Source organism: Stenotrophomonas sp. YAU14A_MKIMI4_1 (assembly GCF_003086855.1).
Taxonomy (GTDB): domain Bacteria; phylum Pseudomonadota; class Gammaproteobacteria; order Xanthomonadales; family Xanthomonadaceae; genus Stenotrophomonas.
The window spans coordinates 1,760,333-1,818,003 of record NZ_CP025998.1 but is presented as its reverse complement, the minus strand read 5'-3'; the positions used below and the strand labels follow the sequence as shown (position 1 = coordinate 1,818,003).

Genomic DNA, 57,671 nt, shown 5'->3' with positions numbered 1-57,671 from the left:
CGGCGGCTTCCAGCTGCTGGACTTCCGCTTCACCGGCTGGGGCGGCAAGTTCGACGCCACCCTGGACGACCAGCTGGTGGGCGTGCTGGACCAGGCCGGTGTGTTCAACGACGCACCGGTGCGCAGCATTCCGTTCGCGCTGGAAGGCGGCGGCATTGAAACCGATGGTGAAGGCACCCTGCTGACCACCTGGAAGTGCCTGCACGAACGCCACCCGGACCGCGACCGCGAAAGCCTGAGCGCCGACCTGGCCGACTGGCTGCAGCAGGACCGCGTGCTGTGGCTGGACCATGGTTACCTGGAAGGCGACGACACCGACGCCCACATCGATACCCTGGCCCGCTTCGCCTCGGCTGACAGCATCGTCTACCAGGCCTGCGACGACCAGAGCGATTCGCACTACGCCGAACTGCAGGCGATGGGAAACGAGCTGGCCGCGCTGCGCACCAAGGACGGCAAGCCGTACCGCCTGTTCCCGCTGCCGTGGGCGCAGCCGGTGATCGACGAAGGCCGCCGCCTGGCCGCGTCGTACGCCAACTACCTGATCGTCAATGGTGCGGTGCTGATGCCGGCCTACGGCGATCCGGCCGACGACCTGGCCCGCGACGTGCTGGCCCTGGCCCACCCGGGCCGCGAGATCGTGCAGGTGCCCTGCCGCTCGCTGATCTGGCAGAACGGCAGCCTGCACTGCATCACCATGCAGTTGCCGCAGGGCCTGCTGAAGGCCTGATGCACCATCGCCGGGCCCGCGCCCGGCCGTCCCTTGGATGCAACATCGCCGGGCCATGCCCGGCGAGCGCAGCGGCGTCCTGAAAATCCGCCGGGCATGGCCCGGCGCTACCGTGTGCGAACGCCATTCAGCGCGCGACACGCCGTCACCGTCCATCCGCGCTAACATGCAGGTTTTCCCCCGCAGGAACGCCCCGTATGAACTCGCGCAGCCCCCTTACCGTCGCCCTGATCCAGGAGCGCAACCACGGCGATGCCGCCGCCAATCTGGCGGTGATTGAAGCGCGTGTGGCCGAGGCGGCTGCGCAGGGCGCGAAACTGGTGCTGCTGCAGGAACTGCACAACGGCCCGTACTTCTGCCAGCACGAATCGGTGGACGAGTTCGACCTGGCCGAGCCGATTCCCGGCCCCAGCACCGAACGCCTGGGCGCGCTGGCCAAGAAGCATGGCGTGGTGCTGGTCGGCTCGCTGTTCGAGCGCCGCGCCGCCGGCCTTTACCACAACACCGCGGTGGTGTTCGAAAAGGACGGCACCCTGCTGGGCAAGTACCGCAAGATGCACATCCCCGATGACCCGGGCTTCTACGAGAAGTTCTACTTCACCCCGGGCGACATCGGCTTCAAGCCGATCGATACCTCGGTGGGCCGCCTGGGCGTGCTGGTGTGCTGGGACCAGTGGTACCCGGAAGCGGCGCGCCTGATGGCGCTGGCCGGCGCCGAACTGCTGCTCTACCCCACCGCCATCGGCTGGGACCCGGACGATGTGCAGGATGAAAAGACCCGCCAACGCGACGCCTGGGTGCTGAGCCACCGCGGCCATGCCGTGGCCAACGGCCTGCCCGTGCTCAGCTGCAACCGCGTGGGCCACGAAGCCTCGCCGCTGGGCGCGTCGGGCATCCAGTTCTGGGGCAACAGCCACGTGCTGGGCCCGCAGGGTGAATTCCTGGCCGAAGCCGGCACCGACGCCACCGTGCTGGTGTGCGACGTGGACCTGCAGCGCAGCGAGCACGTGCGTCGCATCTGGCCGTTCCTGCGCGACCGTCGCATCGATGCGTACGGTGATCTGCTGAAGCGCTACATCGACTGATCCGGAGACCCGGCATGGCCGTCCTCATCCGTGATGCCGGCCCGGCCGACATCGCTGCGATCACCGCGATCTACGCGGTGGAAGTGACCGATTTCGTCAACACCTACGAGTACGACATTCCGGATGCGGCCGAGATGCTGCGCCGCATGCGCGACATCATCGACCGCGGCTTCCCCTACCTGGTGGCCGAGATCGACGGCCAGGTGGCCGGCTATGCCTACGCCAACACCTACCGCACCCGCGTGGCCTACCAGTGGACCGTGGAAAATTCGGTCTATGTCGATGCCGCCTTCCAGGGCAACGGCGTGGGTACGCGCCTGCTGCAGGCACTGATCGATGCCTGCACCGCGCGCGGCTACCGGCAGATGGTGGCGGTGATCGGCGAACCCACCAACACTGCCTCCATCAAGCTGCACGAACGCTTCGGCTTCCACCTGGTGGGCGTGTTCCAGGGCCTGGGCCGCAAGCACGGCCGCTGGCTGGACACCGTGCAGATGCAGCGCGCGCTCGGCGACGGCGCCGACACCGCCCCTTCCAATGAATGACCCCATGACTGAAACCCTTCCCGAAACCGGCGACGATCTGTTCGCCGGCCAGCCGGTGCGCGTTGTCGAGCGCGACGGCGTGCGCTACACCCTGCTGGGCACCGCCCACGTTTCCCACGCCAGCGTGGAGACCGTGGAAAAGGCCATCGACAGCGGCCGCTTCGATGCGGTGGCGGTGGAACTGGACCCGCAGCGCCTGCAGGCACTGAGCGATCCGGACACGCTGGCCAAGCTGGACCTGGTGGAAGTGATCCGCAAGGGCCGCGTGGCCCTGTTCGCCGCCAACCTGGCCTTGTCGGCCTACCAGCGCCGCCTGGCCGAGCAGCTGGGCATCGAGCCCGGCGCCGAGCTGAAGCGTGCGGTGGACCTGGCGCGCGAGCGCAACCTGCCGGTACACCTGATCGACCGCGAAGTGGGCCTGACCTTCCGCCGCGCCTCGCAGCGCCTGGGCTTCTTCGGCAAGCTGAAGCTGGTGGCCGGGCTCGGCGCCGGTCTGTTCTCGTCCGAAGAAGTGGGCGAGAACGAGATCGAGAAGCTGAAGCAGGGCGACATGCTGGAATCGAGCTTTGGCGAGTTCGCCAGCGAAAGCCCGGCGCTGTACGAAACCATCATCGGCGAGCGCGACCGCTACATGGCCACCCGCCTGCGCGAGGAACACAGCCCGCTGCAGCGCGAGGTGCTGGCCGTGGTCGGCGCCGGCCACCTGGCCGGCCTGGCGCGCTACCTGGAAACCGACAACGACGCCCCGGCAGCGCTGCGTGCCGAGCTGGAAGCAGTGCCGAAGAAGCGCAACATTCCCTGGTTCACCCTGGCGATCCTGGCCATCGTGGTGACCGGCATTGGCGTGGGCTTCTACCGCGGCGGGCTGGGCGTGGGCACCGAACTGCTGGCGACCTGGGCGATGTACACCGGCGGCCTGGCCGGCCTGGGCTGCCTGCTGGCCGGCAGCCACCCGTTGAGCATCCTGACCGCGATCGTGGTGGCACCGTTCAAGCCGTTCCGCCTGAGCATTCCCACCGGCGCGTTCTCGGCGCTGGTGGAAGCGCGCCTGCGCAAGCCGGCGTACGAGGATTTCCTGAAGCTGCGCGACGACGCGCAGAGCCTGAAGGGCTGGTACCGCAACCGGGTCACCCGGGTGGTGCTGACCTTCATGCTGACCAACCTGGGCAGCATGCTGGGCCTGTGGCTGACCGCCGGCCGGGTGTGGGGCAAAGTCGCGGGTTGATTCCAGCGCCCCGCCGGGCCATGCCCGGTTCTACTGGTAGGTGCCAACCTTGGTTGGCACATCATTCCAGAGCGAAAAAGGCCACGCATCGCGTGGCCTTTTTTGTGCCGCGCTTCCGGTGTTGATAGCCGCCGCCGGGCATGGCCCGGCGCTACTGCCTTGCGGTGATGGGTAGCGCTGGGCCATGCCCTGCGAAAAAAGGGGGAGACCGCCCCACTACGACCGGTCTCCCCCCACCACTACACACGGTGTTGCCGCCATTGGCGGTAGTCGAGCCAGCTCGACGCTACGCAGCGGTGGCCGCGGTTTTGTCGAGGCCGCGGGCGCGGCGGATCAGGCGTACGGCGGCGTTTCGCAGGTCGTCCAGCAGGGCGTAGATCGTGGGCAGGAACAGCAGGCTGACCACGGTGGAGAACGCCAGGCCGCCGGCAATCGCGCGCGCCATCGGGGCGTATTCCGGGCCATCGCCGAACATCTGCGTGTTGGTCAGCGAGATCGGCACCATCGCCAGGATCGCCGTGCCCATGGTCATCATGATCGGGCGCAGGCGCTCGCGTGAGCCCTCCACCAACGCCTGGGTGCGGCCCATGCCGCCACGCCGCAGGTTGTTGATGTGCTCGATCATCACGATGCCGTTGTTCACTACCACGCCCATCAGCACCAGGATGCCGATGAAGGACATGATGCCGAACGAGGTGCCAGTGATCCAGAACAGCCAGAACACGCCGAAGATCGAGAACAGCACGCCGCTCATGATCGCCGCCGGGAACAGCAGTGATTCGAACACCGCAGCCATCACCACGTAGATCATCACCAGCGCGATGAGCAGGTTGAACACCATCTGCTGCATGGCTTCATCGTCGTTGCCGTAGTCGCCACCGTCGAAGCTGTAGCCATAGCCGGCCGGGAAGTTCATCGGCTTGAGCACGGCCTCGATCGCCTTGCGGCCATCGGGTGCGGTGATCTTCTCGGCCAGGTTGGCCTTGATGGTGAGCGTGGTCTGGCGGTTGGTGCGGCCGATCTGGGTGGCCGACGAACCCACGTCCACGCTGACCAGGCTCAGCAGCGGCACGCTGCGGCCATCGCCGGTGCGCACGCTGAAGCCGGCCAGGTCTTCCGGGCTGCTCTGTTCAGCACCGGCAAAGCGCACCCACACCGGCACTTCGTTGTCGCCACGGCGGAACTCGCGCATGGGGGCGCCACGCAGGGCCAGGCCGACGAAGCTGGCCACCTGTTCGGCGTTGAAGCCGAAGGCCGCGGCACGTTCGCGGTCGACGTGCACCTTCAGCTCGCCGCCCTTTTCGCCGTTGTCGATGCGCACGTCGCGCAGCTCGCTGCGCTGTGCCAACAACGGCAGCACTTCCTGGCCGATCTCCTGCAGCAGGGTGCTGGAATCGCCCACCAGCTGAACCTGCACGCCCTGGTTGCCACCGCCGCCGCCATCGCCGCCCTGGTTGCCGACGAAGTAATCGGTACGCGCGGATTTGGGCAGGCCCTTGCGGATTTCCTCCTGCAGCGCCTTGATGTCCTTGGCGTGCTTCTCGTCCAGGGTGACCACGGTGGAGCTGCCTTCCTGCTCGCTGTACCAGGAATACACCTGCTGCACATGCAGGCGCTCGCGGTTCTCTTCGATCCAGGCTTCCACGCGGCCCACTTCCTCGGACATCTGCCGGTAGGTGTACGCACCCTTCCACATGTAGCCGATGAAGATGTCCTTGCCACCTTCGCCGCCAAACATGTCCACCTTGGTCAGTTTCATCGGCACCAGGCTGACCAGCACCACCAGCACGATGCCCAGCAGGCTCCAGCCACGGTGGCGCAGCGACCAGTCCAGCAGCTGCGCGTAACGGTGCTGCAGGCGCGCGATCACGCCGGTCTGCGAATGCACCAGCTTGGGCGTGGCCATGCGCGCGGACAGCATGGGAATCAGGCTGACGGCCACCAGCCACGAGGCCAGCAGCGAGACCGAGATGGTGATCGCGATCTGCGCCATGAAGATGCTGATGTTGTTGGTTTCGCCAAACAGGTTGGGCACGAACACGATGCAGTGGCACAGGGTGCCGGCGCTGAGCGCGATGGCCACGTTGCGGGTACCGATGATCGAGGCCAACCGTGGCTGCCCGGGCATGCGCTCGCGTTCCTGGTAGATGCTTTCCACCACCACCACGGCGTTGTCCACCAGCATGCCCACCGCCAGCAGCAGGCCCATCATCGTCAGGATGTTCAGGGTGACCCCGGCGAAGTACATGAAGCCCAGGGTGATGGTGAAACAGATCGGAATGGCCAGGGTGACCATCAGCGTGGACGGCCAGTGGCGCAGAAAGAAGAACAGCACGGTGACCGACAGGATCAGGCCGACCGCACCGGCTTCGGCCAGTTCCAGCAGCGAGGACGTGACCGCCTTGCCCTGGTTGTCGATCACCTTGATCTGCACATCGCGCATGGAATCCTGCGCGCGGATCGCCTCCACTTCGGCCAGCGCCGCGCGCGAGACTTCCACCAGGTTCGCACTGCGCTCCTTGTAGATGTCCAGGCCCACCGCCGGGTTGCCGTCCAGCCGGCGGCCGTAGTTCATGCGCGCCGGCTTCAGGCGCACATCGGCGATATCGCCCAGGCGCAGGCCGGTCGCATTGATCACCAGGTCGCGCATTTCCTGCAGGTCGGTGATCTCGCCCACCGGCTGCACGCGCACGCGCTGGCCGTTGTCGTCGATCTGCCCGGCCGAGATCGAGAAGTTCAGCGTGCGCAGGCGCTCGCTCAGTTCGTTGATGCTCAGGCCGTGGGCGTTCAGCCGGTTCGGGTCGATGGCGATCTCGACCTCGTTCGGCGGCGCGCCGGTGATGTCCACGCGGGCCACGCCGGGAATGCGTTCGATGCGCCGCTTGAACTCGCGGTCCAGCATGTCATACGCAGTGGTCAGGTCGGTGGTGCTGGCCAGGCGCACCTTCAGCACCGGCTGGTCGCTGCTGGACCACTTGAACACGTTGTAGCGTTGCAGGTCGTCGGGCAGGTCGCTGCGGATCGCATCGATGCGTTCGCGCGCATCGGACGCGGCAATGGCGATGTCGCGGTCCCAATCGCTGAACTCGATGAAGATCGACGCCGCCTCGGCGGTGGCCGACGAGCGCATCCGCTTGATGCCGGTCATGGTGGCCAGGGATTCCTCCACCGGCCGGATGATGGTGCGCTCCACCTCTTCCGGCGTGGAGCCGGTATAGGGAATCTGCACGAACAGGAACGGCGCGGAGATGTCCGGCAGCGCTTCCAGCGGCAGCCGGAACGAGGCGATCAGGCCGACCACCACCAGCGACACGAAACACATGATGGTGGTGACCGGGCGACGGATGGAAAACTCGGCAACGCTCATGCCGGTTCCTCCGCGCCCGCCGCGCTGCCGGTGGCGCCGTGCAGGCCTTCACCGGCGTGCTTGCGGCCGCGTTCGCGGTAGTAGGCATCGCCGCGGCGGTCCATCAGGTCGTACACCACCGGAATGACCAGCAGGGTGAGCAGGGTGGACACCAGCAGGCCGCCGATTACGGTGATGGCCATCGGCGCGCGCACCTCGGCGCCCTCGCCCATCGCCACCGCCAGCGGCAGGAAGCCGAACAGCGTGCACAGGGTGGTCATGATGATCGGCCGCAGGCGCGAGCGTGCCCCTTCCACCAGCGCTTCGTGCTTGGCCACGCCGGCTTCGCGCAGCTGGTTCACCTTGTCGATCAGGATGATCGCGTTCTTGGTGACCAGGCCGACCAGCAGGATCAGGCCGATGAACACCACCACCGAAATGGGTTTCCCGGTCAGCATCAGCGCCAGGATGGCACCGACCAGCGCCAGCGGAATGGTGAACAGGATGACGAACGGGTGCAGCAGCGATTCGAACTGCGAGGCCATCACCAGGTAGACCAGGAAGATGGCCAGGCCGAAGGCGAAGATGAGCGAGGTGGCGGCCTGCGCCAGCTCTTCGCCCTGCCCGCCGATGTGCAGGCCCACGCCGGCACCCAGCGGCTGTTCGGCCACCATCTGCTGCACTTCGCGCATGGCCGCGCCCAGATCGATGTCGCGCAGGTTGGCCGAGACCACCGCCACGCGGGTCTGGTCGGCGCGGTGGATCTCGCTGGGGCCACTGGTGGCGATGACGTCGGCCACTGCATCCAGAGTGACCGGACGGGTGCTGCCCGGATTGACGATCAGCCGGCGGATGCTGTCCACGCTGGCGCGGTCGCCTTCCTGGGCGCGCACCAGCACGTCGATCTTGCGGTCGCGGAAGCTGTAGCGCGTGGCCACGTCGCCGCGCACCTTCTTCACCACCACATCGGCGATCTGCCGGGTGGTCAGGCCCAGCGCACCGGCGCGTTCCTGGTCGAAGCGGATCTGGATTTCCGGGAAGCCTTCTTCCACGGTGGATTTGACGTCGGCGTAGTGCGCGTTGCCACGCAGCAGCGCAGCCAGGCGCTGGCCGGCCACTTCCAGGGTGGCCATGTCCTGCCCGCGCAGCTCGATTTCCAGCGGCGTAGAGAAGCTGAACAAGGCCGGCCGCGCGAAGTCGACCTGCGCGCCCGGGTGCTGGCCCATGCTGTCACGCAGGCGCTCGGTGATCTCCGCTTCGGTCTTCGCGTTGCCGCCACCGGCCATCACCACGGTCAGCTTGCCGATGTTCTCACCGCTTTCGGTGGGGCTGGCATCCAGCCGGGTGCCGCTGCCGCTGACGCCGTACAGCGAAGCCACGCCCTGGCTCTGGCCATGGGCCAGCTGCAGTTCGCGCACCAGTGCATCGGTCTGCTTCAGCGGCGTGCCGGCGGGCAGCTTCACGGTCATTTCGAAGCGGTCCTGGGCCAGCTGCGGAATCAGGTCCGCACCCAGCATCGGCACCATGGCCATGGTGGCCACGAAAGCCAGCCCGGCCAGGCCCAGCACCTTGCCCGGGTGGGCCAGCGCATTGGGCAGCAGGCGCAGGTAACCGCGCTCGGCGCCGGCATAGGGCTTCATGGCGATATCGCTGGCCTTGCGCATGACCGGGCCGACCACGGCCACGATGCCGCGCCACACGCGCACCACCAGCCAGGCCAGGGCAAAGAAGCTCCAGCGCACGCTGGCCACGAACCCACGACGGCCCAGCGCAACCGGCTTCTGCCAGCGGCTGTCCGGCCGCCACGCGTCGGCGCCGGGTTCTTCCGGGAAGGCCAGCGGCGGGCGGCCCTTCAGCGAGCTGAGCATCGGGATCAGGGTCATCGACACCAGCAGCGAAATGGCAATGGCGATGGCCACGGTCAGCGCCTGGTCGCGGAACAGCTGGCCGGCGATGCCATCGACGAACACCAGCGGCAGGAATACGGCGATGGTGGTCAGGGTGGAGGCCACCACGGCCATGCTCACTTCACGGGTACCGACGATGGCCGCCTGCAGGATGCCCAGGCCACGTTCGCGCGCCTTGGCGATGCTTTCCAGCACCACGATCGAGTCGTCCACCACCAGGCCGGTGGCCAGGGCCAGACCGCCCAGCGACATCACGTTCAAGCTCAGGCCAAGCTGGCCCATGAAGAAGAACGTGGCGATGATCGACACCGGCAGCGACAGGCTGATGACGAAGGTGGACCAGCCATCGCGCAGGAACAGGAAGATGATGAGGATGGCCAGCAGGCCACCGATCACCGCGTCCTTTTTGACATCGGCAATGGCGTGTTCGATGAAGCGCGACTGGTCTTCGATGGTGGTCAGTTCGGCGTCGGACGGGAAGGTGCTCTTGATCTGTTCCAGGCGCGTGCGCAGGGCCTGCGCGGTGGCAACGGTGTTCGCATCGCCTTCCTTGTAGATGGCCAGCTCCACCGATTCCTTGCCGCCCAGGCGGATGATTGCTTCGCGTTCCTTGTAACCCTGGCGCACGGTGGCCACGTCTTTCAGGCGCACGGGCACACCGTTGGCGACCACGCTGGAATTGCCCGAAGAGGCACTCTGCGCGGCCGACGCAGCGGCAACGGCGGCGGCCGAACCGGTGGAGGCGGCGATGGTGAACATCTGCTGCAGGGCCGAATCGGCCGCACTGCCATTGGACGACTGGGTGGTGACCAGCAGGTTGCGGATCTCTTCCAGATCGGCGAACTGGTTGACGGTACGCACCAGGAAGCGCTGCGAGCCCTCCTCCAGGCGGCCACCGGAGATGTTGATGTTCTCTTCCTTCAACCGCTTGATGACGGTGTCGATGGGCAGGTTGAGCTGGGCCAGCTTCTGCTGGTCGATGTCCACCTGGATCTCATCTTCAAGACCGCCGCCCACCTTCACCGCGGCCACGCCGGTCACCGGTTCCAGCTTCTTCTTCAGGTCTTCGTCGGCATAGCGGCGCAGGCCGGTCAGTTCGCGGATCGCGTCTTCATCGCTGGCCGGCGCGGCCTTGGTCGACAGCACCAGGCGCATGATCGGCTCGGTGGACGGATTGAAGCGCAGCAGCACCGGCGCCTTGGCCTCCAGCGGCAGGTTCAGCGCTTCCATCTTGTCGCGCACTTCCAGGCTGGCCTGGTCCATGTTGGTGCCCCAGGCGAACTCGAGCACCACATCGCTCTGCCCGGTGCGCGAGACCGACTTCAGCTTGCGCAGGTTCTTGACCACGCCCACCGCTTCTTCCACCGGCTGGCTGATCAGGCTTTCGATTTCGGTCGGCGCCGCGCCGGTGTATTCGGTGCGCACGGTGAGCGTGGGATAGCTCAGGTCCGGCAGCAGGTTTACTTTCAGGTTGCCCAGCGCGATCAAGCCGAACAGCAGCAGGGTAACCGTGCACATGGCGATGGTGACGCGGCGGCGGGTGGCGAATTCCACCAGGCCGCCGCGCATGCCGGAGGCGGCGCCGTCGCTCGCCGGCGAGGCACCGTGGTCGTGGCCCGGGGCGGTCATTGCTGGCTCCCGGCCTTGTCTGCGGGCTTGGCCGCGGCCACCGTGGCCGGCTTGGCCTTGGCCTTGGCCTTGGCGTTGGGATCGGCGATGACCTGCACCGCAGTGCCATCGCGCAGTGCCACCTTGCCGGCCGTGACCACCTGGTCACCGGCGGCCAGGCCTTCGCGGATCTCCACCCACGGGCCTTCGGCATAGCCCAGCTTCACCGGTACGCGGGCGACCTTGCCGGCGCGCACGCGGAACACTGCCGGTTCGCCATCGTCCAGCAGCGACAGGCGCGGCACCACCAGTGCGTCGGCGCGCTGGTCGTAGTCGATGCGGATGCGGCCGAACATACCCGGCTGCAGGGCGTGCGCGGCGCCATCGAAGGTACTGACCACGCGGAAGGTGCCGCTGCCCGAATCGACCACCGGTGCGATGCGGTCCACCGTGCCGGTGAAGCTCTGCCCCGGCAGCGCATCGGCCGACAGCGTGACCGGCTGGCCGGCACGCAGGGTGGCCAGTTCGCGCTCGGGCACGTTCAGCGTGGCCTCCAGCCGCGAGTTGTCGACGATGCGGAAGATGGGCGTGTTGATCTGTACGAAGTTGCCGGTCTTGATCGAACGCGAAGCGATGACGCCGGAGATCGGCGCCACCACCGTGGTGTAGGACAGTTCCAGCGTGGCCAGGCGGTACTGGGCGCGCATGTTTTCCAGGTCGTAGCGCAGCTGGTCCACGTCGGCGGCGCTGACCATCTGCTGGCCCACCAGCTTCTGGGCGCGCTGGTAGTTGTTTTCCAGCTTGCGCAGCTGCGCTTCGCTCTGCGCCACGGCCAGGCGTGCGCGATCGGGGTCCAGGCGCACCAGCGGCTGGCCGGCGGAAACCCGCTGGCCCTCTTCCACCAGCACCGCCAGCGCCACGCCGGAGGTCTTGGCTACCACCTGCGATTCGGCGCGCGGTTCCAGCGCGGCCGTGCCGGTGTAGCTGGCGGCCACGGCGCGATGGCTGGCCACGGCCACTTCCACCGGTACCGCATCGACCTTCTTCTCGTCCTTGGTTTCGGCCTTGGCCTCGGCGTTGGGCCCGGCGGCGCAACCGCTCAGCAGCAGGGAGGTGGTGAGCAGCAGCGCGGCAGCACAAGTTGCGCTGCGGCGGCCCGGCAGCAAGATGGAGTACGACATCGTCAGGTCCCTGGAAGATGCGTGGACGGGGGTGTGGACAGGTGTGCTACCAAAGTAATGCACCACTTCACGGCCACACCATATCCCAAAGGTCATGGTGCCTTCACGCCGCTGGTCGGACCGCCCCCATTTCAGCTAGATGAAACCTGCGGCTATACTCGGGACCGTTCCGTACCCCACGCCGGAACGACCAGACCCGAATCCCGGAAACGACATCATGCGCCCGCAGCCGCTCGCCGCTTGTCTCGCTCTGGCCGTCCTCCTGCCCCTTGGGGCCGCCGCACAGCCCGCTCCTGCTTCTGCACCTGCCACACCCGCACCGGCCCCGGCACCTGCCGCCACGCCGGCGCCTGCCGCGCCCAGCGGCAACTTCGACAATGGCCGGGTGCTGGCCTACACCTGCCAGGGGTGCCATGGCATCACCGGTTACAAGAACGCCTACCCCAGTTACCGGGTGCCCAAGATCGGTGGCCAGAGCCAGCAGTACCTGACCCAGGCCCTGACCGAGTACCGCCAGGGCAAGCGCCGGCATCCGACGATGCAGGCGCAGTCGATGAGCTTCAGCGAACAGGAGATCGCCGATCTCGCTGTTTACCTGTCCACCGTCAAGTAAGGCCCGCCCATGTCGAAAGCCGCGCATCCCGTGCGTCACGCCATCGCCCTGTCCGTCGCCCTGCTGCTGGCCGCCTGTTCGCAGTCGCAGGTGGAAAACAGCGAGAAATCCGCCGCCGACCCTGGCCATGCCAGTGGCGAGCACGGCTCGTCATCGTCGGCCGGCCTGCCGGCCGGGCGCGAAGCCGCCGGCGAAGCCCGCGCCAAGGTGAAGGGCAAGGCCACCAACCAGAGCTGCATCGATTGCCATGGTGCCGACGGCAACGCGCCGATCGACCCGACCTACCCCAAGCTGGGCGGCCAGTACGGCGATTACCTGGCCCATGCGCTGCAGGCCTACCGCGCCGGTGACCGCGAACATGCGCTGATGACGCCGCAGGCCAAAGACCTCAGCGACCAGGACATTGCGGATCTGGCGGCGTACTTCGGCAGCCGGACCAGCCAGCTGCGGGATCTGCACGGGGTGAAATGACCCCGCCATCCACGCATGGCGTGGATCTACCGGGCATCGGCGCCGGCCGCCGGCTCTGGTAGGTGCGGACCTTGGTCCGCACACATTGCGCCGTCCGCCTTCCGGTAGCGCCGGGCCATGCCCGGCGGATCACCCGATGCGCCGCGCTGCGCGCTCGCGGGGCATGGCCCCGCACTACCGCATGCCGCGCGATCAGCCTTCCAGCTCTTCCCAGCGCGCGTATGCCGCGTCCAGCTCGGCCTGCACCTTGGCCAGCTGCTGGGTGTGGGCGGTCACTTCGGCGCTGCTGCGGGTGTAGAACGAGGGATCGTTCATGGCCGCAGTCAGGCCTTCCACATCGCCTTCCAGCTTTTCGATGGTCTTGGGCAGCTGCTCCAGCTCGCGCGCTTCCTTGTAGCTGAGCTTGCGCTTGGCGGCGGCCGGTTCGGCAGCGGCCGGTGCCGGCGCCACGGCCGGCGCCAGCTTGGCCACCACCGGTGCCACCGGGCTGCTGATGCTGGCCGCGTAGCGCTGCCAGTCGCTGTAACCGCCCACGTATTCGCCGATCACACCATCGCCTTCCATCACCAGCGTGGAGGTCACCACGTTGTCGATGAAATCACGGTCGTGGCTGACCAGCAGCAGCGTACCGGTGTATTCGCCCAGCAGCTCTTCCAGCAGCTCCAGGGTCTCCACGTCCAGGTCGTTGGTCGGTTCGTCCATCACCAGCAGGTTGGACGGCTGCGCGAACAGCTTGGCCAGCAGCAGGCGGTTGCGCTCGCCACCGGACAGGCGGGTGATCGGCGCACGCGCGCGCTCGGGGGTGAACATGAAGTCCTGCAGGTAGGCATGCACGTGCTTGCGCTTGCCGTTGAACTCGAGGAAATCGCGGCCTTCGGCTACGTTCTCGATCGCGCTCCAGTCTTCGCGCAGCACCGCACGGTACTGGTCGAAGTAGGCAATCTGCAGGTTGGTGCCGGCGTTGACTTCGCCCTTGGCCGGCTGCAGTTCACCCAGCAGCAGCTTCAGCAGCGTGGTCTTGCCGCTGCCGTTGGGGCCGATCAGGCCGATGCGGTCGCCACGCAGGATGGTGGTGGTGAAGTCGCGGACCATGGTGCGCTCGCCGAAGGCGAACGAAATGTCCTTGACGTCGATGACCTTCTTGCCGGAGCTGACGCCCTGCGCGGCTTCCATCTTGACGTTGCCGCTGAGGTCGCGGCGCTGCGAGCGCTCGGTGCGCATTGCCTTCAGGCGACGCACGCGGCCTTCGTCGCGGGTGCGGCGGGCCTTGATGCCCTGGCGGATCCAGACTTCTTCCTGCGCCAGCAGCTTGTCGAAGCGGGCGTTTTCCTGCGCCTGCGCGTTCAGGCGTTCCTCGCGGCGTCGCTCGTAGTTGGCCCAGTCGCCCGGCCAGCTGGTGACCTGGCCGCGATCGATTTCGACGATGCGGGTGGCCAGCGCGCGCAGGAAGCGGCGGTCATGGGTGACGAACACCACGCTGCCGCTCCAGCCCTTCAGGAAGGCTTCGAGCCAGTCGATGGCTTCGATGTCCAGGTGGTTGGTCGGTTCGTCCAGCAGCAGCACATCCGGGCTGGACACCAGCGCGCGGGCCAGCAGCACGCGGCGCTTCATGCCGCCGGACAGGCGGCCGAATTCGGCTTCGCCGTCCAGGTCGAGCTTGGTCAGGGTTTCGCTGACGCGCTGGTCCAGGCCCCAGCCGTTGGCGGCATCGATCTTGGCCTGCACGTTGCCCAGCGCTTCGCCGTCGAATTCCTCGGCATGGCTGAGGTGGTGGAATTCGGCCAGCCACTGGCCCAGTTCGCCCAGGCCGTCGGCCACGACGTCGAACACCGAACCGGCGGCGCCATGCGGCACTTCCTGTTCCAGGCGGGTGACGCGCACGCCCTGCTGCACGCGCACTTCGCCGTCATCGGGCTTGTGGTCGCCGGACAGCAGCTTGAGCAGGGTGGATTTGCCGGCGCCGTTGCGGCCGATCAGGGCGATGCGTTCGCCCGGCTCGATCGACAGTTCGGCCTTTTCCAGCAACAACGGGCCGCCGACGCTGAAGTCGACGTTCTGCAGAGTAATCAGAGGCATCCCCATAGTGTAAGGGTTGGGGAGGTCAGCCGGAATCTCAGCGGGTAGCGTCGACGGGTAGCGTCGACTGTCAGTCGCCTGCTCTCTGACGCCCGCGCTGCCCGCGATAGTCGACCAACGGTCGACGCTACCGCCCCGGCTCCGGCAGCTTCCGGCGCTCGGTCGGGGCGGGGCTCAGCGTGCAGCCTTGATCTTTCTGACCTCAGGGGTCAGGGCAAAGCAGTCGTCGAATGGCTCCCCCTCCAGCGCCCAGTACTCGATCAGGGCGTGGTGCTCGTGACGATCCTGACGCAGCGCAGCGAGTACGGCGGCAATGCTGCGATCATCCGGCCTGGCACCCGCGCCAAGCAGGTCATTGCTTACATCCAGGGCCAGGGTCATCAGCGCATGCCTGACGTCAGGGGGATAGCCGCTGCCGTGATATGCCGCCATGTACCGGTCCAGCCAGGCGTCGGTCCGATACGGGTCGGGCAGTTCGTAGGCCCAGTCCTGGCTATGGCTGTCAGCGGGTGGCAGGCCCAGGTCGCGGCTGAGTCTCTCTATCGCTCGCATGATCCGTTCGGGTTGCCAATACGCGGTGGCAGGGTTGCATCCCCCAGCAACGCCTGCAACCCCCGCAGCCAATGCTTGCCGGGGTGGCGTACCAGCCACAGGGTGCGCTGCAGGGCCGGTAGCGGAGTGTCCAGCACCTGCAGGCGGCCCAGCGCCAGCGGCTCTTCCACGGCGTGGCGCGACAGGCAGGCCACGCCCAGTCCGGCAATGGCGGCCTGCTTGATCGCTTCGGTATTGCCCAACTGCAGGGTCTGGGCGAAGCCGTGCAGATGCGGCAGCAGGGCCTGCTCCACCGCTTCGCGGGTGCCGGAACCGGGCTCGCGCAGCAGCCAGCGGGCGGCGCGCAGTTCGTCCAGCGGCCAGCGCGCGGGGGCGTCTGCGGCGGCAACGATCACCAGCGGGTCCTGCTGCCACGGCGTCACCTGCAGGCCGCGCTCGTGGCACGGGCCTTCGATCAGACCAGCGTCCACGTCCAGCCGCTGGACGGCGGCCACCACGCCGGCGCTGTTGTCGATGCGCAGGTCGACTTCGGCCTGCGGGGTCTGCCGCAGCAAGGCCGCAATGCGTGCGGGCAGCAGGTAGTTGCCGATGGTGGTGCTGGCCGCCAGCACCAGGCGCAGCGGTGCGCCCTGCCCCGGCGTGCCGCCTGCCGCCAGGTGGCGTTCCAGGTCGGCGGCGTTCGCCAGCAGGGTGCGGGCCGGTTCCAGCAGGGCGCGGCCATGCCCGTTCAGCACCAGGCGACGGCCGATGCGGTCGAACAGCGGCGTACCGAAGTGCGCTTCCAGCTCCTGCAGGGCCGCACTGCTGGCCGATTGCGAGAGGGCGATCGCCTGTCCTGCGGCCGTGGTGCTGCCGTGGTCGGCAATGGCGACGAAGACCTTTAGCTGGCGCAGGGTCAGGCGCATGCAATTACCTGCTTGATAGGTAGTTTTCACCAATAGTATTCGTTTTACAGGTAGGCCGCTCGGGCGCAGGCTGGGCGCACCTCCTCCGTACCCGCCCGCCATGAACGCCCCTGCCCTGTCTCCCTGGTCCCTGCCCGCCCTGCGCCAGCGCTGGCAGCCGCGCCTGCCCGGCCTGCTGCTGGTGGGGCTGCTGGCGGCGGCGTCGCTGTACCTGGCCGAGCTGCCGTGGCTGCAGGCGCATGGCCTGAGCGCGCTGACCGTGGCCATCGTCGCCGGCATCCTGGTCGGCAATACGCTGTACCCGCAGCTGGCCCCCGCCAGCGCGGCTGGTGTCGGCTTTTCCAAGCACTGGCTGTTGCGCGCGGGCATCGTGCTGTACGGCCTGCGCCTGACCTTCCAGGACATTGGCCAGGTGGGCGTGGCCGGCGTGCTGATGGATGCGCTGGTGGTGGCCAGCACCTTCGGCCTGGCCTGCTGGCTGGGCGTGCGCGTGTTCAGGATGGAGCGCGAAGCGGCGATGCTGATTGGTGCCGGCAGCGCGATCTGCGGCGCGGCGGCGGTGATGGCCGCCGAACCCGTGGTGCGCGGGCGCGCCGCGCAGGTGACCGTGGCGGTATCGACGGTGGTGGTGTTCGGCACGCTGGCCATGTTCCTGTACCCGGCCCTGTTTGCGCTGGCGCAGTCGCATGGCTGGCTGGCCATGGACGCGCGCCAGTACGGGCTGTTCACCGGTGCCACCGTGCACGAGGTGGCGCAGGTGGTGGCCGCCGGGCGCGCGGTGAGCGAGGCCGCGGCCGATACCGCCGTGATCACCAAGATGGTGCGGGTGATGCTGCTGGCGCCGTTCCTGGTGGCGCTGTCGCTGTGGCTGGCGCGCGGCGGCAAGGCGGCTGGTGAAGGCACGGCCCCGCGCATCGTGGTGCCGTGGTTTGCGTTCGGATTCGTGGCGGTGGCGGGCTTCAATTCGCTGCATGTGCTGCCGGCAGGCCTGCAGGCCGGGCTGGTGCAGCTGGATACGGTGCTGCTGGCGATGGCGATGGCCGCGCTGGGCCTGACCACCCATGTGTCCGCGCTGCGACAGGCCGGGCTGAAGCCGCTGCTGCTGGCGCTGGTGCTGTTTGCGTGGCTGCTGCTGGGTGGGTTGGCGATCCACCAGGGTGTGCTGGCGGTGCTGGGCTGAGGGCCGGGACACCGCCATCCACGCGTGGCGTGGATCTACTGAATCAACGCGTGGTACACCGGCGGTAGATCCACGCCATGCGTGGATAGGCCCCAGTAGATCCACGCCATGCGTGGATGCCGACTCCGATGGGGTCAGAGCCCATTCCTGCGGAATGGGATCCGACCCCACCCCATCAGGCGGGCCCTGCCGCGCAGACAGGTACAATGCGCCATGACTGACTTTTCGACCCTGCCGCTGAGCCCGGCCCTGCAGCCCGGCCTGGACGCCCTCGGCTACACCACGCTTACGCCGATCCAGGCGCAGAGCCTGCCCGCCATCCTGGACCGCCGCGATGTGATCGCACAGGCGCCGACCGGCAGCGGCAAGACCGCCGCCTTCGGCCTGGGCCTGCTGCAGGCCATCGACCCCAGCCTGATCCGCGTGCAGGCGCTGGTGCTGTGCCCGACCCGCGAACTGGCCGACCAGGTCGGCAAGCAGATCCGCAAGCTGGCCACCGGCATTCCCAACCTGAAGCTGCTGACCTTGGTCGGTGGCGTCCCGCTGGGACCGCAGCTGGCATCGCTGGAAGGCCACGACCCGCATGTGGTGGTCGGTACGCCCGGCCGCGTGCAGGAACTGGCCCGCAAGCGCGCACTGAACCTGGGCGCGGTGCGCACGCTGGTGCTGGACGAAGCCGACCGCATGCTCGACATGGGCTTTGAAGAACCCATCCGCGAGATCGCCGGCCGCACCCACAAGGACCGCCAGAGCCTGCTGTTCTCGGCCACCTTCCCCGACAGCATCCGCGCCATCGCCCGCGACCTGCTGCGTGATGCGGTGGAAGTCACCGTGGAAGGCGCCGACCAGGCCCCGGCCATCCGCCACCTGTTCTGCGAAGTGGAACCGGCGCACCGGCAGAAGGCGCTGGCCGGCCTGCTGCTGAAGTACACGCCGGAATCGGCGGTGGTGTTCTGCAACACCCGCAAGGACGTGGACGAAGTGGCCAACTCGCTGCAGCAGTTCGGCTTCTCCGCACTCGCCCTGCATGGCGACATGGAACAGCGCGACCGCGAGGAAGTCCTGCTGCGCCTGGCCAACCGCAGCTGCAACGTGCTGGTGGCCAGCGACGTGGCCGCCCGTGGACTGGATGTGGAAGAACTGGCGGCGGTGATCAACTACGAACTGCCGACCGACGTGGAGAGCTACCAGCACCGCGTGGGCCGTACCGGCCGTGCCGGTGCCAGCGGTCTGGCGATCAGCCTGGTGGCGGGCCGCGAGAAGACCCGTGCCGAGGCGATCGAGGCACAGATGGGTCAGCCGCTGGATTGGCAGAAGACCCCGCTGGCGACATCGCGCCCGGCCGAGCTGCCGCAGGCGGCCATGCGCACGCTGCGCATCGATGGCGGCAAGACTGACAAGCTGCGCCCCGGCGATATCCTGGGCGCGCTGACCGGCGATGCCGGCCTGTCGGGCAAGCACATCGGCAAGATCGCGATCTTCCCCACCCGCTCGTACGTGGCGATTGCCCGCGAACAGGTGAACAAGGCCGTTGCGAAGCTGGAAGCCGGCAAGATCAAGGGCCGCCGCTTCCGCGTGCGGATGATGTGATCCGGTAGGCGCCAACCTTGGTTGGCGCTCCACAGATCGCGCGAACAGCAGTGCCAACCAAGGTTGGCACCTACCAGAGCAGATCAACGCGATCTGGTAGTCGCCAACCTTGGTTGGCGCTCCACAGGTCGCGCGGACAGCAGTGCCAACCAAGGTTGGCACCTACCAAAGCCTACCGGCTCAGGCTCCCCGCTCAGAACACCAGTTCGGTGTGCAGCGGCAGATCCGCTTCCCAGCGACCGCGGCCGCCCAGGCCGTCCAGTTCCACCAGCACGCCGGCGCCAACCACGTCCACGCCCAGGCGGCGCACCAGCGACAGCGCGGCCACCAGCGTGCCGCCGGTGGCCAGCACGTCATCGATGATCGCCACGCGCGCACCGGCGTGCAGCGCATCGGCGTGCACTTCAATGCAGTCGCTGCGGTATTCCAGCGTGTATTCCTCGCGCAGCACCCTGCCCGGCAGCTTGCCCGGCTTGCGCACCGGCACGAAGCCCACGCCCAGTTCCAGCGCCATGGCTGCGCCCAGGATGAAACCGCGCGATTCGATACCGACCACCGCATCCAGCTTCTGGTCGCGCCAACGATCGGCCATGGCCGTGATCGCGCCGCGGAAGTCTTCGCCGTGCGCGAGCAGCGGCATGATGTCCTTGAACAGGATGCCGGGCTTGGGGAAATCAGCGATATCGCGCAGGCGCGAGGCCCAGGCGGGGACGGCCACGGTGGCGTCGGTCATTGCAGCTACCAGCTTGTATGGCGGCATAGGGTAACCGGTTCGCCTGAACGCTGCCCGTTCCCGGCACTGGCGCGCCGCAACGTTCCATTCGTGGCCTGCCCGAACTCACGCCAAAATCGCACGCCCGTGCGATAATCGCCCTAACCGGCCATTCACTCCGCCTGCGCCATAAGCAGGCCACTGCCTGCCCGCCCGCTGGACGGCCCGCAGCCAGGGATGCCGAACGGTCCCCGCCACGCCTGGCGCGCGCGGGCCTTCCCCCACGGCCGTGGGGTTTTTCGATACGAGGTTCATGCAACGTGGACGAGACGACGAAAGTTCCGGCCCTGTGCCGGGTGCTGCTGGTCCTGCTCGGCATTCTGGTGGCACTGTTCGGCCTGGCCCTGTTGGTCGGCGGTGTGCGCCTGGCCCAGCTGGGCGGTAGTTGGTATTTCCTGCTGATGGGTCTGGCATCGGCGCTGGCCGGTGCCCTGCTTCTGGCGCGCCGCCCGGCTGGTGCCCTGCTGTACGGCGCCGCCTTCGTGGCCACCGTCGTGTGGGCACTGGTCGATGCCGGCTGGAATTTCTGGCCGCTGGTATCGCGCCTGGTGATGCCGGCCGTGCTGGCCCTGCTGGTGGCATTGGCGTGGCCGCTGCTGCGGCGCAGCCGTGGCGCAGCGGCTGGCCGCGGTGCCTATGGCGTGGCCGCCGTGCTGCTGGTGGGCCTGCTGGCCACTGCGGTGTCGGCCTTCCAGCCGCGCCCGGTGGTGTCCGCCGCCGGCGAGGTGCCGCCAGTAGTGCCGGTGGCCAAGGGCAGCGAGCAGCGTGACTGGATGCATTGGGGCAACACCACCGCCGGCACCCGCTTCGCCGCGCTGGACCAGATCACCCCCGACAACGTGCAGCAGCTGCAGGTGGCCTGGACCGCGCGCACCGGCGATGTGCCGGAAAGCAACGGCTTCGGCGCCGAAGACCAGAACACCCCGCTGCAGATCGGCGACACCCTGTACCTGTGCACCCCGCACAACCAGGTGATCGCCATCGATGCCGATTCGGGCACGCAGCGCTGGGCCTTCGATCCCAAGGCCACTGCACCGAACTGGCAGCGCTGCCGGGGCCTGGGCTACTTCGACAGCAGCACCGCCGTCGCCGCGCCCGCCGCCACGGTCGAGCCGTCCGCACCGGCGCCCAGCGTCGCCGCGGCAGCAGGCCAGCCGGCGATCTGCGAAAAGCGCATCCTGATGACCTCCATCGATGCCCGCCTGTTTGCTCTGGATGCCAGGACCGGCGCGCTGTGCCCGGACTTCGGCAGCAACGGCGTGGTCGACCTGAAGGTGGGCATGGGCGAGATCAAGCCCGGCTTCTACACCCTGACCGCCGCACCGCTGGTGGCCGGTGACCTGATCGTGGTGGGCGGCCGCGTGGCCGACAACATCGAGGTGGGCGAGCCGTCCGGCGTGGTGCGCGCGTACAACGTGCGTACCGGCGCACTGGCCTGGGTCTGGGACCTGTCCAAGGAAACCCCGGACGTGCCACTGGATCCGTCGATCCACTACACCCGCGCCACGCCGAATGTGTGGACCTCGATGGCCTACGATCCGCAGCTGGGTCTGGTCTACCTGCCCACCGGCAACACCACGCCGGACCAGTGGGCCGGCGAGCGCACCCCGCAGGACGACAAGTACAGCTCGGCCGTGGTCGCGCTGGACGTGGCCACCGGCAAGGAGCGCTGGGTCTACCAGACCGTGCGCCATGACCTGTGGGATTACGACCTGCCCGCGCAGCCGACCCTGACCGACGTGCCCGACGGCAAGGGCGGCACGCTGCCGGCCCTGCTGCAGATCACCAAGGCCGGCCAGATCTTCATGCTGAACCGCCAGACCGGCCAGCCGATCACCGAAGTGCGCGAGATTCCCGCACCGCAGGGCAACGCCCAGGGCGAGCGCTACGCGGCCACCCAGCCGCTGTCGGTGGGCCTGCCGCAGATCGGCGCGCAGACGCTGACCGAATCGGACATGTGGGGCGCCACGCCGATCGACCAGATGCTGTGCCGCATCCAGTTCAAGCAGTTCCGCTACGACGGCATGTACACCCCGCCGGGCGAAGACCTGGCCCTGCAGTGGCCCGGTTCGCTGGGCGGCATGAACTGGGGCAGCGCCTCGGTCGACCCGACCACCGGCTATCTGTTCGTGAACGACATGCGCCTGGGCCTGTGGACCAAGCTGATTCCGCGTGCGCAGATGACCAGCGGCGATGGTGGCGTGGAAATGGGCGCCGCTTCGCAGACCGGCACGCCGTACGGCTCGCTGCGCGACCGCTTCCTGTCCAAGCTGGGCATTCCCTGCCAGCAGCCGCCGTTCGGCACGATGTCGGCCATCAACCTGGCCACCCACAAGCTGGTCTGGCAGGTGCCGGTGGGCACGGTGCAGGACACCGGGCCGATGGGCATCAAGATGCACCTGCCCATTCCGATCGGCATGCCGACGCTGGGCGGTTCGCTGGCCACCCAATCGGGCCTGCTGTTCTTCGCCGGCACCCAGGATTACTACCTGCGCGCCTACGACAGCCGCAGCGGCAAGGAAGTCTGGAAGGCCCGCATGCCGGTGGGCAGCCAGGGCACGCCGATGACCTATGTCTCGCCGAAGACCGGCCGTCAGTACGTGGTGATTTCCGCCGGTGGCGCGCGCCAGTCGCCGGACCGCGGCGATTACGTGATCGCCTACGCGCTGCCGCAGAGCAAGTGAACCGTGCCCACGCCGTGGTCCTTCGTGGCCACGGCGTGCGGGTACCGATCCAGCTGCCCAGCGCTTACCATGCAGGGCTTACGTAGATGAAACCGGTTGCCATGCCTGCTGTTCCTCCCAGCCGCCGCCCCAAGCGTTCCCCGGCCCCGCCACAGGAGCGCGGGCTGGCCCATGAGTTGATGCAACAGATCCAGGGCAACCAGGGCGATCCGGATTTCATGACCTCGCTCGGCCGCGGCCTGGCCGTGCTGAGCGTGTTCTCGCAGCATCCACGCGAAGTGACCATGTCACAGATCAGCAGCGACACCGGCATCTCGCGTGCGGCGGTGCGCCGCGTGCTGTACACGCTGGAAAAGCTGGGCTATGTGGGCGAACAGGGCCGCGGCTATGTGCTGCTGCCGCGCGTGCTGGGGCTGGGTGGCGCCTACGTGGCGTCCTCGTCGATGACCGCCGCCGCGCAACCGGTGCTGGATGCACTGCGCGACGACGTGCACGAATCGTGTTCGCTGGGCGTGCTCGATGGCGATGACATCCTGTACATCGCGCGTGCCGAGACCGTGCGCATCATGTCCATTGGCCTGCGCGCAGGCAGCCGCCTGCCGGCGTACTGCACCTCGATGGGCCGGGTGCTGCTGGCGGCCCTGCCGCGCGACACGCTGGAAGGCTATCTGGAACGCACGCCCCTGCGCCCGCGCACCGAGCGCACGATCACCCGCATGGATGATTTCCTGGAAACGCTGGAGAAGGTCCGCCGCGAAGGCGTTTCACTGGTGGACCAGGAGCTGGAGATCGGCCTGCGTTCGATCGCCGTGCCGGTGCGTTCGCGCAGTGGCGAGGTGATTGCCGCGTTGAACATCGGCACCCAGGCCGGCCGCGTGAACCTGGGCGTGATGCAGTCGCAGTTGCTGCCGCGCCTGCGCGAAGCCGCGCAGCAACTCGGGTCGTTGCTGCATTGAGCCAAGCCCCGGGGTCGAATCCCTTTCCGCAGGAAAGGGCTCTGACCCCAGTCGTGAGTGGGGGTCAGAGCCCTTTGCGTTGCAAAGGGATCCGACCCCGATCTCAGTCGCCCGCCTGCTCTTCCAGGATCGGCTTGGCCAGCGCGAAGGCGTGGTTGGCCGCAGGCACACCGCAGTAGATGGCGGCCTGCAGCAGCACTTCCTTGATCTCTTCCGGGGTCACGCCATTGTTGCGTGCCGCGCGGATATGCAGCTTGAACTCTTCGTCGTGGCCCAGTGCCACCATCATCACGATGGTCAGCAGCGAGCGGGTGTGCCGCGGCAGGCCGTCGCGCGTCCACACCGTGCCCCACGCCGTGCGGGTGATGAATTCCTGGAATTCAGTGGTGAAGTCCGTGCGCGCCTGCAGCGAGCGTTCCACATGGGCTTCGCCCAGCACCTGGCGGCGTACCGCCAAGCCGGCTTCGTAGCGTTCCTGTTCGTCCATCGTCGTCTACCTGTGCAAGTGTCAGTGCGTGGCCTGCGCCAGATGCGCGGCCAATGCATCGGTGAAGGCCTGCGGTGATTCCAGGTTGCAGATATGCCGGCCGGCCACCTGCGCATACGCGCCCTGCGCCGCGCCGCTGGCAATGGCCTGCAGATCGGCCGGCACGCAGACCGGGTCGTCATCGCCGGCGATGGCCAGCAGCGGCACCTGGATGCGCGCCAGCACATGGCGGAAGTCGGCCGTGCCCACCGCGTTGCAGCAGCCCACGTAACCTTCCACCGACGTGGCCAGGAAGCGCTGCAGGATGTCTTCCACCAGGCTGGCATGGGTCTGCGCGAAGCCGGCCGTGAACCAGCGCTCGCGCGTGCCATCGACCAGCGGCAGCAGGCCGTCGTGCTGCACCTGGGCGATGCGTGCCTGCCAGCTTTCGGCGCTGCCGATCTTCGCGGCGGTGGCAGCCACGGTGAGCGTGCGCAGACGGTTGCCGGCATGCACGCCCAGCCACTGGCCGGTCAGCCCGCCGATGGACAGCCCGCAGAAGTGGCTGCGCTCGATACCCAGGTGATCCCACAACGCCAGCACGTCGGCGCCCAGCTCGGCCACGCTGTACAGGCCCGGCGGCGCGCTGGACTGGCCATGGCCGCGGCGGTCATAGCGCAGGATGCGGTACTGCGCCGACAGCGCCTGTACCTGCGGCGCCCACATGCCCAGGTCGGTGCCCAGCGAGTTGCAGAAGGTCAGCCAGGGGCCGTCTTCACGGCCCTCGGTCTGGTAGTGCAGGCGATGCTGCGGAAGCTCGAGAAACGGCATGCTGGCTCCAGCGGAATGCGTGGGGATCAGGCGCGTGCAAGCACGCGGTCGATCCAGGTATCGGCCATGCCGCGCCAACTGTCGGCGGCGAACAAGGCATCGAGTTGTTCAGCAGAAAGCTGCGCGGTGACCTCGGGCATCTGCGCCAGTACCGCACGCAGGTGCTGCGATTGGCCCAGTGCGCGCTGCGCGGCCTGTTCCACCAGCGCGTGCGCGGCGGCCTTGCCGATGCGCTCACCCAGGGTGACCGCCACGGCTTCGGCATAGAGCAGGCCGCCATGGCTGTCCAGGTGCTGCAGCATGCGCGCGCGATCCAGTTGCAGGCCCTGCACCACCACGGCGACCTGGGCCAGGCTGCCGGCACACAGGCGCACGATCTCCGGCACGGTTTCCCATTCGGCATGCCACTGCCCGGCCGCACGTTCGTGCGGTTGCGGCATGGCGCTGTACAGCGTGGACAGCAGGCCCGGCACACGGGTGGCAGCAGCAATGGCCGCCACGCAGCCCACCGGGTTGCGCTTGTGCGGCATGGCCGACGATCCGCCCTTGCCCTCGCCTGCCGGCTCGAAGGCTTCGGCCACTTCAGACTGCATCAGCAGCACGATGTCGGTGGCGATCTTGCCCAGGCTGCCGGTCAGCAATGCGAACGCGCTGCCCAGCTCGGCCACGCGATCGCGTGCGGTGTGCCAGGGCAGTGCCGGCACCGGCAACTGCAGTTCCTCGCCCAGCGCCTGGGCAACGTCCAGGCCACGGTGCTGCAGCGATGCCAGTGTGCCGGCGGCACCACCGAACTGCAGCACCAGGGTGTCTTCGCCCAGGGCCAGCAGACGACGCTGGCTGCGCTGCAGGGCATCGAGCCAGCCGGCGGCCTTCAGCCCGAAGGTGACCGGAACCGCCTGCTGCAACAAGGTGCGGCCCGGCAGGCCGGTACCGCGCTCGGCGTCGGCCAGCTGCGCAAGCGCCGTGCACAGCGTCTGCAGGCGCGACAGCACGTGCTCGCGCGCGGCGCGCAACTGCAGCACCGCACCGGTGTCGATGATGTCCTGGCTGGTCGCGCCCCAGTGCACCCAGCGCGCTGCCTCGGCGTCGTTGGCCTTGACCTGCGCGGTCAGTGCCTTCACCAGCGGGATGGCCGGGTTGCCGGACAGCGCGGTGGCGGCTGACAGCGCGCTCACATCGTAATGGGCTGCATTGCAGGCCGCCTCGATGGGGGCCACCGCCGCCTGCGGAATCACCGCGCAGCGCGCCTGTGCGCGGGCCAGCGCCGCTTCCACGTCCAGCATGGCCTGCAGCCGCGCCACATCGGTGAACGCCGCGTCCACGGCAGGCTCGCCGAACAGGCCGCCAAGCAGCGAAGGAGTCTGGTTCATCAAGGAAGATCCTTCCGGGGTTGCCCCAGCTTACCCGCGCCGGCGGTGACCGGCGTGGGCAAGCGACAGCCCGGGCATTCAGTAAGCAAAGAACACGGTTTCGTCAGGGCCCTGCATGCGCACGTCCCAGTGGTACACGCCCTGGCCCTGCGCCTGCGCGACCAGGGTGTGGCGGCGCTCGGCCGGCACCAGCGCCAGGATGGCATCGTCGCCATTGCTGGCTTCGTCACTGAAGTAGATGCGCGCGCGGGTGGCCTGCAGCAGGCCGCGCATGAACACCAGCACCACCAGATGCGGCGCCTGTGCTTCACCGCGCAGCCCCGGTACGCGGCCGGGCTTGACGGTGGTGAAGGCAAAGCGGCCCTGGTCGTCGGTCGGCACCCGGCCCCAGCCATCGAAGCTGGGATCGTGATCGTCGCAGCGCGGGTCTTCGGCGTGCGCGTAGATGCCCTGCGCGTCGGCCTGCCAGATTTCCAGCACGGCATCGGACACCGGCACACCGTCGCCATCGAACACCTGGCCCTGCACCTGCACACGCTCGCCCTGCGCCTGCGCCGGTGCGATGTCGACGCGGTACAGCGGTTCCAGGCCCAAACGGTAGTACGGGCCGACGGTCTGCCACGGAGTGGATTGGAAGCTCATGGTCTTACTCCCACACGGTCATCTTGCGACCGCGCAATACGATGTCGAAACGATAGCCCAGCGCGAATTCATTCGCGGTGGTTTCCCAGTCGAACGAGGACACCATGCGCTCGCGGGCCTTGGCGTCATCCACGCAGTTGTAGATCGGATCGAACGCCAGCAGCGGGTCGTTGGGGAAATACATCTGCGTGACCAGGCGCTGGCCGATGCCTTCGCCATGCAGCGAGAAATGGATATGCGCCGGCCGCCAGGCGTTGTAGTGGTTGCGCCACGGGTACGCGCCCGGCTTGATGGTGGTGAAGCGGTAGCGGCCTTCGCTGTCGGTCAACACCTGGCCGGTGCCCTTGAAGTTCGGATCCAGCGGTGCGTCGTGCTGGTCGCCCTTGTGCAGGTAGCGCCCGGCGGCGTTGCACTGCCACACCTCGACCACCGAATTGCGCACCGGCCGCCCGTTCTCGTCCAGCACGCGGCCACTGACGATGATGCGCTCACCCAGCGGCTGGCCGGGGAAGCCAGCAGTGAGATCGGCGGCATGCGCGCCCAGGGTGATGCGGTTGATGCTCGGCCCCGTCACTTCGGAAAGGGTGACCGGAATGGCAATCGGATCGGTGCCCGGGCCGCGCTTGGCGGTACTGGCATACGGCAGGTGGATGCGCGGCGGCTGGCTGCCGGGATACGGCTTGCGGTAGCCGCGCAGGTCGTTGGGATCGCTCATGGCGTACTCCTGTTGGCGAGCGGCCCGAGGGCCGCGGCTGTCATGCTGGTTACGGGCAGATTATGGAATGCGAGGGGGTCACACGCGCTCGATGGCCAGGGCCACGCCCTGCCCCACGCCGATGCACATGGTGGCCAGGCCACGGCGGCCGCCGCTGGCTTCCAGCTGGCGCAGCAGGGTCAGCGCCAGGCGCGCGCCGCTCATGCCCAGCGGATGGCCCAGCGCAATGGCGCCGCCGTTGGGGTTCACGTGTGCGGCATCGTCGGCCAGGCCCAGCTGGCGCATGCAGGCCAGGCCCTGCGAGGCGAAGGCTTCGTTCAGTTCGATGGCATCGAAATCGGTGATTGACAGGCCCAGCCGTGCCATCAGCTTCTGGCTGGCCGGCACCGGGCCCATGCCCATGATGGCCGGCTCCACGCCCGCGCTGGCGAAGCCGAGGATGCGCGCGCGCGGGGTCAGCCCCAGCGCCTTGACCTGTGCACCCGAGGCCAGCAGCAGTGCCGCCGCGCCATCGTTGATGCCCGACGCATTGCCGGCGGTCACCGTGCCCGGCTGGCGGAACAGCGGCTTCAGTTTGGCCAGTCCTTCGGCGGTGGTATCGCCACGCGGGTGTTCATCGCGGTCGACGGTCACGGTCTCGCCGCGCTTGCGGCCCAGCACATCGACCGCCACGATCTCGCCCTCGAAGAAGCCACGCGCCTGCGCCGCGGCGGTGCGCTGCTGGCTGCGCAGGGCGAACGCATCCTGGTCGTCGCGGCTGATGCCGTAGCGCTCGGCCACGTTCTCGGCGGTCTGGCCCATCGTTTCCACGCCATGCAGTTCGCGCAGGCGCGGGTTGATGAAGCGCCAGCCCATGGTGGTGTCTTCGATCTGCTGGTCGCGGGCGAACGGCGAGGCCGCCTTGCCCATCACGAACGGTGCGCGCGACATCGATTCGACGCCGCCGGCGATGGCCAGACCCAGCTCGCCCGCAGCGATGCCACGCGCCACGGTACCGATCGCATCCAGCCCCGAACCACACAGGCGGTTGATCGTGCTGCCCGGCACGCTTACCGGCAGGCCGGCCAGCAGCAGGCTCATGCGCGCCACGTTGCGGTTGTCTTCGCCGGCCTGGTTGGCGCAGCCCAGGTAGACATCCTCGACCAACGCCGGGTCCAGCTGCGGGTGACGCGCCAGCAGGGCCTTCAGCGGAATCGCGCCCAGGTCATCGGCGCGAACGCCGGACAGCGCGCCGCCGTAGCGGCCGATCGGGGTACGGATGCCATCGACGATGTAGGTCTCGTGCAGGCTCATCTCAGGCTCCTTCGGCCAGTGCCAGCGGCAGGCCGGTCAGTTCACGCAGTTGTGCGATGTCCATGCCTTCCACCATTTCCAGCACGGTGGCGCCGTCGGGGCCGAGATCGAACACCGCCACATCGGTATACACGCGCGATACGCAGCGCAGGCCGGTAAGCGGGTAGCTGCAGTCGGCCACCAGCTTGCTTTCACCCTTCTTGGTGAACAGGTCCATCATCACGAAGACCTGCTTGGCGCCGATGGCCAGGTCCATGGCGCCGCCCACGGCAGGAATGGCGTCGGCCGCACCGGTGCTCCAGTTGGCCAGGTCACCGTGTACCGACACCTGGAAGGCGCCCAGCACGCAGATGTCCAGGTGGCCGCCACGCATCATCGCGAACGAGTCGGCATGGTGGAAATAGCACCCCCCGGTGAGCAGGGTGACCGGCTGCTTGCCGGCATTGATCAGGTCCGGGTCTTCGTGGCCGGGCGCCGGCGCCGGGCCCATGCCCAGCAGGCCGTTTTCCGACTGCAGGAAGATTTCCTTGTCGGCCGGCAGGAAGTTGGCCACCGTGGTCGGCAGGCCGATGCCCAGGTTCACGTAGGCACCTTCGGGAATGTCGCGGGCCACGCGCGCGGCCATCTGTTCGCGGCTGAGCTTGTTCATGCATGTACTCCTGCTGCGGCCACCGGCACCACGCGCTGCACGAAGATGCCGGGGGTGACCACGGCTTCCGGGTCCAGTTCGCCCAGCGCCACCACCTCGCGTACCTGCACGATGGCGCAGCGTGCGGCCATCGCCATCAGCGGGCCGAAGTTGCGCGCAGTCTTGCGGTAGACCAGGTTGCCCCAGCGATCGCCGCGGTCGGCCTTGATCAGCGCGAAGTCGGCATGCAGCGGGTATTCCAGCACGTAGTGGCGGCCATCGATCTCGCGCGTTTCCTTGCCCTGGGCAAGTTCGGTGCCGTAACCGGTGGGAGTGAAGATGGCACCCAGGCCGGAACCGGCCGCGTGGATGCGTGCGGCCAGGTTGCCCTGCGGCACCAGTTCCAGCTCGATTTCACCGGCGCGGTAAGCCGCATCGAAATGCTGCGAATCGGACTGGCGCGGGAACGAACAGACGATGCGGCGCACGCGCTTGTGCTTGATCAGCGCGGCCAGGCCGGTATCGCCGTTGCCCGCATTGTTGTTGATGATGGTCAGCTCGCGCGCGCCCTGCGCGATCAGCGCATCGATCAGCTCGTCGGGCATGCCGGCGGTGCCGAAGCCACCGATCATCACGGTAGCCCCATCGTGGATATCGGCCACCGCTGCTTCGGCGCTGGCCACGGTCTTGTCGATCACTGCATTGCTCCTTGCCCTGCCCTTCGCTGGTACCGACCAGCGCGGCGCACGGCCACTGCGACGGGAAAACATGACGCGGACATGGTGCGCACAGCCCCCTGCCCGGTCAATCCGATATTCGGCCATTCAATCCGATAATCGCACATTGCCTGCATGACTCCGGAAGGCGGTTCAACGCCGGTTCTGGCCCACGCCCACGCGCAGCCCCAGGCATGCCCAGGCGGCCAGCAGCAGCGGCAGCGCGCACAGCACATACAGCGCGGACGGCGGCCAATGGCCATCCACCAGCACGCCCACGGTGAGCGGCGACAGGATGGCGCCGACCCGGCCGATGCCGATCGCCCAACCCAGGCCGGTGGTGCGCACCTGTGCGGCGAACACCACCGGTGCGGCGGCGTACAGCCCTGCCATGGCAGCAAACAGCGCGGCACCAATCACGAATGCCAGCGGGAAGGCCACGTTCAACTGCGTGTTGAACGCAGCGAAGCCCAGCATCGCCACCATCGCCAGCAGCAGCGCGCCGGCGGTCAGGCGGGACAGCGACCAGCGCGAGGCCAGCCAGCCGAACAGACTGCCGCCGACGATGCCGCCCAGGTTCAGCAGCACGCCGCCGGTGATGCCCTGCTGCGCCGAAACACCTGCAGAAACCAGCAGCTTCGGGGTCCAGCTCAGCACGAAGTAGAACGCGAACATGTGCAGGAAGAACGCCAGCGCGATCAGCAGCGCGACACGGCGCAGATCACCCACGAACAGCGCGGCGTAGCCTTGCGGCTGGCCCTCGCGCACCGGTGCCGGCGGCAGCGCCTGCAGCGCCGGCATCTGCATGCGCGACAGCAGCGCGTTCAAGCGCGGCAGCGCATCGGCCGGGCGCCGTGCCACCAGGAAATCCAGCGATTCGGGCAGGCACTTGAGCACCAGCGGAATGCACAGCAACGAGGCTGCAGCACCGATCAGGAACACGCTGTGCCAGGACCAGTGCTGCAGCATCCACGCCGCCAGCACCCCACCGGCAGTGGCGCCGATGGGATAGCCGGTTGCCTGCAGGGCCACGGCGGTGCTGCGCCACTTGGCGTTGGCATATTCGGCGGTGATCACCCCCACACCGGCCAGCATGCCGCCAATGCCGATGCCGGTGAACACGCGCAGCGCGCCCAGCTGCCAGGCGTTGCCGGCCAGCGCCGACAGCGCCATGCCCGTGGTCAGGATCAGCAGGCAGCACACGATCATCGGCCGCCGGCCCCAGCGGTCAGCCAGCGGCGCCAGCAGGAACGAGCCCAGCGCCATGCCGACCAGGCCGGCACTGAGCATCAGCCCCAGCACCTTGCCCGACAGTTCCCAGTCCGCCGACACGTGCGGCGCGGTGAAGGCCATGACCATCACGTCGAAGCCATCGAGCATGTTCAGCAGCACGCAGATGGCGATGGCGGTCCACTGGAAGGGACTCATCCGTTCCAGGACGAGCGGCGGTGCAGCGGCGGGGGCGTGGCTCATGGTGCGGTTTCCTGCAACAGCGTGAAGCGGCGGAACATCCGGCGTGGTGGTCTCAGCGACCGGCCTGGCTGGAAGCGTGGATGACCTGCAGGACGTCCTGCAGTTGTTCGACTTCAACCTGGCCCGGCGCCGACGGCGTGCCGATCATGCCGAAGGTCAGGGCCTGGCCGAAGGTTTCCCCGGCCAGTCGCGAGACCACGCCGGTGCCGCCCATCGACATGGTCAGCAGCGGCTTGTCACTGCGCTGGCGCACCTGCCAGGTGGCATCGAGCAGGGCCAGCACATCGCCGGCGTCGCGCGGCATCACCGCGATCTTCAGCACGTCCGCGCCCATCGCCTGCTGCTTCAGCAGGCGCGCGACGATCTCCTCGCGCGGCGGCGTGGCCTGGAAATCGTGGTTGGACATCACCACCTTCACCCCCGCCTTGTGCGCCTGTGCCACCAGCGCCTGCACCACGTTCGGGTCGCGGAACATTTCCACATCGATCAGCTGGGCAAAGCCACCACGCAGCAGCGTGGCGTACAGCGCGCCGTAGTCGCGGTCACTGATCGCCTTCGCACCGCCTTCGGCCTTGGTACGGAAGGTGACGATCATCGGCTTGCCGCCCAGCGTGGCCTGGATGCGCTTGCCCAGCGCCACCAGCTTGCTGCCATCGGTGGCGATATCCAGGTAATCGATGCGCCATTCGGCCAGATCGGTGTGCGTGCTGGCGGCGATGGCCACGGCCTGCTGCAGGGCGAGTTCGGCACTGGCACCGGTGATCGGCACGATGGTGCGCGGGCTGCCCTCGCCGATGCGCAGCGAGCCCACCTGCAGCACCGCCGGCGGCGGCGCGGCCAGGGCCAGTACGGGGGAGGTGCACAGCGCACCGGCGAGGACAAGGGAAGCAAACGGAAGACGCATGGCAGTCACCAGGGCGTGGAAGGGGCGCGCGGCCATCAGAAGGTCACCTTGGCCTGGACACCCACGGCCCAGGCGTTGTCGGTACCGCTGTAATTGAACGTGCCGGGATTGACGATGTACTGCACGTCGGGGCGGATCATCAGCCACGGGTTGACCTGGAAGCTGTAGGACAGTTCGAACAGCTCCTCGGCCTGGCTGAGGTTGTACAGCGGCGAATCCACCGGCACGCCACCGGCGGCCAGCGAGGCACGGCGCGCATCCACCAGGCGGTCGTTGATGTCGGCGCCCACGTAGCCCAGCGCGATGCTGTCCTGCGCCCGCGAACCGATGCCCTGGTACACGCCACCCACTGCATACCAGCGCTTGATCTGCGCGGTATCGGCGTCGGACACCATGTACTGTGCGAAGGCCGTAAGGCCGCGGCTGGGGTCGGCCGACTCCTGGGTCAGGCGCTGCTCGGCCAGCACGTAGGCGCCGTGGCGGCCGGTGGTGGGCGAGGTATCCAGGCCGCGCTGGTCCACGCGCGAGGTGTCGTAGTAGCCGCCGAACTTGTAGACGCCGGCGTAGCGGCTGCCCTTGGCCGGGGTCCAGGTCACTTCCACCGGGAACAGCGAACCGGTGGTGCCCGAGGCGAACGGGCGGAACGCATTGCGTTCGATGTTGCCACCCAGGTTCGGGTTCACCTGGAACCAGCCGGTGCGCACGTTCAGCGCCGGGCTGACCTGCTGCGCCACTTCACCGCCCCAGCGCGCCACCGGGTAGTTGTACCAGCCGCTGTTGCCGGACATCGCCAGCGGGTGCGCGCAGAACGCCGCGTTGACGAAATGGGTCAGCAGGCTGTGCAGGCCGAACTGGTTGCCCATCGCGTAGTAGCCCAGCTTGTAGTACGACTGGCCACCGTTGAAGGTCTGGTCGTAGCTCAGTTCGGTCAGCCGGGTGTACTGGCCGCCGTAGGCTTCCTGGATCGGGAAGCGGTTGCCGACCAGATCGGCCGAGGTACTGCGGCCACGCCGGTCATTGAGCGTGAAGTGGAAGGCACCGCCGTCCCAGCCGGCCAGCTTGCCCATGTCCAGGTCCATGCCCACGCGCACCTGCTGCGCATAGCGGGCGCCGGTTTCACCGTAGCCACCATCCACCACGCCCATGGCCTCGCCCACGTAGTCGCCGCGGAAGGCAATGCCGCGCTCGTACAGATCGGTGCGGGTACCGCCCCAGTCGCCGGTGAGCGTCTTGCCCGCGTAGCGGTTGCTGGATTGCGCGCTGGCGACGGCCGGCAGCAGGGCCATCGCAGCCAGCACGGTCAGGGAAACAGGCTTTGCAGGAATCATGGTCAGGGTCTCGGAAAGGTGATCAGCGCAGCGACAGCGGCGCGCTCAGGGGGGACGTGGCGCCCTGCGGCGAGGTGACCGTGGCGGTCACACCGCCCAGATCCGCAGCATCGGCGCCATTGCCCAAGGGGAAGGTGAAGGTGCCGTTGCCCTGGCTGTCGGTACGCGCCTGCACGGTGCCCAGCACGCGCTCGGCTTCGCTGCCGTTGGCCGCACGGTTGCCGAACACTTCCACCTGGTAGTGGCTGTCCGGCTGGCCGTGGAAGCTGCCGGTCACGGCGCGCTGTGCGCCCTTGCCCTGCACGGCCACCAGTTGCGGCGCCGCCTGGCCCAGGTTGGCCAGCGGCTGGCAATCGGCCTGGCCGGCGGCGGTGCAGATGCGCGCACGTTTGGCCGGATCGGTGTCGACGCCGCGCCCGCGCGAGCCGACGAAACTGGCATGTTCCAGCCCCGGCACACCGAACACGATGGCGCCGCGCGGTTGGCCCTTCACGCAGGCGCCGCCGGCTTCGCAACGCTCGATCGGCAGACCGTTGCCGAAGATGCGGTTGGCGGTGAAGCGGTTGGGTGCACTGACCGGCTGCGGGCGCACGCCAATGCCGATGCCGTTGCCGGTGATGGTGTTGCCATCGACCACGTTGCCGCTGCCGGTGATGCTGAGCCCGATCGAGTTGCCGGTGAAGGTGTTGGCCGCGATGTAGTTGCGGTTGCCCCAGTTGATCTGCAGGCCATCGGAGTAATCGACGAAGCGGTTGTGCACCACGCTGTTGTCATTGCCCCACAGGATCTCGATGCCCTGCGAGGGTTCCGGGTTGGCCTTTGTGGACTGGAACAGATTGTCTGCCACCAGGTTCCAGGCCGCGCCGCGGGTCAGTTCCAGGCCATCGCCGTTGTCCAGGAACACGTTGCGCACGATGCGGTTGTGCACCGTGGTGGTGGCGGTGGACTGGCCCTTGCCATCGTCGCCGGTGAGCATGATGCCGGCACCGCCCTTGTTGGCGACGATGCGGTTGTCATGGATTTCGCTGTGGCTGGCGCGGTTGATCAGCACGCCGATGCAGAAGTTGCGGATCTCCAGACCGGTCAGTTCGACGCCCTGGGTATCGCGCAACACCAGGCCAGGCAGCGTGGTGGTGCGCACATTGGTGCCGGACTGGCCCGGCTCGGCACCCGGGCAGGCATCGGTGCCGGTGCCGGTCACGTAGGCCGAACCATCGATGGCCACGAACTGGCCGTCGCGTGCCCACGGCGTGCCGACGATCTGCACCGGGCCCTTGATTTCCGGCAGCGGCGAGGCCGGCTTGATCACGTACGGCGCCGCGCCCACCGCATCGATTTCAATGCGGTAGCGGCCCGGCGTCGCATTGGCGGTGTTGATGGCCCAGCGCAGCGAGCCGGCGTTGCTGTCGTCGGCGTAGCGATCGACACGCAGCACCTGCAGCGCTTCACGCGGGGGTTCGGCCTGGTAGGCCAGCGCCAGCGACGGCAGCAGGGCAAGCAGGGACAGGGAAACGACAGACAGACGACGGCACATGCGATCACTCCGCACAGGTGAAAGAGATCCAACGGTCTTCCCCTGCACCTGGCTTCAGCACCGTGACCGATGCTGCCCTCGCCCCGCCAGGGGTGGATCGCTTGGACTGCTATGAAACTGCGGAAGTGAAATTAGGTTTATCGCACTGCACCATTCAAGTGCGGTAATCGACTGCGCGTGCGAATATCGCACTGAATAGGTAATACGTTGGTTGTAGGGGGGGGTCTTTGCAGGGCTTGCAGCCCTGCACCCGCTCAATGCAACGGCAACGTCAAAAGCTGGGTATCCGTGGGATGGCGGGGCGGTTGGTATCTGCGCCAATTGTCCCGCGCGGCTGTTGGTAGGTGTCGACCTTGGTCGACACATCTTGCAGATATCGAATGAATCATCCACGCATGGCGTGGATCTACTGACGCATGCCGAAGCAATTCCGGGGTCGGCGCCGGCTGTTGGTAGGTGTCGACCTTGGTCGACACATCTTTCAGATATCGAACGAATTCATCCGTGTCGACCAAGGTCGACACCCACCAGAGCAGAATGCCGTTCCAGCAGATCGCGGGAAACTGTCGAAGGCGGGGCGGTGTCGGATTGCGGGGTGTCAGCCGCATGGATGCGGCTGCCAAGCCTACAAGGGTGAGGGCGCTTTGTTTGCGAAGTACTGCTTCGCAAGCGCCCGAACGCACAGCCGCCAGCGGCTGGGCCGGGCCCCGGAGGGGTACTTGCGGCGTCCCCGCAATCCGACACCGCCCCGCCATCCCACGGAATGCACGCTTTTGCCGTTGCTGTTGCATTGCGCAGGTGCAGGGCTGCAAGCCCTGCAAGAGAACTCCCCTACGAACTGCAGGACAGCATCGAGCAGCCGGCGCGGTGCTCGGCCCAGGCCGGCCGCTTGCCGGCGTAATGTTCCAGCCCCGGCCGCTGCGTGTACGGATCGCGCAGGACCTCCTGCAGCGCATGCACGCCCCCCAGGTCGCCCTGCTCGGCGCGATCGATGGCCTCCTGCGCCAGCCAGTTGCGCAGCACATACAGCGGATTGGCCGCCGCCATCTTCGCCTGCCGCGCTTCGGCCGACAGCGGGTCCACACGCAACCGCGCCGCGTAGTCCTGCAGCCACTGCTGCAACGGCGCCTGCACTGCCTGTCGGCGTGCCTGGTCGTAATACACATCGCCCAGCGCGGCCACGTCCGGCGCGGCCACATCCACGCCCATCAACGCACGCCACGCCAGGGTCATGTCCATGCCGCCTTCCTGCAGCAACTGCTGCCAGCGCAGGTACAGCTGCAGATCCTCATCGTCAGCCGCCGCCAGCCCCAGTTTGGCCGCCGCATCGCGCCGCGTGCAGGCCACGAAGGTGGACTGGAACGCCGCAAGCCCCGCCTGCAGCGGCTGCACATCGGCGAACAACGGCGACAGCGCCTGCGCCAGCCGGTTGAGATTCCAGTACGCCACCTGCGGCTGGGTGCCGAAGCGGTAGCGGCGCCCCTGCGCGTCGGTGGTGTTGGGCGTCCAGTCCGGGTCGTAATCCTCCACCCAGCCGTACGGGCCGTAATCGATGGTCAGGCCGAGCACGGACAGGTTGTCGGTGTTCATCACCCCATGCACGAAGCCGACGCGCATCCAGTGCGCCATCAGCTCGGCGGTGCGCACGGCAATCTGCGCGAACCAGTCGCCGTACAGCGCCTCCCCCTCCCCCTGCAGTTCAGGGAAATCGCGGGCGATGCAGACGTCGGCCAGTTGTTTCAGCAGCGTGGTCTCGCCGCGCGAGGCAGGTAGTTCAAACGTGCCGAAGCGCATGAACGACGGCGCCACGCGGCAGACGATCGCGCCGGGCTCGGCGCGCGGGTGGCCGTCGTAGAACATGTCGCGCACCACGTCCTCGCCGGTGCCGACCAGCGACAGCGCACGCGTGGTCGGCACGCCCAGGTGATGCATGGCTTCGCTGCACAGGAATTCGCGGATGGACGAGCGCAGCACGGCGCGACCATCGGCGCCGCGCGAATAGGGCGTGGGCCCGGCGCCCTTCAACTGCAGCTCCCAGTGGCGCCCGTCGGCGGCCACCAGCTCACCCAGCGATATCGCGCGCCCGTCGCCCAGCTGCCCGGCCCAATGGCCGAACTGGTGGCCACCGTAGTTGGCCGCCCACGGCTGCATGCCGTCGTACAGCGCGTTGCCACCGAAGACCTGGGCGAAGTCGGCGCCCTGCACATCGGCGGCGTCAAAGCCGAGCAGCGCGGCAACCTGCGGCGACCAGGCCAGCACGCTCGGCGCCGCGACAGGGGTCGGCAGCACCGACGACCAGGCCGCCTCGCGCACCTCGCGGCGGCGTGGGCCGGATTCGGGGTCGCCCGGCAGGGCGGTCAACAGGCGGTTGTCGAAACGGGGGGCGTGGGTATCCATGCCAGCAGGATGGGGGCGGTCGGCCCCGGCCTCAATCGCCGCGCAGGGCCTGCAGTGCGCCGCCGTGGGCCTCGGCGCGCTGGTAGGCCGGGCGCTGGCCGATGCGTTCCAGGAAGCCCCGCAACGCCGGCTTGTCGTCCAGCCCGCCGCCAAGGGCGGCCGCGGCCTGGATCGGGAAACTCATCTGGATGTCGGCCGCACTGAACCGTTCACCGGCGAACCACGGGCTTTCGGCCAGGCGCCGCTCCATCCAGTCCAGATGCAGGCGGCGCTGCGGGCCGATGAAGCTGCGCTCGGCCTTGTCGGCGATGCTGCGTGCAATCGGCCGGGCAAAGAACGGCATCGGCGCACTGCGGATGCGCCCGACCACCAGGGTCAGCAGCAGCGGCGGCATGGCCGACCCTTCGGCGTAATGCAGCCAGTAGCGATAGGCAATGCGCTCGGCACTGTCGGCCGGCACCGGCGACGGCGACAGCACGCGCTGGGTGTCGTAGCGGTCGACCAGGTAGTCTAGGATCGCGCCGGATTCGGCCAGCACCTGGTCACCGTCCTGCAGCACCGGCGCCTTGCCCAGCGGATGGATCTGCCGAAGCTCCGGCGGCGCCAGCAGCGTCTTCGGATCGCGCGGGTAGCGCCGCAGTTCGTAGTCCAGCCCCAGTTCTTCCAGCATCCACAGCACGCGCAGTGAACGCGAGTTTTCCAGGTGGTGGACGATGCGCATGCCGAAACTCCTGAGGGAAGCCCGCATCGTACCGCGCGCGATGCATGCACCCCGCAAAAAAAAACGCCGGAAGCTTTCGCTTCCGGCGTTCTGGCTACCAAACGGTAGCAGACGGATTAGACCGCCTGCACCTGGTCAGCCTGCATACCCTTCTGGCCCTGGACGGCGATGAAGGTAACCTTCTGGCCTTCCTGCAGGGTCTTGAAGCCGGTGCCCTGGATGGCACGGAAGTGCACGAACAGGTCCGGGCCGCTTTCCGGGGTGATGAAGCCGAAGCCCTTGGCGTCGTTGAACCACTTGACGGTGCCGGTCTGACGATCAGACATTTGACTAACTCCTGAAACACATGTTGAAAAAATCGCAGCCACCGGGAATCGGGGCCGAGACTGAGTTGCAGGCGTTGGTAAAGCGGATCGATGAGCGGATCGTGAGATCAACTGCACCAGGCCACGATTCACGGTGACCCTAGCAAACACAGTGGATCGAACGATACGCGTGTTTTCAGCAAAAAGCGATAGCCCCGGCATTCAGCGGCAGGGCCCCGCCCGCTAGGCGTGACAAGGGCTGGACCCAGATCGGGCCTAAACCCGAGTCCCTATTCAGGTTTTTCCTACCCTACACTGGGCTGATGACTGAAGCTGAAACCCCCGCTGAACACGCCCGTCCACGCATCTGGGTCGATGCCGACGCCTGCCCGACGGTCATTCGCGACATCCTTTTCCGGGCCGCCGAACGGGTCGGCCTGGAGCTGACCCTGGTCGCCAACCAGTGGCTGCGCACCCCACCCTCACGCTGGATCCGCTCGCTGCAAGTGCCGCAGGGCCTGGACGTGGCCGACAGCGCCATCGTCGAACGGGTGGCCGCCGGTGACCTGGTGGTCACCCAGGACATCCCGCTGGCGGCGCTGGTACTGGAAAAGAAGGCCGTGGCGCTGAACCCGCGCGGCCAGCTGTACACCGCCAACAACATGGCCGAGCGCCTGTCCATGCGCAATTTCATGGAGGAACTGCGCGGTGCGGGCGTGCAGACCGGTGGCCCACCGCCGCTGGGCGCGCGCGACCGCCAGCTGTTCGCGGCCGAACTGGACCGCTGGCTGGCCCGGGTCAAGCCACGGTGACCAAGCCACGGCGACCAGGCCGCGGTGACCCGGCCGCGCTGATCAGGCGCCCGGCACCGGACCGGCCGGCCAGTGCAGCGAGCGCTCGCTGCGGAACACACGCGGCTCCCCGCTGAGCGGATCCTGGAAGGCCAGGGCCCGCGCCAGCAGTTGCAGCGGCGGCGCCTGCAGCGGATCGGCCGACGGCTGCAGCCGTGGATACAGGTCATCGCCCAGGATCGGCGCCCCCAGCGCCGCCATGTGCACGCGCAGCTGGTGCTTGCGCCCGGTTTCCGGCCACAGCCGGTAGTGCCAGGCCGCGCCGTGCTCGGCAATCACCTCGATGCGGGTGCGCGCATTCGGCTCGCCCGCCATTTCGGCCATGCGGAAGAAGGGCTCACCCGGCACGATCCGGCTCAACCGCTGCTGCGGGAACGGCAGCCCTGGCAGGGCCGGCGCCAGTGCCTCGTAGATCTTTTCGATGCGCCGTTCACGGAACAGGCGCTGGTAGGCGTCGCGCGAATCGGGCCGCTGCGAGAACAGCACCAGCCCGGCGGTCAGCCGATCCAGCCGATGCAGGGGCACCAGGTCGGGATTGCCGGTGCGTGCCACCAGGCGCGCCAACAGGGTCTCGCGCACATAGCCTCCGGCCGGGGTGACCGGCAGATAGTGCGGCTTGTCGGCCACCAGCAGATGCGCGTCCTGGTACAGCACCGTCTCGCTGAACGGAATGACCGGCTCCGCGCTGACTTCGCGGAAGTAGAGGATCTCCAGCCCGACCTGCCACGGCTGGTCGGCCGCAAGCGCCCTGCCCTGCGCATCCTGCACCCGCCCACGCGCGAAACGGTCCAGCCACTGGCCACGGTCAATGCGCGGAAAGCGCACGCACAGACCGTCCAGCAGGGTCGGCCAGTCACCGGGGGGCAGCTGCAGGCGGCTGGGCAGGCTCATTCATCACACACACAGGGAAGACGCGGCCAGAGTGCCACCGTTGACACCGCGCAGACACCCCTGCAACGGACACCCCGCCGGCAAACCTCTATCATGGGCGGTCTTTGCCCCCGGAACGCCCATGGCCCTCACCGCCACCATCCGCAAGGCCGAACTGCAGATCAGCGACATGGATCGCGGCTACTACGCGACCCACAACCTGACCCTGGCCCAGCACCCGTCCGAAACCGACGAGCGCCTGATGGTGCGCCTGCTGGCCTTCGCCCTGAACGCCGATGACCGCCTGGAGTTCGGCCGCGGCCTGAGCACCGACGACGAGCCGGACCTGTGGCAGCACGACTACACCGGCGACATCCTGCAGTGGATCGACCTGGGCCACCCGGACGAATCGCGCATCCGCAAGGCCAGCAACCGCAGCCGTTCGGTGCAGGTGGTGAACTACGGCGGCAACGCGTCCGATATCTGGTGGAACAAGCAGGGCAAGGGCCTGGCCCGTTTCGACAACCTGTCGGTGGTCGACCTGGACGGCGCCTTCGTTGAACAGTGGGGCCAGCAGATCCAGCGCGCCATGCGTTTCAGCGTGCTCATCCAGGATGGCGAAGTGCAGATCCTCAACGACCAGATCCAGCTGGACGTGATTCCCAGCTGGCGCAAGCGCGCCAAGGCATGAGCATTACCCGCTGCGACGTGGTGGTCATCGGCGCCGGTGCCGCCGGGCTGATGACCGCGCTCACCGCCGGCCGCCGCGGGCGCCAGGTGCAGGTGCTGGACCACGCCAACAAGGTCGGCAAGAAGATCCTGATGTCCGGCGGCGGGCGCTGCAACTTCACCAATACCGGCACCACCCCGGCCAACTTCCTGTCGGCCAACCCGCATTTCTGCAAATCAGCGCTGGCCCGCTATTCGCCGTGGCACTTCATCGACATGGTGGAGAAGCACGGCATCGCCTATCACGAAAAAGAGCTGGGCCAGCTGTTCTGCGATGTCTCATCGAAGCTGATCGTGAAGATGCTGGTGGAGGAATGCCAGGCCGCCGGCGCGCAGATCCGCACCCAGTGCAGCATCGAGCGCATCGAACACGGCAGCGATGGCTTCCGCGTGCACACCACGCAGGGGCTGTTCCATTGCGCATCGCTGGTGGTGGCCACCGGCGGCCTGTCCATTCCCAGCCTGGGCGCCACCGGCTTCGGCTACGAGCTGGCCCGCCAGTTCGGCCACAACGTGCTGCCCACCCGCGCCGGTCTGGTGCCGCTCACCCTCAGCGGCAAGCACCAGGAACGCCTGGCCGAGCTGAGCGGGGTGGCCCTGCCGGTGCAGGCGCGCTGCAATGGCAAGAGCTTCCAGAACTTCATGCTGCTCACCCATCGCGGTGTCAGCGGGCCGGCCATCCTGCAGATCTCCTCGTTCTGGCAGCCCGGCGACACCCTGGAAATCGACCTGCTGCCCGGCCAGGACGCCGGCGAGTGGCTGCGGCAGATGAAGCGCGAGCGCCCTGCGGCCGAACTGCGCACGGTGCTGGGCGAGGTGCTGCCCAAGCGGCTGGCCCAGCGCCTGTGCGAGCACTGGCTGCCGGACCGGCCGGTGCGCCAGCTCGACGAACCGGTGCTGCGCCAGGCCGCGCAGGTGCTGGGCGCATTCCCGCTGGTGGCCAGCGGCACCGAAGGCTACCGCACCGCCGAAGTCACCCTGGGCGGGGTGGATACGGCCGAAGTGTCGTCTTCCACGTTCGAATCCAAGCGCGTGCCCGGCCTGCATTTCGTCGGCGAGGTGTTGGATGTGACCGGCTGGCTGGGCGGTTACAACTTCCAGTGGGCGTGGGCCAGCGGTCACGCCGCCGGCAGCGTGGTGTGAACCGCATCGCCGTTCGGTGCTCGCCCGGGGCCAGCGCATGGACGTGCCGCCGCGCATCGTGTATCTAGGTTCGCAGATTGGGGAGCAGTGCATGCAGAACGCGAACGACATCACCATCCGCCTGCTGATCGTGGACGACAGCGGCGAAAACGCAGAAGCCATCGTCAGCACCCTGCGCAACAGCGGCATTGCCGTTCGCCCGTGGCGCCCACAGGATTCGGCCGAACTGTCACAGGTGCTGGCCAGCCAGGCCATCGACCTGGTGCTGGCCTCGCCGTCGCAGGGCATCCCCCTGCCGCTGGTGGCCCAGCACATTGCCGCCAGCGGCAAGGACATTCCGCTGGTGCTGCTGGCCGACCGCATCGACGAAGACGAACTGGTGCAGGCCAGCAGCAACGGCGTGCGCGCCCTGGCCCTGCGCCAGCGCAACGAGCACCTGCTGGCCGTGGTGCGTGACCAGTGGGTGGATCTGCAGGCACGGCGCGGCCTGCGCCGCATCGAAGCACAGATGCGCGAGACCGAACGCCGCTGCGACGCGCTCATTGCCTCGTCCCGCGACCCCATCGCCTACGTGCATGAAGGCATGCACATCCGCGCCAACGACGCCTACCTGGGCATGTTCGGCTACGAGGAATTCGACGATATCGAAGGCATCTCGCTGCTGGACATGGTGGCCGCACAGCACGTGGATGGCTTCAAGCAGCTGCTGAAGTCACTCAGCCGCGGCGAAGCGCCGCCGCCGCAGTACCAGCTGGATGCCCGCCACCAGGACGGCAGCGCATTCCCGGCCACCATGGAATTCACCGCCGCCACCTATGAAGGCGAGGCCTGCCTGCAGGTGGTGTTCCGCCGCCGCCTGGAACTGGACACCGAACTGGCGCGCGAAGTGGAAGACCTGCGCCAGCGCGACCAGGTCACCGGCCTGCTCAACCGCCCCACCTTCATGCTGCAGGTGGAAGATGCGGTGGCCCAGGCCGGCCGCAGCGAAGGCCAGTTCGGCCTGCTGCTGGTCGAGCCGGACCACTACGCCCGCCTGATCCCGGATATCGGCCTGGACTCGGCCGACACCCTGATCGGCGCCCTGGCCGGGCTGCTGGCCGAGGTGGTGGGTGACCAGGCGCAGCTGGCGCGCTTCGGCGAACACAGCTTTGCGGTGCTGCAGTCGGGCCCGTATGCGCAGACCGAAGCGCTGGCCGAACGCATCCGCGCCGCCTATGCCGCGCATGTGTTCAGCATTGGTGCGCGCTCGGCCACGGTCACGGTCAGCGTGGGCGGCGTGCAGGTGGGCGAAAAGATCGCCAGCATCGGCCAGGTGCTGGCCCGCGCCAGCGAATGCACCCAGGCCGCCGCCGCGCTGGGCAATACCTGCCGCATCTTCGATCCGGCCGCTGCCGACCGCGTCGAGGAAGAGCGCGTGCAGCGCTGGGTGACGCGCATCCGCGAAGCGCTGGCCGGTGAAGGCTTCCAGCTGCACTACCAGCCGGTGCTGAACCTGCAGGGGGAATCGCTGGAACTGTACGAGGCCTACCTGCGCCTGGAACACAACGGCGAGCTGCTCAGCCCCACCGCCTTCCTCGGCATTGCCGAGGAACATGGCCTGCTGGCCGACATCAACCGCTGGGTGGTGTCGCGCGCGATCAGCGTGCTCGGCGCGCGCGCGCGCGAGGGCCATGCCACGCAGATGCTGGTGAAGGTGACGCCCGAATCCTTCGATGACCCGAAGATGATCGCCACCCTGCGCCGCGAACTGCAGGCCCACGGCGTGCCAGGCGAGCGGCTGTGGCTGCACGCGCCCGAGGCCAAGGTGTTCACCCATCTGCGCGCCGCACAGCAGTTCCTGGCCGAAGTTGCCCCGCTGGGCTGCCGCATCGGCCTGGAGCAGTTCGGTTCGGGGCTGGATTCGTTCCAGCTGCTGGCGCACTTCCAGCCGCAGGTGCTGAAGCTGGACCGCAGCTTCACCAGCGACCTGGTGTCGACCCGCGAGAACATCGACCTGATCAGCCAGATCACCGCGCGTGCGCAGGAAGCCGGCATCCGCACCGTCGCCGAGTTCGTCAGCGACGCCAATTCCATGACCCTGCTGTTCAGTGCCGGGGTGGATTACGTGCAGGGTGATTTCGTCGGCCCTGCCCTGCCGGTGATGAACTTCGAGTTCGGTTGAGCGGCATGCGCCGGGCCGCAGATCTGCACCGGTAGCGCCGGGCCATGCCCGGCGAGCGCAGCGGCATTCAAGGCATCCGCCGGGCCATGCCCGGCGTTACCTTCGATCTCAGGTCAGATCGACCAGGTTGGCGATCTTCACGTCCGGATTGACGTTAGCCTCGTAGTCCACGCCTTCCACGCCAAACCCGAACAGGCGCAGGAAATCGGCCTTGTAGCCGGCCAGATCACTGATCTCGTACAGGTTCTCGTTGGTCACCTGCGGCCACAGTTCCAGCACCTTGCCCTGCACTTCCGGCGCCATTTCCTTGTAGTCGGCACGCAGGCGGCCTTCCTCGTCCACCAGCGCAACCTTGCGACCCTGGCCATCGACCAGATCGTGGCGCAGGCGGTCGACGGCGGCGCCGTCAGCCTTGCCGCCGTACAGGATGTCGTACAGCACATCGAGCTGCTCGATGCAGCCTTCGTGCGTGCCCTGCGCCTTCATCACCTTGAACAGCAGCGACAGGTACAGCGGCATGGTCGGAATGGCCGAGCTGGCCTGGGTGACCACCGCCTTCAGCACCGACACGCGCGCGTCGCCACCAATTTTTGCCAGCGATTCGCGCAGGCCCAGCACCTTGTTGTCCAGATCCTTCTTGGCGGCACCAATCGAGCCGTTCCAGTAGATGGCCTGGGTGATCTCCTCGCCCACATAGGTGAAGGCGGTGGTGGTGCAGCCGTCGGCCAGCACACCGGCGTCGGCCAGCGCGTCGATCCACATCTGCCAGTCTTCGCCGCCCATCACCGCCACGGTGCCGGCAATCTCTTCCGGGGTGGCCGGCTGCAGGGTGGTTTCGGTGATCACTTCCTTGTCGGTGTCCAGGCCACGCAGGGTGATCTGTTCGCCGATCGGCTTCAGCGTGGAGCTGATGATCTCACCGGTCTTGGGGTGCTTGCGGCGCGGCGCGGCCAGGCTGTAGACCACCTGGTCGACCTGGCCCAGGTCGGCCTTGATCATCTCGATGGTCTTGGCCTTCACTTCATCGGAGAAGGCATCGCCATTGATGCTCTTGGCGTACAGGCCGGCTTCGTCGGCGTACTTGTGGAAGGCGGCCGAGTTGTACCAGCCGGCGGTGCCCGGCTTGGTTTCGCTGCCCGGGCGTTCGAAGAAGATACCCAGGGTGGCCGCGCCGCTGCCGAAGGCGGCGGTGATGCGTGCCGCCAGGCCGTAGCCGGTCGACGCACCGATGACCAGCACGCGCTTGGGGCCGTTCTGGATGGGCGGGCGGGCGCGGATGTAGTCGATCTGCTGCTTGACCGCGGCCTCGCAGCCGGTCGGATGGGTGGTGACGCAGATGAAGCCGCGGACGCGCGGTTTGATGACCATGGATACCTCGGGTTGGCAGATGCGGCGCACGCGGGCGCACGCGAACCGCAGGATCGTAGTGCGCGGGGGACGATTGCACAACCGACGCAGGCGTAGGGTGGGGTTTCTCTTTTGCAGGGCTTGCAGCCCTGCACCTGCCGTGGATCAACGTCAACGTCAAAAGCGGGTGTGCTGAGGGATGGCGGGGCGGGTCCGGTTGCGGGGGACGCCGCAAGTACGTCCGTGTAGGCTTGGCCGCGGCATCCATGCCGCGGACACCCCCGCAACCGGACCCACCCCGCCTTCGACAGTTGGCCGCGACCTGTCGGAACGGCGTTCTGGGGTCAGATCCCGTTGCTCCGCAACGGGCTCTGACCCCAGGTGGATTTCGATGTCCGACAGATGTGTCGACCAAGGTCGACACCCACCAACAACCTGTCGGAGCAGCGCTCTGCTCTGGTAGGTGTCGACCTTGGTCGACACAGTAGAGCCACGCCATGCGTGGATCATTCATTCGATATCTGAACGATGTGTCGACCAAGGTCGACACCTACCAACAGCCGCAGGAAACGGTCTGGGGCAGAGCCCCCTGAGTCAGGGGGCGGCCGCGAAGCGGCGGGGGTCTGGGAGCTGGTAAGTGGGGCCCACGGTTCGCGCAGCGAAGCGTGGGAGCGACAGCGCGCATGCGATGACGCGTACCAGGGCTGCAAGCCCTGCCCACAAAAAACCCCGCTTGCGCGGGGTCCTCTGTGTGCTGCGTGCCGTAAGGATTACGGGCGACGCTCCAGGGCTTCGATGTCCTTGGCCTTGGGCAGCAGGTCCTGCTTGCTTACGCGCAGGAAACCGATCGTCAGCATCGGCACGGCCACCAGGATCGAGGACAGCACCACGATCACCGCACCGATCATGTGCGTCTCGGCCAGGCCTTCCATCGAGCTGCCGCCGTACAGGTACAGGGCAAGCGCCGACAGGAAGAACATCACCGCGGTGATCACCGTACGCGACAGCGTCTGGTTGATCGAACGGTTCAGCACTTCCATCGGCTCCACGCGCAGGCTGCGGAAGTTCTCTCGCACGCGGTCGAAGACCACGATGATGTCGTTGATCGCAAAACCCATCACCGACAGCAGGCCGGCCAGCACCGTCAGGTCGAATTCACGACCCAGCAGCGACACATAGGCCACGGTGACCAGCAGGTCGAACAGCGCCACGATGCTGGCGGTCACGGCGAACTTCCACTCGAAGCGCACGGCGATGTAGATCAGGAAGCCGGCCAGCATGAAGATGGTGGCGTACAGGCCATTCATCGCCAGGTCCTTGCCGATCTGCGGACCGACAAACTCATTGCGCAGCACGGTGGCCTGGTTGTCGGCCGAAGAGACCGCCTTGACCACGGCGGCCGCGGTGGCCTTGTCTTCAGCCGACGCGCCACCGGTGCCCGGGGCGTGCTCGCCGTGCGGGGCCAGGCGGATCAGAAGGTCGGTGTTGCCACCCACGCTCTGCACCTGCGCGCCGTCGAAGCCGTTCTGCTCCAGCTTGGTACGGACGTCCTCGACGTCCACCGCTTTGTCGAAGCGGGCTTCGATCAGGGTGCCGCCAGTGAAGTCCAGCGCATAGTTGAAGCCCTTCACGCCGATGATGGCGATCGAGGCAATGAACACGGCGATCGTGACCACCATGGCGACATGGCGCCACCGCATGAAGTCGATCTTGGTGTCGTTCGGGAGGATGTGCAGCGGAAACAGTTTCATTGTGCGTGTCGTCCCGTCAGATGGCCACGTTCTGGAGCTTCTTGCGACCGCCGTAGATCAGCGTCGCCAGCGCGCGCGACACGGTGATCGCGGTGAACATGGAGGCGAAAATACCGATGATCATGGTCAGCGCGAAGCCCTTCAGCGGGCCGGTGCCGAAGGCGAACAGGGCCACGCCCACGATCAGGCCGGTCAGGTTGGCGTCCAGGATGGTGCCCGAGGCGCGGTCGTAACCGGTCACGATGGCGGTCTTGCCCGGCACGCCGGCACGCAGTTCCTCGCGGATACGCTCGTTGATCAGCACGTTGGCGTCCACCGACAGGCCCACCGACAGCGCCAGACCGGCGAAGCCCGGCAGGGTCATGGTGGCACCGAACAGCGACATCACCGCCACCACGATCAGCAGGTTGAACAGCATCGCGATGGAGGTGATCAGACCGAACACGCGGTAGTAGATGCTGAAGAACACCAGGGTGAACAGGAAGGCGTAGACCACCGCGGTGATGCCGTTCTTCACGTTCTCGGCGCCCAGGCTGGGGCCGACCACGCGCTCTTCCACGAAGTCCATCGGCGCAGCCAGCGAGCCCGACTTCAGCAGCTTGGCCAGGTCTTCGGCTTCCTTCTTCTGCAGACCGGTGGTCTGGAAGTTCTTGCCGAACACGCCGTTGATGTTGGCCACCGAGATCACTTCCTCGTTGACCTTGAAGCCACGCACTTCCTGGCCATCGACCACGGTCACCGTCGGCACGCGCTCGGTGTAGACCACGGCCATCGGCTTGTTCACGTTGGCGCTGGTGAAGTCGAACATGCGCTGGCCGCCGACATTGTTCAGCGTCACGCTGACCGCCGGCGAACCGCTGGTCGAATCGGTCACCGCCTGCGCGGCCACCATCTGGTCGCCGGTCACGATCACGCGCTTGTTCAGCAGGATCGGGCCGCGGCCATCACGCTGCTGGTAGACCTTGGCTTCCGGCGGAATGCGGCCCGAAGCGATGGCGTCCTGCGCATTGCCTTCCACCACCGCACGGTATTCCAGGGTGGCGGTGGCACCGATCATGCGCTTGGCTTCGGCGGTGTCCTGCACGCCGGGCAGCTGCACGACCACGCGGTCGGCACCCTGGCGCTGGATGATCGGCTCGGCCACGCCCAGCTGGTTCACGCGGTTGCGCAGGGTGTTGATGTTCTGCTCGATCGCGCCGTTGGCGATCTGCGCGATCTCCGCGTCCGGCACGGTCACGGTGATGCGGTTGCCAGAAACGTCATAGCCCAGGGTCGGCTGCGCGGTGCCCAGCGCCACGCGGGCACGGCTGGCCGCATCGGCGCCAGCCGACGGACTCAGGTTGGCCACGATGGTGTTGTCAGCGCGGCGTTCCACCGACTGGTAGGCGATGCGCGCATCACGCAGGGTGCTGCGCACGTCTTCGGTATAGGCATCCAGGCGCTTTTCCAGCGCAGCCTTCTGGTCGACCTGCAGCACGAAGTGCACGCCGCCCTGCAGGTCCAGGCCCAGCACCATCGGGCGACCGCCCAGGCTGGCCAGCCAGTCCGGCACGGTGGAGGCCAGGTTCAGGGCCACGGTGTAGTTCTCGCCCACGCTGTCGCGCAGCGCATCGCTGGCGGCCGACTGCGTCTTCAGGTCCGGCAGGCGGACGATCAGGCTTTCCCCTTCCTTCTCCGCGCCGATCGTGTTGATGCCGGCCTTCTTCAGGTCGGCCAGCACACGGTCGCGCAGCACATCGTCGATCTGCCCGCCACGGTTGGCGGTGATCTGGATGGCCGGGTCCTTCTGGTAGATGTTGGGCAGCGCGTACAGGGTGCTGAGCGCCAGTACGATCAGGATGACGACGTACTTCCAGCGTGGAAATTCGAGCATTGCTTGGGTCCCGCGCGGCGCCATCCCCGGCGCCGCGGTTGTGCATCGGAAAGGGAGTGGCTTACTTGGCCGAGTTCAGGGTACCGGCCGGCAGCACGTTGCCGACAGCGCCCTTCTGCACGCGGATGCGCACGTTGTCAGCCACTTCGATGGTGATGAAGTTGTCGCCGATGTCGGTGACCACGCCGGCGATGCCGCCGTTGGTCAGCACTTCGTCGCCACGCTTGATCTTTTCCAGCATGGCCTTGTGCTCCTTCTGCCGCTTCATCTGCGGGCGGATCATCAGGAAGTACATGATGGCGATCAGGATGATCGGGAACAGCAGCGTGGTCAGGCCCATGCCCTGCGGTTGGCCGCCGGCGGCCTGGGCGTGGGCGGCGGGAATCAGGAAGGCAAGCAGGTTCATCGTTGGTCCTTTGGTTGGGCGGCGCTCCCGTCCGTTCACGGGCGGGGGTGTCGACCGCGGATCTGGGTCAGCCTTGAAGTATGCCACGGCCCCGGACGTTCGTCCTTGGGCCGTTCGGCAGGGGTACCACGGGGTTACAGCGGGGGCGCAACCGCCCCACGGGCCGCATAGAAGGACTCGCGGAAGGCCTGGAAGGTTCCCGCCTCGATGGCCGCGCGGATGTCGGCCATCAGTTTTTCGTAATAGAACAGGTTGTGCAGGGTGCCCAGCATGGGCGCCAGCATCTCGTTGCAGCGGTCCAGGTGGCGCAGGTACGAGCGGGTGTAGCCGCCGGTGCAGGCCACGCAGCCGCAGCCCGGCTCGATCGGGTCCATGTCGCGGGCGTACTGCGAATTGCGGATGCGTACGGTGCCGAACGAGGTGAAATAGTGGCCGTTGCGGGCGTTGCGGGTCGGCATCACGCAGTCGAACATGTCCACGCCGCGCGCCACGCCTTCCACCAGGTCTTCCGGCCGGCCCACGCCCATCAGGTAGCGCGGGCGGTCGCTGGGCAGCTCCGGGTCCAGGTGGTCCAGCATGGCGTTGCGCTCGTGTTCCGGCTCGCCCACGGCCAGGCCGCCAATGGCGTAGCCGTCGAAGCCGATGGCCTGCAGGGCGTCGGCCGAGCGGCTGCGCAGGTCGGTATGCACCCCACCCTGCACGATGCCGAACAGCGCCGCGTCGTTGCCCAGCTCGTCATGGGCGTTGCGGCTGCGCTGGGCCCAGCGCAGGCTCAGTTCCATCGAACGGCGCGCCACCTCTTCGGTGGCCGGGTACGGGGTGCACTCGTCGAAGATCATCACCACGTCCGAATCGAGCACCTTCTGGATCTTCATGCTCTCTTCCGGGCCCAGGAACACGCGGGCACCGTCGGTGGGCGAGGCGAAGGTCACGCCCTGCTCGGTGATCTTGCGGCGGTGGGCCAGCGAGAACACCTGGAAGCCACCCGAATCGGTCAGGATCGGGCCGTCCCAGCGGCAGAAGCCGTGCAGGCCGCCGTGGTCGGCAATGATGTCCAGGCCCGGGCGCAGGTACAGGTGGAAGGTGTTGCCCAGGATGATTTCCGCGCCCAGCGCGCGCACCTGGTCCGGCAGGATGCCCTTGACCGAGCCATAGGTACCCACCGGCATGAAGGCCGGCGTTTCCACCGTGCCACGCGGGAAGGTCAGGCGGCCGCGGCGGGCACGGCCGTCACGGGTCTGGAGCTGGAACTGCAGTCGGGACATGGAGCGGTCATTCAGGCAAATAGTTGCCTATTGTCTCCCATCAGGGCGTGCGCACCAAGGTGCGCACCTACCGCGGGTGGTTCGGGGCGTGCGCACCAACGGTGCGCACCCACCAGGCGTCAGCCCGCCTGCGGGAACAGCAGCATCGCGTCGCCGTAGCTGAAGAAGCGGTAACGCTGCTCGATCGCGTGCTGGTAGGCCTCGAATACCCGCTCGCGGCCGGCGAAGGCCGAAATCATCATCAGCAGCGTGCTTTCGGGCAGGTGGAAGTTGGTCACCATCGCATCGACGCTGCGGATGCGGTAACCCGGGGTGATGAAGATCTGGGTCTCGCCGGCGAACGGCAGCAGTTCGCCGTCACGCATCGCGCTTTCCAGCGCGCGCACCACGGTGGTGCCCACGCCGATCACCCGGCCACCGGCCTCGCGCGTGCGCCGCACCTGCTGCACCAGTTCGGCGCCCACGTTCAGCCACTCGCGGTGCATCACGTGGTCCTTCAGGTCATCCACCCGCACCGGCTGGAAGGTGCCGGCGCCCACGTGCAGGGTCACGTGGCCGAATGCCACGCCCTTGTCCTTCAGTGCCGCCAGCAGGGCTTCATCGAAATGCAGTCCGGCGGTCGGTGCGGCCACGGCGCCCACTTCGCGGGCGAACACGGTCTGGTAGCGCTCGCGGTCATCCTGCCCCGGCTCGCGCTGGATGTACGGCGGCAGCGGCAGCCGGCCGGCGTGCAGCAGCCACTGCTCCAGCGATTCGGGCACATGGAACTGCAGCAGGTAGAACTCGCCGTCGCGGCCCAGCACTTCGGCCTCGCCGCCGGCGTCCAGGGCAATGCGGCTGCCGGCCTTGGGCGACTTGCTGGCGCCCACCTGGGCCCGCACCTGCTGGCCGCCCAGCAGGCGCTCGATCAGGATCTCCACCCGCCCGCCGCTGGCCTTCTGCCCGAACAGGCGCGCCGGAATCACCCGGGTATCGTTGAACACCAGCAGATCGCCCGGCTGCAGCAGCGACGGCAGGTCGCGCACCTGCACATCGGTGAAGGCGGCGGGCGCCGGCGGCACCACCATCAGGCGGCTGGCCGAACGCTCGGCCAACGGCGCCTGGGCAATCAGTTCGGCCGGCAGGTCGTAATGGAAATCGGACTTCTTCAAGGCGGTGGCGGCATCAGGTCGACAATGGCGCGCATTGTACGTCCAGCATCGGCCAGGCAGCGCGCATCGTGGCGAACGTCGGGCATTATGCTGCTATGCAGCAGGTTTCTGCGGGGTTATCGCGCAAAAAAACAAGTGCTAGCATCGGGAAGGAAGTCCGCTGCACGAGCCAGCCCCAAAGCGCGCGTGATGACGCGCGTTCTGCATTTTCAGGCCCGTGTGAACCATCGTTTCAGGAGATCTGCAATGAGCTTCATCGAACGTCTTGCCCCCCTGCGCACCCAGCCCGGCACCCGCCTGACCACCGGCCTGGACGATGCCACCCTGACCGCCCTGGCCGACCGCCACCCGCAGCTGGTTGCCGCGGTGGACGCCGCCGCAGCGGAATTCGCGCGCGTGCAGGGCGAACTGGGGCCGCTGCTGGCACAGGACGAGCAGGCCCAGATCGAGGCCATGCAGGACGGCTTCGTGAACTTCTATGCAGACGATGCGGTGACCCCGTACGTGGCACTGGCTGCACGCGGCCCGTGGGTGGTCACCCTGAAGGGCGCGGTGCTGTACGACGCTGGCGGCTACGGCATGCTCGGCTTCGGCCACACCCCCGATGCCGTGCTGGAAGCGATGGCGCGGCCGCAGGTGATGGCCAACATCATGACCCCCAGCCTGTCGCAGCAGCGCTTCATTACCGCCCTGCGCGCCGAAGTCGGCCACCGCCGCGGCGGCTGCCCCTATGCCCGTTTCATGTGCCTGAATTCCGGCTCGGAAGCGGTCGGCCTGGCCGCGCGCATCGCTGATGTGAACGCCAAGCTGCAGACCGACCCGGGTGCGCGCCACGCCGGCGCCGCGATCAAGCGGGTGGTCGTCAAGGGCAGCTTCCACGGGCGCACCGACCGCCCGGCGCTGTATTCCGATTCCAGCCGCAAGACCTACCTGCAGCACCTGGCCAGCTACCGTGGCGAGGATTCGGTGATCACCGTAGCGCCCTATGACGAGGCCGCCCTGCGCCAGGTCTTCGACGATGCCGCGCGCAACCAGTGGTTCATCGAGGCGGTGTTCCTGGAGCCGGTGATGGGTGAAGGCGACCCGGGCCGCTCGGTGCCGCCGGCCTTCTATGCCCTGGCCCGCGAACTGACCCGTGCCCACGGCAGCCTGCTGCTGCTCGATTCGATCCAGGCCGGCCTGCGCGCCCATGGCGTGCTGTCGGTGGTCGACTACCCCGGCTTCGAAGGCCTGGACCCGCCGGACATGGAAACCTATTCCAAGGCGTTGAACGCGGCCCAGTATCCGCTGTCGGTGCTTGCAGTGACCGAACATGCCGCCCAGCTGTACCGCAAGGGCATCTACGGCAACACCATGACCAGCAACCCGCGGGCGCTGGACGTGGCCTGCGCCACCCTGGCCCAGCTGACCCCGCAGGTACGCGCCAACATCGCCGAACGCGGCGCCGAAGCGGTGCGCAAGCTGGAGCAGCTGAAGAACGAGCTGGGCGGACTGATCACCAAGGTGCAGGGCACCGGCCTGCTGTTCTCGTGCGAACTGGCACCGCAGTTCAAGTGCTATGGCGCCCACTCCACCGAGGAATGGCTGCGCCAGCACGGCATCAACGTGATCCACGGAGGCGAGAACTCGCTGCGCTTCACCCCGCACTTCGGCATGGACAGCGACGAGCTGGACCTGCTGGTGGGCATGGTCGGCCGCGCCCTGCGTGAAGGCCCGCGCCGCCAGCAGGCCGCCGCCGCGTAAGGCAACGCCCCGCCTTGGTAGAGTCGAGCTTGCTCGACTGCGCCGTTGCCGCCCGCCTTGGTAGAGTCGAGCTTGCTCGACTGGTTTTTGCCGATATCCGGACGAACCTCAGTCGAGCAAGCTCGACTCTACAAAGCAGGGTGGACAGCGCGCAGTCGGGCACAACCCCGCCCAAGGCCTCATAATCACCACACACCCCGCCCGCAACCGCTGAACCGGTTGCCGGCGGGGCGTTTTCGTTTCCGCATCAAGAGACAGGCACACCATGAAGTCGATCTGCGTCTACTGTGGCTCCAACGCCGGCAGCAAGCCGGCCTATACCGAACGCGCCATCGCGCTGGGCGACCGCATCGCCCGTGACGGCATGCGCCTGGTGTATGGCGGCGGCAACGTCGGCCTGATGGGCACCGTGGCCAATGCGGTGCTGGCCGCCGGCGGCGAAGTGACCGGCGTGATTCCGCGCCAGCTGGCCGACTGGGAAGTGGCCCACCGTGGCCTGACCGAACTGGAAATCGTCGGTTCCATGCACGAGCGCAAGTCGCGCATGTTCGATCTGTCCGACGGCTTTGTCGCCCTGCCCGGCGGCTTCGGCACCATGGAAGAAATCTTCGAAATGCTGACCTGGCGCCAGCTGGGCATCGGCAACAAGCCCTGCGCCTTCCTGGACGTGGACGGCTTCTACGCGCCGCTGATCGGCATGATCGATCGCATGGTCGAAGAGCGCTTCCTGCACCCGGAACAGCGCCAGGACCTGTGGTACGGCTCGGACATCGAGGAAATGCTGGTCTGGATGAAGAACTACCAGCCGGCCCAGGCCTCGAAGTGGATCGACGAAAAGCGCCGCGCTGCGCTGCGTTGATGCACCCGCGCGCGGCGGCTCAGGCCACCGCGCGCGTCCACGGCGCCGGGCGCCCCAGCAGGTAGCCCTGGCCGTAGTCGCAGCCCAGCTCCAGCAGGCTCTGCCGCTGCGGCTCGGTCTCAATGCCTTCGCCGATGGTTTCAATCCCCAGCGTGCGCGCCAGCGACAGCACGCCTTCCACCAGCGCGCGCGTGCTCTGCGCTTCCGGCCCGTGCAGGCCGGCAATGAAGCTCTGGTCGATCTTCAACGTGCTGATCGGGAACCGGTGCAGGTAGGACAGCGCCGAGAAGCCGGTACCGAAATCGTCCAGCTGTACCTGGATGCCGCGCTCGCGCAGGCCCTTCAGCGTGCGCAGCGTATGCGGGCCGTCGTCCAGCAGCGCCACTTCGGTGATCTCCAGGCGCAGGCGCCGCGGATCGGCATCGCAGGCTTCCAGCAGGCCGAACAGGCGCGCACTGAAATCGGCCGAGCGGAAATGCCGCGGTGACACGTTCACCGACACATAGCCGCGGCCGCCATCGGCCAGGCCGGCGATCACCTGTTCGTAGATCAGCCAGTCGACCTGCTCGATCAGGCCACTTTCTTCGCCCAGCTCCAGGAACGCGCCGGGCAGCAGCAGGCCACGGCGCTCGTGCTGCCAGCGCAGCAGCGCTTCGTGGCCGACCACTTCGCCGTCGGTCAGGCGCACGATGGGCTGGTAGAACGGCACGAAATCGCGGTTGTTGATCGCCCGCCGCAGGTCCGCTTCCAGGTCCAGGCTGCGCATGGCCTGCTCGCGCATGTCCTCGTCGAAGATTGCGCAGCGGTCGTGGCCCTGCGCCTTGGCGCGGTACATGGCCGCATCGGCATCGCGCAGCAGCTCCTCGCCAGTGCGGTAGTGGCTGTTCCACAGCGCAATGCCCAGGCTGCCGGACGGGAACAGCTCGCGCCCGGCAATCCAGACCGATTCCTGCAGCGCCAGCAGCAGCCGCTGGCCGAATTCCAGGGCTTGCGACAGGCCGCTCGGGCATTCCAGCAGCACGGCGAATTCGTCGCCACCCAGCCGCGCCACCACGTCGTTGTCACCGGCCATGGAAACGATGCGCTTGGCCACTTCCACCAGCATGCGGTCGCCGGCGGCGTGGCCGATGCTGTCGTTGACCAGCTTGAAGCGGTCCAGGTCCAGGAACAGCACCGCGAACACCGGGCCACCCTCGCGCCGCGCACGCGCCAGCGCGTCCTGCAGGCGGTCCAGCAGGTGCAGGCGGTTGGGCAGGCCGGTCAGCGCATCGTGCATGGCCTGGTGGGTCAGCCGCTGCTCGGCGCGCAGGCGCTCGGCAATCTGGCCCAGCAGTTTGTCGTTCACCTCGGCCAGTTCGCGGGTGCGCTCTTCCACGCGTTTTTCCAGCTCGGCGTGGGCCAGCCGCAGGTTCTGCTGGTCGCGCTGGCGGGCCAGCCCGGTGCCAATGTTCTGCGCCACGAAGGTCAGCAGGCGCTGGTCGTGCACGCTGAAGGAGATCTGCGCGCTGTAGCTCTGCACCACGATGGCGCCCACCACTTCGTCATCGCGCAGCAGCGGCACGCCCAGCCAGCACTGCGAGCGCGCGCCATGCTCGCGCACCTCGCCGGCGTCCAGCAGCGCATCGATCTGCGCGCGCGAGGCCAGCAGCGGGCAGCGGTGGCGCACCACGTACTCGGTCAGGCCGTGGCTGAAGGCGCGCGGTGCCCGGCTGGCGTTGTGCTCGTCCACCGAATAGACGAAATCCAGTCCATTGCCGCGGGCGTTGACCAACGCGATGTAGAAATTGCGCGCATCCAGCAGGCGCCCGACCACCCCGTGCACCTGGCCGTAGAACTGCGCCAGGCTTTCGGCGGACATGGCCAGTTCGGCAATGTTGTACAGCGCGGTCTGCAGCTGCTCGGCGCGGCGGCGCTCGGACACTTCATCCTGCAGGCTGCGGTTGGCCCGCTGCAGTTCCAGGGTGCGGCGCTCCACCTGCTGCTCCAGCCGCACCTGCGCCTGGCGCCGGTCCATGGCCGTCTGCACGTGCTGGGCCACGAAACCCAGCAGCGCGCGCTCGGCCTCGCCATAGCGCGCGCCGGCTTCATAGCTCTGCACCACGATGGCACCGCAGACCCGGCCGTCGCGCAGCATCGGCACGCCCAGCCAGTCCTCGCTTTCCGGGCCGCGCTGCGGGTCGTGCTCCAGCCCGCCCACCTGCGCCAACAGGGCGCGCGAGGGGCCACTGAGCGGCCGCCCATGCTGCAACAGCGCCACGGTCAGGCTGTGCGGCATGTCATCGGCGGCGTAGGCACGCGCCGGATCGGCAACGAAATCGTCCAGCTGGTCGGCGAAGTACAGGAAGCGGATCTGCCGGCGCACATCGTCGTACTCGACGATGTAGCAGTTCTCGGCATACATCAGCGATCCCAGCACGCCGTGCACGTGGCGCAGCATCTCGCCCATTTCCAGATCGGCACCGGCCAGGTCGGCAATCTGGAACAGCGCCTGCTGCAGGCGCTCGGCCTGTTCCAGCGCGCGGATCTGCCCGGCCTGGCGGCCGCGCTGCAGGGCCAGTTCCATCGACTGCCGCGCCATGTCCCACCATGCCGGTGCGGGATCGGCGCCCTGCACCTGCAACCGCAACTGCGCGCCGTCGTGGTCCCACTGCTGGCAGCCTGCATCGACCGCGCAGGGCGAAGACCACAGCACCGCCCCTGCCCCGCCAACAGCCGGCCAAGCGTCCTGGCCGCGGCCCAGCTGCGGGTCGTCCCAGCCCACGCGCACGCTGGC

Annotated in this window: 45 protein-coding genes and 1 pseudogene (2 of these 46 running past the window's edge); 16 read left to right on the top strand and 30 right to left on the bottom strand. The window is 67.7% G+C overall.

Annotated features, from left to right (window positions below):
• From C1931_RS08400 to C1931_RS08385, 4 genes are all read left to right on the top strand, one after another.
• Positions 1–730 carry the 3' portion of an agmatine deiminase family protein gene (locus tag C1931_RS08400; protein ID WP_108755986.1) on the top strand. Its footprint begins 308 nt before the window's first position, so only the last 730 of its 1,038 coding nucleotides appear in the window; its start codon lies beyond the left edge, outside the window; it ends in the stop codon at positions 728–730.
• A 197-nt stretch (positions 731–927) separates the two neighbouring features.
• On the top strand, positions 928–1,815 hold the full coding sequence (locus C1931_RS08395; protein WP_046983810.1) for a carbon-nitrogen hydrolase: 888 nt from the start codon (positions 928–930) through the stop codon (positions 1,813–1,815).
• A 14-nt stretch (positions 1,816–1,829) separates the two neighbouring features.
• Positions 1,830–2,360: a GNAT family N-acetyltransferase gene (locus C1931_RS08390; protein ID WP_108755985.1), complete on the top strand. Its 531-nt coding sequence runs from the start codon at positions 1,830–1,832 to the stop codon at positions 2,358–2,360.
• Complete coding sequence (locus tag C1931_RS08385) at positions 2,353–3,585, top strand: TraB/GumN family protein (RefSeq protein WP_108755984.1); 1,233 nt, start codon at positions 2,353–2,355, stop codon at positions 3,583–3,585. Before C1931_RS08390 ends, C1931_RS08385 begins: the two co-directional genes overlap by 8 nt.
• Positions 3,586–3,871: 286 nt before the next feature.
• On the opposite strand, the gene C1931_RS08380 is transcribed toward C1931_RS08385, so the two are convergent.
• The 3 genes and pseudogenes from C1931_RS08380 to C1931_RS08370 form a co-directional block, all read right to left on the bottom strand.
• Positions 3,872–6,952 (bottom strand): efflux RND transporter permease subunit, encoded by a 3,081-nt coding sequence (locus C1931_RS08380; protein WP_108752865.1) that lies wholly within the window; start codon positions 6,950–6,952, stop codon positions 3,872–3,874.
• Positions 6,949–10,401, bottom strand: a pseudogene (locus C1931_RS08375) (efflux RND transporter permease subunit); the annotation flags it as partial. The pseudogene C1931_RS08375 and the gene C1931_RS08380, both read right to left, overlap by 4 nt.
• 62 nt (positions 10,402–10,463) lie before the next feature.
• Positions 10,464–11,627 carry an efflux RND transporter periplasmic adaptor subunit gene (locus tag C1931_RS08370; RefSeq protein WP_199913917.1) on the bottom strand — a complete coding sequence of 388 codons (1,164 nt, stop codon included), beginning with the start codon at positions 11,625–11,627 and terminating at the stop codon, positions 10,464–10,466.
• A gap of 217 nt (positions 11,628–11,844) precedes the next feature.
• Between C1931_RS08370 and C1931_RS08365 the strand changes: the two genes are divergently transcribed.
• Both C1931_RS08365 and C1931_RS08360 read left to right on the top strand, forming a co-directional pair.
• A complete protein-coding gene (locus C1931_RS08365; protein WP_108752863.1) occupies positions 11,845–12,240 on the top strand; it encodes a c-type cytochrome in 396 nt (131 codons plus the stop codon).
• Positions 12,241–12,249: 9 nt separating this feature from the next.
• Positions 12,250–12,711 carry a cytochrome c gene (locus C1931_RS08360; protein WP_108752862.1) on the top strand — a complete coding sequence of 154 codons (462 nt, stop codon included), beginning with the start codon at positions 12,250–12,252 and terminating at the stop codon, positions 12,709–12,711.
• Between the two features lie 192 nt (positions 12,712–12,903).
• Here C1931_RS08360 and C1931_RS08355 read toward each other — a convergent pair whose 3' ends face one another.
• The 3 genes from C1931_RS08355 to C1931_RS08345 all read right to left on the bottom strand — a co-directional run bounded on the left by C1931_RS08355 (position 12,904) and on the right by C1931_RS08345 (position 16,244).
• Positions 12,904–14,787 carry an ATP-binding cassette domain-containing protein gene (locus C1931_RS08355; protein ID WP_108752861.1) on the bottom strand — a complete coding sequence of 628 codons (1,884 nt, stop codon included), beginning with the start codon at positions 14,785–14,787 and terminating at the stop codon, positions 12,904–12,906.
• 174 nt (positions 14,788–14,961) lie between these two features.
• Complete coding sequence (locus tag C1931_RS08350; protein WP_108755983.1) at positions 14,962–15,339, bottom strand: hypothetical protein; 378 nt, start codon at positions 15,337–15,339, stop codon at positions 14,962–14,964.
• Positions 15,327–16,244: a LysR family transcriptional regulator gene (locus C1931_RS08345; protein WP_108755982.1), complete on the bottom strand. Its 918-nt coding sequence runs from the start codon at positions 16,242–16,244 to the stop codon at positions 15,327–15,329. The genes C1931_RS08350 and C1931_RS08345 overlap by 13 nt, the downstream gene beginning before the upstream one ends.
• A 100-nt stretch (positions 16,245–16,344) precedes the next feature.
• Between C1931_RS08345 and C1931_RS08340 the strand changes: the two genes are divergently transcribed.
• A complete protein-coding gene (locus C1931_RS08340) occupies positions 16,345–17,424 on the top strand; it encodes a YeiH family protein (protein ID WP_108755981.1) in 1,080 nt (359 codons plus the stop codon).
• 213 nt (positions 17,425–17,637) lie between these two features.
• Positions 17,638–19,014, top strand: coding sequence for an ATP-dependent RNA helicase DbpA (gene dbpA, locus C1931_RS08335; protein ID WP_108755980.1), 1,377 nt, complete (start codon positions 17,638–17,640; stop codon positions 19,012–19,014).
• A gap of 193 nt (positions 19,015–19,207) precedes the next feature.
• Here the strand turns inward: dbpA and C1931_RS08330 are convergent, their stop codons facing one another.
• Positions 19,208–19,747, bottom strand: coding sequence for an adenine phosphoribosyltransferase (locus C1931_RS08330; RefSeq protein WP_108755979.1), 540 nt, complete (start codon positions 19,745–19,747; stop codon positions 19,208–19,210).
• Positions 19,748–20,046: 299 nt separating this feature from the next.
• On the opposite strand from C1931_RS08330, the gene C1931_RS08325 reads away from it, so the two are divergent.
• Together C1931_RS08325 and C1931_RS08320 are read left to right on the top strand one after the other, a co-directional pair.
• A complete protein-coding gene (locus C1931_RS08325; RefSeq protein ID WP_108755978.1) occupies positions 20,047–22,470 on the top strand; it encodes a membrane-bound PQQ-dependent dehydrogenase, glucose/quinate/shikimate family in 2,424 nt (807 codons plus the stop codon).
• 101 nt (positions 22,471–22,571) lie between these two features.
• Entirely contained in the window at positions 22,572–23,426 is an 855-nt protein-coding gene (locus C1931_RS08320; protein ID WP_108751533.1) for an IclR family transcriptional regulator C-terminal domain-containing protein, read from the top strand.
• A gap of 103 nt (positions 23,427–23,529) precedes the next feature.
• On the opposite strand, the gene pcaC is transcribed toward C1931_RS08320, so the two are convergent.
• From pcaC to C1931_RS08245, 15 genes are all read right to left on the bottom strand, one after another.
• Positions 23,530–23,913, bottom strand: a complete 384-nt coding sequence (gene pcaC, locus C1931_RS08315; protein ID WP_108755977.1) for a 4-carboxymuconolactone decarboxylase — start codon at positions 23,911–23,913, stop codon at positions 23,530–23,532.
• 21 nt (positions 23,914–23,934) lie between these two features.
• Positions 23,935–24,723 (bottom strand): 3-oxoadipate enol-lactonase, encoded by a 789-nt coding sequence (pcaD, locus tag C1931_RS08310; protein ID WP_108755976.1) that lies wholly within the window; start codon positions 24,721–24,723, stop codon positions 23,935–23,937.
• A 26-nt stretch (positions 24,724–24,749) separates the two neighbouring features.
• On the bottom strand, positions 24,750–26,093 hold the full coding sequence (locus C1931_RS08305) for a 3-carboxy-cis,cis-muconate cycloisomerase (protein WP_108755975.1): 1,344 nt from the start codon (positions 26,091–26,093) through the stop codon (positions 24,750–24,752).
• A 78-nt stretch (positions 26,094–26,171) separates the two neighbouring features.
• Positions 26,172–26,735, bottom strand: a complete 564-nt coding sequence (pcaG, locus tag C1931_RS08300) for a protocatechuate 3,4-dioxygenase subunit alpha (RefSeq protein WP_108755974.1) — start codon at positions 26,733–26,735, stop codon at positions 26,172–26,174.
• Positions 26,736–26,739: 4 nt separating this feature from the next.
• Entirely contained in the window at positions 26,740–27,450 is a 711-nt protein-coding gene (pcaH, locus tag C1931_RS08295) for a protocatechuate 3,4-dioxygenase subunit beta (protein WP_108755973.1), read from the bottom strand.
• Between the two features lie 78 nt (positions 27,451–27,528).
• Complete coding sequence (pcaF, locus tag C1931_RS08290) at positions 27,529–28,737, bottom strand: 3-oxoadipyl-CoA thiolase (protein WP_108757698.1); 1,209 nt, start codon at positions 28,735–28,737, stop codon at positions 27,529–27,531.
• 7 nt (positions 28,738–28,744) lie between these two features.
• On the bottom strand, positions 28,745–29,392 hold the full coding sequence (locus C1931_RS08285; RefSeq protein ID WP_108752849.1) for a 3-oxoacid CoA-transferase subunit B: 648 nt from the start codon (positions 29,390–29,392) through the stop codon (positions 28,745–28,747).
• The gene (locus C1931_RS08280; RefSeq protein ID WP_108755972.1) at positions 29,389–30,069 is read right to left on the bottom strand and encodes a 3-oxoacid CoA-transferase subunit A; all 681 of its coding nucleotides are present in this window, start codon (positions 30,067–30,069) and stop codon (positions 29,389–29,391) included. Before C1931_RS08280 ends, C1931_RS08285 begins: the two co-directional genes overlap by 4 nt.
• A gap of 171 nt (positions 30,070–30,240) precedes the next feature.
• Positions 30,241–31,560, bottom strand: coding sequence for an MFS transporter (locus C1931_RS08275; RefSeq protein ID WP_199912417.1), 1,320 nt, complete (start codon positions 31,558–31,560; stop codon positions 30,241–30,243).
• 52 nt (positions 31,561–31,612) lie between these two features.
• Positions 31,613–32,500 carry a type I 3-dehydroquinate dehydratase gene (aroD, locus tag C1931_RS08270; RefSeq protein WP_234412884.1) on the bottom strand — a complete coding sequence of 296 codons (888 nt, stop codon included), beginning with the start codon at positions 32,498–32,500 and terminating at the stop codon, positions 31,613–31,615.
• Positions 32,500–33,792 (bottom strand): carbohydrate porin, encoded by a 1,293-nt coding sequence (locus C1931_RS08265; RefSeq protein ID WP_108752845.1) that lies wholly within the window; start codon positions 33,790–33,792, stop codon positions 32,500–32,502. Before C1931_RS08265 ends, aroD begins: the two co-directional genes overlap by 1 nt.
• A gap of 22 nt (positions 33,793–33,814) precedes the next feature.
• Positions 33,815–35,326, bottom strand: coding sequence for a right-handed parallel beta-helix repeat-containing protein (locus tag C1931_RS08260; protein ID WP_108755970.1), 1,512 nt, complete (start codon positions 35,324–35,326; stop codon positions 33,815–33,817).
• A gap of 831 nt (positions 35,327–36,157) precedes the next feature.
• On the bottom strand, positions 36,158–37,723 hold the full coding sequence (locus C1931_RS08255; RefSeq protein WP_108755969.1) for a YdiU family protein: 1,566 nt from the start codon (positions 37,721–37,723) through the stop codon (positions 36,158–36,160).
• A gap of 31 nt (positions 37,724–37,754) precedes the next feature.
• Positions 37,755–38,444, bottom strand: a complete 690-nt coding sequence (locus C1931_RS08250) for a glutathione S-transferase (RefSeq protein ID WP_108755968.1) — start codon at positions 38,442–38,444, stop codon at positions 37,755–37,757.
• A 116-nt stretch (positions 38,445–38,560) separates the two neighbouring features.
• A complete protein-coding gene (locus C1931_RS08245) occupies positions 38,561–38,770 on the bottom strand; it encodes a cold-shock protein (RefSeq protein WP_004153307.1) in 210 nt (69 codons plus the stop codon).
• A 302-nt stretch (positions 38,771–39,072) separates the two neighbouring features.
• Between C1931_RS08245 and C1931_RS08240 the strand changes: the two genes are divergently transcribed.
• Positions 39,073–39,561, top strand: coding sequence for a YaiI/YqxD family protein (locus C1931_RS08240; protein WP_108755967.1), 489 nt, complete (start codon positions 39,073–39,075; stop codon positions 39,559–39,561).
• 42 nt (positions 39,562–39,603) lie between these two features.
• Here C1931_RS08240 and C1931_RS08235 read toward each other — a convergent pair whose 3' ends face one another.
• Positions 39,604–40,491 carry a pseudouridine synthase gene (locus tag C1931_RS08235; RefSeq protein WP_108755966.1) on the bottom strand — a complete coding sequence of 296 codons (888 nt, stop codon included), beginning with the start codon at positions 40,489–40,491 and terminating at the stop codon, positions 39,604–39,606.
• Positions 40,492–40,612: 121 nt separating this feature from the next.
• On the opposite strand from C1931_RS08235, the gene C1931_RS08230 reads away from it, so the two are divergent.
• The 3 genes from C1931_RS08230 to C1931_RS08220 all read left to right on the top strand — a co-directional run bounded on the left by C1931_RS08230 (position 40,613) and on the right by C1931_RS08220 (position 44,503).
• Complete coding sequence (locus C1931_RS08230) at positions 40,613–41,161, top strand: YaeQ family protein (protein WP_108755965.1); 549 nt, start codon at positions 40,613–40,615, stop codon at positions 41,159–41,161.
• Complete coding sequence (locus C1931_RS08225; protein WP_108749357.1) at positions 41,158–42,342, top strand: NAD(P)/FAD-dependent oxidoreductase; 1,185 nt, start codon at positions 41,158–41,160, stop codon at positions 42,340–42,342. The genes C1931_RS08230 and C1931_RS08225 overlap by 4 nt, the downstream gene beginning before the upstream one ends.
• Positions 42,343–42,433: 91 nt before the next feature.
• The gene (locus C1931_RS08220) at positions 42,434–44,503 is read left to right on the top strand and encodes an EAL domain-containing protein (RefSeq protein WP_108757696.1); all 2,070 of its coding nucleotides are present in this window, start codon (positions 42,434–42,436) and stop codon (positions 44,501–44,503) included.
• 108 nt (positions 44,504–44,611) lie between these two features.
• Here the strand turns inward: C1931_RS08220 and fabV are convergent, their stop codons facing one another.
• The 6 genes from fabV to queA all read right to left on the bottom strand — a co-directional run bounded on the left by fabV (position 44,612) and on the right by queA (position 52,296).
• Positions 44,612–45,871, bottom strand: coding sequence for an enoyl-ACP reductase FabV (fabV, locus tag C1931_RS08215; RefSeq protein ID WP_108755964.1), 1,260 nt, complete (start codon positions 45,869–45,871; stop codon positions 44,612–44,614).
• A gap of 749 nt (positions 45,872–46,620) precedes the next feature.
• Entirely contained in the window at positions 46,621–47,601 is a 981-nt protein-coding gene (gene secF / locus C1931_RS08210; protein ID WP_108749354.1) for a protein translocase subunit SecF, read from the bottom strand.
• A gap of 16 nt (positions 47,602–47,617) precedes the next feature.
• Complete coding sequence (gene secD, locus C1931_RS08205; protein ID WP_108755963.1) at positions 47,618–49,474, bottom strand: protein translocase subunit SecD; 1,857 nt, start codon at positions 49,472–49,474, stop codon at positions 47,618–47,620.
• Positions 49,475–49,535: 61 nt separating this feature from the next.
• Positions 49,536–49,880, bottom strand: a complete 345-nt coding sequence (gene yajC / locus C1931_RS08200) for a preprotein translocase subunit YajC (protein ID WP_108749352.1) — start codon at positions 49,878–49,880, stop codon at positions 49,536–49,538.
• Between the two features lie 134 nt (positions 49,881–50,014).
• Complete coding sequence (tgt, locus tag C1931_RS08195; protein ID WP_108755962.1) at positions 50,015–51,145, bottom strand: tRNA guanosine(34) transglycosylase Tgt; 1,131 nt, start codon at positions 51,143–51,145, stop codon at positions 50,015–50,017.
• Positions 51,146–51,264: 119 nt separating this feature from the next.
• A complete protein-coding gene (gene queA, locus C1931_RS08190) occupies positions 51,265–52,296 on the bottom strand; it encodes a tRNA preQ1(34) S-adenosylmethionine ribosyltransferase-isomerase QueA (RefSeq protein WP_108755961.1) in 1,032 nt (343 codons plus the stop codon).
• A 246-nt stretch (positions 52,297–52,542) separates the two neighbouring features.
• Between queA and C1931_RS08185 the strand changes: the two genes are divergently transcribed.
• The gene (locus C1931_RS08185; protein WP_108755960.1) at positions 52,543–54,039 is read left to right on the top strand and encodes an aminotransferase class III-fold pyridoxal phosphate-dependent enzyme; all 1,497 of its coding nucleotides are present in this window, start codon (positions 52,543–52,545) and stop codon (positions 54,037–54,039) included.
• A gap of 265 nt (positions 54,040–54,304) precedes the next feature.
• Entirely contained in the window at positions 54,305–54,898 is a 594-nt protein-coding gene (locus C1931_RS08180) for a TIGR00730 family Rossman fold protein (protein WP_108749348.1), read from the top strand.
• A gap of 19 nt (positions 54,899–54,917) precedes the next feature.
• On the opposite strand, the gene C1931_RS08175 is transcribed toward C1931_RS08180, so the two are convergent.
• Positions 54,918–57,671, bottom strand: partial view of an EAL domain-containing protein gene (locus C1931_RS08175; RefSeq protein WP_108755959.1) — the 3' portion only. It continues 93 nt past the right edge of the window; only the last 2,754 of its 2,847 coding nucleotides appear in the window; the start codon falls outside the window, past its right edge; it ends in the stop codon at positions 54,918–54,920.

Coding starts and splice junctions, on each gene's coding strand:
- C1931_RS08395 (WP_046983810.1), top strand. CDS start 928: ATGAACTCGCGCAGCCCCCTTACCGTCGCCCTGATCCAGGAGCGCAAC.
- C1931_RS08390 (WP_108755985.1), top strand. CDS start 1,830: ATGGCCGTCCTCATCCGTGATGCCGGCCCGGCCGACATCGCTGCGATC.
- C1931_RS08385 (WP_108755984.1), top strand. CDS start 2,353: ATGAATGACCCCATGACTGAAACCCTTCCCGAAACCGGCGACGATCTG.
- C1931_RS08380 (WP_108752865.1), bottom strand. CDS start 6,952: ATGAGCGTTGCCGAGTTTTCCATCCGTCGCCCGGTCACCACCATCATG.
- C1931_RS08370 (WP_199913917.1), bottom strand. CDS start 11,627: ATGTCGTACTCCATCTTGCTGCCGGGCCGCCGCAGCGCAACTTGTGCT.
- C1931_RS08365 (WP_108752863.1), top strand. CDS start 11,845: ATGCGCCCGCAGCCGCTCGCCGCTTGTCTCGCTCTGGCCGTCCTCCTG.
- C1931_RS08360 (WP_108752862.1), top strand. CDS start 12,250: ATGTCGAAAGCCGCGCATCCCGTGCGTCACGCCATCGCCCTGTCCGTC.
- C1931_RS08355 (WP_108752861.1), bottom strand. CDS start 14,787: ATGCCTCTGATTACTCTGCAGAACGTCGACTTCAGCGTCGGCGGCCCG.
- C1931_RS08350 (WP_108755983.1), bottom strand. CDS start 15,339: ATGCGAGCGATAGAGAGACTCAGCCGCGACCTGGGCCTGCCACCCGCT.
- C1931_RS08345 (WP_108755982.1), bottom strand. CDS start 16,244: ATGCGCCTGACCCTGCGCCAGCTAAAGGTCTTCGTCGCCATTGCCGAC.
- C1931_RS08340 (WP_108755981.1), top strand. CDS start 16,345: ATGAACGCCCCTGCCCTGTCTCCCTGGTCCCTGCCCGCCCTGCGCCAG.
- dbpA (WP_108755980.1), top strand. CDS start 17,638: ATGACTGACTTTTCGACCCTGCCGCTGAGCCCGGCCCTGCAGCCCGGC.
- C1931_RS08330 (WP_108755979.1), bottom strand. CDS start 19,747: ATGACCGACGCCACCGTGGCCGTCCCCGCCTGGGCCTCGCGCCTGCGC.
- C1931_RS08320 (WP_108751533.1), top strand. CDS start 22,572: ATGCCTGCTGTTCCTCCCAGCCGCCGCCCCAAGCGTTCCCCGGCCCCG.
- pcaC (WP_108755977.1), bottom strand. CDS start 23,913: ATGGACGAACAGGAACGCTACGAAGCCGGCTTGGCGGTACGCCGCCAG.
- pcaD (WP_108755976.1), bottom strand. CDS start 24,723: ATGCCGTTTCTCGAGCTTCCGCAGCATCGCCTGCACTACCAGACCGAG.
- C1931_RS08305 (WP_108755975.1), bottom strand. CDS start 26,093: ATGAACCAGACTCCTTCGCTGCTTGGCGGCCTGTTCGGCGAGCCTGCC.
- pcaG (WP_108755974.1), bottom strand. CDS start 26,735: ATGAGCTTCCAATCCACTCCGTGGCAGACCGTCGGCCCGTACTACCGT.
- pcaH (WP_108755973.1), bottom strand. CDS start 27,450: ATGAGCGATCCCAACGACCTGCGCGGCTACCGCAAGCCGTATCCCGGC.
- C1931_RS08285 (WP_108752849.1), bottom strand. CDS start 29,392: ATGAACAAGCTCAGCCGCGAACAGATGGCCGCGCGCGTGGCCCGCGAC.
- C1931_RS08275 (WP_199912417.1), bottom strand. CDS start 31,560: ATGAGCCACGCCCCCGCCGCTGCACCGCCGCTCGTCCTGGAACGGATG.
- aroD (WP_234412884.1), bottom strand. CDS start 32,500: ATGGCCGCGCGCCCCTTCCACGCCCTGGTGACTGCCATGCGTCTTCCG.
- C1931_RS08265 (WP_108752845.1), bottom strand. CDS start 33,792: ATGATTCCTGCAAAGCCTGTTTCCCTGACCGTGCTGGCTGCGATGGCC.
- C1931_RS08260 (WP_108755970.1), bottom strand. CDS start 35,326: ATGTGCCGTCGTCTGTCTGTCGTTTCCCTGTCCCTGCTTGCCCTGCTG.
- C1931_RS08255 (WP_108755969.1), bottom strand. CDS start 37,723: ATGGATACCCACGCCCCCCGTTTCGACAACCGCCTGTTGACCGCCCTG.
- C1931_RS08250 (WP_108755968.1), bottom strand. CDS start 38,444: ATGCGCATCGTCCACCACCTGGAAAACTCGCGTTCACTGCGCGTGCTG.
- C1931_RS08245 (WP_004153307.1), bottom strand. CDS start 38,770: ATGTCTGATCGTCAGACCGGCACCGTCAAGTGGTTCAACGACGCCAAG.
- C1931_RS08240 (WP_108755967.1), top strand. CDS start 39,073: ATGACTGAAGCTGAAACCCCCGCTGAACACGCCCGTCCACGCATCTGG.
- C1931_RS08235 (WP_108755966.1), bottom strand. CDS start 40,491: ATGAGCCTGCCCAGCCGCCTGCAGCTGCCCCCCGGTGACTGGCCGACC.
- C1931_RS08230 (WP_108755965.1), top strand. CDS start 40,613: ATGGCCCTCACCGCCACCATCCGCAAGGCCGAACTGCAGATCAGCGAC.
- C1931_RS08225 (WP_108749357.1), top strand. CDS start 41,158: ATGAGCATTACCCGCTGCGACGTGGTGGTCATCGGCGCCGGTGCCGCC.
- C1931_RS08220 (WP_108757696.1), top strand. CDS start 42,434: ATGCAGAACGCGAACGACATCACCATCCGCCTGCTGATCGTGGACGAC.
- fabV (WP_108755964.1), bottom strand. CDS start 45,871: ATGGTCATCAAACCGCGCGTCCGCGGCTTCATCTGCGTCACCACCCAT.
- secF (WP_108749354.1), bottom strand. CDS start 47,601: ATGAAACTGTTTCCGCTGCACATCCTCCCGAACGACACCAAGATCGAC.
- secD (WP_108755963.1), bottom strand. CDS start 49,474: ATGCTCGAATTTCCACGCTGGAAGTACGTCGTCATCCTGATCGTACTG.
- yajC (WP_108749352.1), bottom strand. CDS start 49,880: ATGAACCTGCTTGCCTTCCTGATTCCCGCCGCCCACGCCCAGGCCGCC.
- tgt (WP_108755962.1), bottom strand. CDS start 51,145: ATGTCCCGACTGCAGTTCCAGCTCCAGACCCGTGACGGCCGTGCCCGC.
- C1931_RS08185 (WP_108755960.1), top strand. CDS start 52,543: ATGAGCTTCATCGAACGTCTTGCCCCCCTGCGCACCCAGCCCGGCACC.
- C1931_RS08180 (WP_108749348.1), top strand. CDS start 54,305: ATGAAGTCGATCTGCGTCTACTGTGGCTCCAACGCCGGCAGCAAGCCG.